The following is a 57,671-nucleotide window of genomic DNA, read 5'->3' as shown; positions in this document are numbered from 1 at the left end:
CCTCGCCCCCGAGCTGCTGCCGGTCGTGCTCCCGCCGATGGCCCTGGGCCTGCTGCTCTTCCTGCTCACCCTGCTCCCCATGGCCGCGGCGCAGCGCCGGTACCTCGACGCGGACGAGGCCTTCACCGACCGGTCCGCCGCCCTGCGCACCGGGCTTCGCGACCTGGTGGCCTGCGGGACGACCGGCACCGCCGGGAGCGGCCTGCACGGCCTGGCCGCCGAAGCGGAGGCGGCGGGGCGGTCCCTGGCCCGGTGGACGGCGGTGCGCACCCTGGCGCTGGGGGCGGCAGGACAGCTCCCCGTCGTCGCGCTCCTGGCGGCCGTCCCGTGGCTGCTCGACCGGGGGGTGAGCGCCGGTGCCCTGATGGGGGCGCTGACCTACCTGGTGCAGTCCCTGCTCCCCGCGCTGCGCACCATGATGACGGCGGTGGCGGCGGCGGGAAGCCGCCTGGTGGTGGTGCTGGAGCGGTTCGTCCCCCCGGAGGGACAGGAACCGGACGCTCCGGCACCGCAGGGAGCGGGGGGACAGGAGGACGCCGCCCCCGTGCCCGCGGACGGCGGGGCCCCGCCCGCGGTCCTGTGCCGGGACCTCCGGGTCTCCTACGGTGCCGGGACACCGCCGCTCCTGGAGGGATTCGACCTCGCGGTCGCCGCCGGGGAGCACGTCGCGGTGGTCGGCCCCAGCGGCATCGGCAAGTCGACGCTGGCCCACGTGCTGACCGGCCTGCACTCCCCCGACCACGGCGACGTGCTCCTGAGCGGTGCGCCGGTGCGCGGGCGCGCCTCGCCGCCGATGGCGCGCGCCCGGGTCCTGCTCCCCCAGGAGGGCTACGTGTTCGCCGGGACCGTCCGGGAGAACCTCGCCCAGCTCGCCCCGGAGGCGGGGGACGGGCGGATCTCCGAGGCGGTGGCGGCGCTGCGCCTGGGCCCGCTGGTGGAGCGCCTGGGCGGGCTGGAGGCCGACGTCGACCCGGCCGCCCTCTCCGCCGGTGAGCGGCAGCTGCTCTGCCTCGGGCGCGCCCACGCCTCCCCCGCGCCGCTGCTGATCCTGGACGAGGCCACCTGCCACCTCGACCCCGACACCGAGGCGCACGCCGAGGAGGCGCTGGCCCGGCGGGAGGGGACGACCCTGCTGGTCATCGCGCACCGCCTCTCCTCGGCGCTGCGGGCGGACCGGATCGTGGTCCTGGACGGGACGTCCACGGCCGTCGGCACGCACCGGGAACTGCTGCGCACGTCCCCGCTCTACCGCGACCTCGCGGGGTACTGGGAGGCGCCCGGCTGAACGGCGTCCGCGACGCGCCCGTCGGCCCCAGGACACGTCGGGTGGAGTGGCGTGGCGCCCGTCCGGCGACATCAGCGCAGGGGCGCGTCCGCTGGAGCGGTGTCATTGCCCTCGGACCAGGCCGGGGCCGTCGTCCCAGCCCCCTTCCGTTGTTGGTCTCGGGGGAAACGACGCTAAAAACGCGCTGGTAGCGCCGTTTTCCCCGGGATCGGGATCATCGGAGGTCCGGGCCAGAGGACGCGGCCCGGCGCGGTGGCCGTGCCCCGAGAGCGGGCCCGTCCCGCCTCAGCCCGCGCCGCCTCCTGCCCCGCCGCCTGTGCCGCGCGGCAGGACCGTGCCCAGTACCGACGGCAGGCCGGTCCAGTCGCTGGTCACCGTCGTCGCACCGGCCCCGGCCAGTTCGGCCACGCGTGCGGCGGCCTCGTCCTCGCCCGGGGACACCGGGTCGATCTCCGGTGCCACCGCGTGGGCGTCGGTCATGACCAGCAGGTAGTTGTTCTCCACGTACCACGAGGTGTCGATGCCGCCGCCGGCGTAGGCCGGGGCGCTTCCGTCGAACACCACGAACCAGGGCCGGATGCCCGTGTCGTCGTAGCGCTCCCGCGGGTCCCCGGCCTCGGCGTCCAGGACCGCAGGGAACGCCGCCGCCCGGCCGATCCCGCCCGCCTCGGCGAGGTCGCGCAGGTGGCGGGCGTACTCCTCGTCGGTCCACAGGTCGTCGAAGGGGTTCTGCCGTTCGACGGTGCCGGGGATGAGCTCGATGAGGACCTTGCCCGCGAGCGCGTCGCGGTCGGCCCAGTCCCCCGCTGCGGCGGCCTCGTCCAGGGTGTCCTTGCCGCCGAGCAGGTCGGCGGGTCGGTAGACGGCGTCGCCGAGCGTCTCGTCGACGAGTGTGTCGAACGCGGCGGGGCCCAGACCCCCGGCGGCGTGGAAACCGTCCTTCATCTCGATCTTGAGCACGATGGGCCGGTGGCCGGGCTGCGCCTCGTGCCAGGTGCGGATGTCGGTGAGGCAGGCGCGGAGGTCTCCGTCGCCGCCTTCGCGCAGGCCGTCGGGGTCGGTCGCACCGGCGCAGTTGTTGCTCTGGCCGATGAGGTCGTGGTTGACCCGCCAGTCGCCGGTGATCTCGTCGGTCCAGACGTCGATCTCCAGCAGTCCGGCACCGGAGTCGAGTGCGTCGGCGAAGTGGGGGAAGGCGGACTTCTCGTAGGCGTTGTGCACGCCGACCGAGGTGGTGTCGGCGATCGATCCGGAGTCGGCGTATGCGGGCGCGGCGGGGGCCAGGATCAGGCCGAACGCAGCGGCGCCGAGGAGCCGCAGAGCGGGGAGGGAGCGGGGCACAGGTCCTCCTGGGGGGGGTGGCCGTGGGGGCCGTGGGGAATGTGCGACGCGGGGGGGCCGGCGGGACGACCGACCGGCGGCCGCCCGGTCGCTCATGGTGCCATCCGCCGACACTCACGGTCACCCACGTGGACATGAATGCCCGCTGAGGTTCAGGCGACCCGGGTCCAGAGCCGCGTCCGCTGGAGTGACGTGATTTCCACCCGGACAGGTCAGCCCAGTCGGCGCGATCGGCACGTTCGGCACGGCGCTGGAGGCGGACCCGGCCCGCCCCGAGCACTGCGACCGGCACCCCGCCTGTGGGCGCCGGTCGCCGCCCTCAGGGCCATGGCGACCGTGCCGTCCCGACCGGACGGCGGCCAGCACGACCGCCGTGATCACGGGTCCCAGCGGTGTGACCGGCGGCAGGACACGTTTCGGCGGCCGTGCGCCGGGCCGTGGGACGGACGGTCCGGCGCACGGCCGCCTATGGCCGGATCCCTCCGCCGAAGGCTCCGGCGGCCCCTTCCGCGCGGGCAGGAGCACCCGCCCCGGGAAGGGCGCGGTCCGGGCGGGCCGCACCCCGGCCCGGACCGCGCCGGGTCACTCCTCCACGCCGGTGATCTCGTTGGAGGCCTCGGGCAGCTCCGTCTCCGCCCGCACCTCCCCGGACGCGGTGTCCACCGCGTACAGCTTCTTCTCACCCGGGTCGGTCACGTAGGCGGTGTCACCGCGCACGAACAGGGTGGGGCGGGGGTCCTGCCACTCCAGCGGCTCGGTCCACTCCCCGATCACCGGGTGGGAGCCGGTCACCTCGGCCGACTCCGGGTCGATGACGTGCAGCGCCCCGTCGGTGCCCAGCACCAGCGCCTCGCCGTCCGGGCCGCGCCCCAGCGACCGGAAGCTGTAGCTGGTACCCAGGTCGACCAGCTCCAGGTCGCCGTCGGTGGTGTCGGTGATGGAGATCCGCTCGGGGCGCTCCAGCTCGGCGTCGGGGTCGGTCTTGTAGTCGCCGAGCACGTACGGCGACTCCTCGTGCCCGGCCTGGTTGCCGATGCGGCCGTAGTCGTCGGGGCTGTCGGTCTTGGCGAGCTCCCCGTCGCGGTAGAGGAGGACCCCGTCCTCGCAGCCGAAGAGCAGCGCCCCGTCCTGCGCGGCCGCCTCGCCGTGCACCCCGGGGCACTCGTCGCTGCGGTGGATCTCCTCGCCGTCGGCGTCGAGGACGAGGACGCCCGGGCGCTCCTCCTCGTCGCCGTAGGTCACCGCCATCTCGCCGTTCTCCAGCTCGACGGCGACGCCGTGGTGGGGCTCCTCGGCGGTGTAGGTCTCGGTCTCAGGGAGCCCGTCGCCCAGGTCGGCGGGGTCGAAGGAGGTCACCTCGCCGGTGCCGTCGGAGAACAGCACGGTGCGGCCGGCGTGGCGGACCACGTGGCCGGGGTGGGGCGCCTCGAACTCGTCGTCGGTGAGCTCGGCCCCGACCGCGTCCAGGACGCGGAAGCCGGACGAGGTGGACACGAGCACGTGGCGCCCGTCGCCCGCCGGGTTGAGCCGGTTGAAGCCCTCCAGCGGGATGTCCTCGACGACGTCGAGGCTCTCCCCGTCGATGACGAGGACCCCGCCGTCGTAGGTGGCGACGAGGGCGTCGGTGACCTCGGTCGACGCCGGTTCTGCGGCCTGGTCTCCGCCACCGCAGGCGGTGGCGGCCAGGCCGAGGGCCGCCAGGGCGGACAGCGCGGCCGCCGGTCGGCCGTGCCGGGAGGGCCGGAAGGGAAGGGGATGCTTTCTCACGGTTCCTGATCCGTTTCTGTGCAGGGGTGTTCCGGTAAGGCGGGGGGCAGGTGCCGGTGGGGGCGGTGAGGGGTGGGCGGACGCCCTATTCGGCGAGGGCGTCCGCGATGGCCCCGGTGTTGTAGCGGGCCATGTCCAGGTAGGTGGGCGCGTCCCCGTCCTCGCCGGTCAAGGACTCGGTGAACAGCGGGACGACCTCGATCTCCAGGTCCGCCTCCTCGGCCATGACCCGGGTGAGCCGGTCCGGCTGCGCCGAGTCGGCGAAGACCGCGGGCACCCCGGCATCGCGGACCGCGTCGGACAGGGACTTCAGGTCCGCGCTGCTGGGCGACGCCAGGGTGGTGCCGCTGGGCACGACCGCGCCGATGACCTCGAAGCCGTAGCGGTCGGCGAGGTAGCCGAAGACGTGGTGGTCGGTGACCAGCTTGCGCCGCTCCTCAGGCAGGGCGGCGAAGCGCTCCTCCGCCTCCGCGTGCAGCGCCTCGACCTCCCCCCGGTACTCGTCGGCGCTGGCGCGGACGCGGTCCTCGTCGATGCCGCCGACCTGCTCCACGATGGCGTCGGCGATGAGGTCCACGGCCTCGCCGGTGCGCACCGGGTCGGTCCAGAAGTGCGGGTCGGGCTGCCCGGCCGACTCGCCCTCGGCGAAGTCGAGGGGGTCGATCCCCGCGGCGACCTCCAGCGACGGCGTCCCGGCCTGTTCGGCGGCCTCGACGTTGCGCAGCACGCCCTCCTCCAGGCCCAGGCCGTTGTAGACGAGGAGTTCGGCCTCCTCCAGTTCCGCGGCCTGCTGCGCGGAGACGCCGAAGGAGTGCGGGTTGGCGTTGGGCTGCATCAGGACGGTGACGTCGGCTTCGTCGCCGACGACGGAGCGGGTGATGTCACCCAGGATGTTGGTGGTGACGACGATGCCGCTCCGTTCTCCGCCGAAGGCGGCGCACCCGGACAGGGTGGCGGGCAGGAGCAGGGCGAGGGCGGCCACGGCGGGGGCCGCCGCCCGCCGGAGGGGGGCGGGGCGGTCGGGAGTGCTCCGCGCGCGGAACGCTCTGATGCGCTGGATGGGAAACACGTCGGCGTCTTCCAATGCGTTCGGGGGGACCGGGGCGTGGCGTCCCGGTCGGTGTCGAGGGGGTCCGAGGGGTGGGGGTGCGGCTCTTCGCGCGGACGGGTCACGACCCCGTCTCGACCATGAGGTCGGGGGTGAATTCGAGGTCGAAGGTGCGGGCGACGCGCAGGTCGTCGTTGTAGTCGATCTCGTGGACCGCGTCGGCGGCCGGGTCGTTGACGTAGGCGCGGGCGGTGTCGATCCACACCGAAGGCGGTGGGCCGCCTCCCTCGACCGGGTCCATGAGCTCCCTCTCGGCGGTGCGTTCGCCGGTCGCCGGGTCGTAGGAGCGCAGGGTCCCGTCCTCGCCGAGGACGAGCACGGGCAGGCCCTCACCCGCCGCGCTCACGGCCACCGCGGGCCCGCTGTCGATGCGGGTCCACTCGGCGGCGCCGACGTCGAGCGCCCAGGCGCCTTCGCCGTCGGCCGCGAGCCCGGCGACCACGGGCGCCCCGGCGCGGTGGTGGAAGGACTCCACCGGGGGCGCGTCCTCACCGTCGGGGTAGGGCGCCTGCTCCGCGACGAGCGCGCTGCCGTCAGCGTCGTCTCCGCCGTCACCGCCGCCCCCGTCGTCCTCGGTCACCACCAGGGCACCGTCGGAGCATCCGAGCACGGCGCCGCGCCGGGTCACCGCCTGGCCGGAGGGGCCGGGGCACGCCTCGTCGAGGGTGCCCTCGGGGTCGCCGCCGCGGTCCAGCACCTGCACGGCGTCCCCCTCGGCGCCGGCGGCCAGCAGCTTCCCTCCGAAGGGGACGACGGCGGCGGCGCCGTCCGGCCGGGCGACCGGGTCGAGCTCCCCCTCGTCGAGGGCCGACCGGTCGAGCACCAGGGCGCCGTCGCCGGTGTCCAGCGCCGTGACGGCCGGGTCCCCGGCCGCGCCGAGGGCGCCCGCGGCGTCGGCCTCGCCGACGGTCCCCGGTTCGGCGCGGTAGTAGTGCACGTGGTCGCCGTGGTCGACCGTCCATGCCCCGGTGTCCAGGACGGTCACCGACCCGTCGGCGCCGATGTAGGCGTGGCGCCCGTCGGTGGCGGCCTGCCGGGCGCCCGGGACGGTTCCGAGCGGGGTGACCTCCTCGGTGGCCGGATCGAGCAGGTGCACGGCGCCGTCCTCGGCGTCGGCCAGGACCAGGCGCCACTGGGGCTCGGCGGTCTCCTCGGCCCCTTCGACGTATCCGTGCGGCTGTTCGGGGGACGCGGACGGGGTGTCCCCGGCCGCGCCGCCCGAGGGGCCGCATCCGGCGAGCGCCAGGGCGCCCGCCGCGCAGGCCAGGGCGGGAAGGGTTCGTGTTCCGATCGTCATCGCAGCTGCGCGCGCTCCGTTTCCGGGCTCGTGGCTTCCGGGGGGTCGGACGGGTGCGGGGGGCGGTGGTCCCGCGCGGGGCGCGGGCTCCGGGCCTCCGGCGCCCTGCGGTCCCGCAGGCGCGCCGCGAGGGCGGAGACGAAGAAGGAGGCCACGGCGACCGCGGCGATGGTCGCCCCGGCGGCGGTGCCCAGGTGCCAGGACAGGAGCAGCCCGGCGGCGGTGGCGGCCGAGCCGATCAGGGCGGCGCCGAGCATGATCGACGGGATGCGGCGGGCCCACAGCGCCATCGCGGCCGGTGGCGCGATGAGCAGGCCGAACACCAGCAGGGTGCCCACCACGTGGAAGGAGGCCGTGATGGCCAGGGTCACCAGGCCGAGCATGGCCAGGTGCGCCCGGCGCGGGCTCAGGCCCAGGGTCTCGGCCTTGCGGGGGTCGAAGGCCAGGGCGACGAACGCCCGGTGCCCCAGCAGGGCCAGGGCCGCGGCGGCGGCCGCCGCCCCCGCGAGGACGGCCAGGTCGACGGGGCGCACGGCCAGCACGTCGCCGAAGAGGAAGCCGGTGAGGTCCACGGCGAAGGACTGCGACCGGGAGACGATGATCACGCCGAGGGAGAGCATCCCGACGAAGAGCAGGCCGATCGCGGTGTCCTGGGAGAGCCGCGTCCTGCGGGTCACCGCCGTGACGCCGGCCGCCATGGCGGCCGCGCTCAGGGCGGCGCCGAGGAAGAGGCTGCCGCCCAGCAGCGAGGCCAGCGCCACTCCGGGGAGCATGCCGTGCGCCATCGCGTCGCCGAGGAAGGCCATGCCGCGCAGCACGACCCAGGTCCCGGCCAGCGCGCAGACGACCGAGACGAGCACCCCGGCGACCAGCGCACGGGCGACGAAGGCCACCTCGAAGGGGGCGGTCAACCATTCCATGGGAACGACCGTACACTGATAACGATTTTCATTGTCAATCGGGGAGGTGCCGTGAACCGCAGCACACCGACCGCCGTCACGCTGCACGGCGTGAGCGCCGGGTACGGCCGCACCGCGGTCCTGGAGGGGGTGGACGCCGCCGTCCCGGCCGGCCGCGCCACGGCGCTCGTGGGGCCCAACGGGTCCGGGAAGTCGACGCTGCTGGGGGTGCTGGCGGGGGTGCACGCCCCGGACTCCGGACGGGTCGAGCGCCGCCACCTGCGGCGGCCCGCCCTGGTGGTGCAGCGCAGCGCCGTCTCCGACGCGCTGCCGGTCACGGTGCGCGAGACGGTCGCCATGGGCCGGTGGGAGCACCTGGGCCCCTGGCGCAGGCCCAGCGCCCGCGACCGGGCCGTCGTGGCGGGGTGCATGGAGCGCCTGGACATCACCGACCTGGCCGACCGCCCGCTCGGGGCCCTGTCGGGGGGCCAGCGGCAGCGGGTGCTGCTGGCGCAGGGGCTGGCGCAGCAGTCCGACCTGCTGCTGCTGGACGAGCCGTCGACCGGCCTGGACACCCGGGCCCAGGGGGCGATCCAGCGCGTACTGGAGGAGGTGGCGGCCGAGGGGGTGACCGTGGTGTACGCCACCCACGACCCGGAGTCGGCCGCAAGGGCCGACCACCGCCTCCACCTACGCCACGGAAGAATCACGGCGGAGGCAGAGGGCAGGTCATCGCGCCGGACGGACGCCGCGGTTGAGCGGGCCGGTTGAGCGGGGCGGCAGCCCTCGAGGTCACCGCCCATGGAGGGGGTCTCCCGTTCCCGTGACCAGAGAGGTTCAAGCGACAGGCGACGGCGGCTCGGCTGGTCCCCCGCTGACGGCCCCCGGCCGGGCGGCGGCGCGCCGCCCGGCACGCAGGCCCGGGGAACCGCCCCGCTCACGCCGTCGCCGCCCACGCACACACCCGGCGGCCGACAGAACAACAGGCAGAGCCGCCCACCTTCGCCGTCGCCGCCCTCCACCCCGCACCCCGACCACCCGCCACCCGGCCAGGGCCCGTCAGCGGGGAACCAGCCGTTCCACCATTGCCCTGGCCGCCGGGACCATGCCCACGCCACGCGCCTGACCACACCAACGAGTGCGCCCGCCCCGACCGGCGGCCCACGCACCGCTCCAGCGGGCAGGATCCGTCCGGCGCGCAAAAGGGAACGTGGGACCAGTAGGCTCTCCCCGTGCGTCGTGCGTCATACCGACGTGTGAGGTGCCGCCGCTCTCCCTGTGAGCAACACCCCACATGAACCCGCGTTAAGGGGGGTCGGCGAACGTCACCGCCTGTTGGAATACTCAGTGCCCGTCGGGAGGTCCTCCGCCTCTGGATTGAGGCGGTGCCCCCATGCACACGGACCGCGAAGCGCGGTCCCGCACCACGGCGCACGACGGCGGCACCGCTCCCGCTCCGCTTCCCCTCGGACCGCCGTCCCTGGCACCCGAACACGAACCAACCCCCCGCACATAGGTCGGAGTCGACATTCATGAACCGTGACGGCATCGTTCTCGCGCTGCTCCACGCGGGCCCCGGAAGCTCGGTGCGGCGCGACGACGAAGGGCGCCTGGAGGTGGCGCCCGCCTCGCGCTCCGACGAAGGCGGGCAGATCGTCCTCACCCACGACCAGCTCCTGGAGCGCGGGATGGACGCCCTGTTGGAACTGGTGGCGTGACCGGGCCGGTGGCGCGCTCCAACCGCGCCACCAGCCGTCCCCGGACGGCACGGACCCCGGCCCCAGACGGCGCGGACCGGCGCGGTTTCCACGGCACGGCCTGTCAGCGGAGCACGGTCCCCACGGCATGAACCGCCCCGAACGGGCGCGCGTCCCCTCAGTAGTCCGCGGCTCCCAGGGCGATGTCCCCTGGGCGGATGGGCGCGCGTGGCAGGTCCAGCCCGGTCGCGTCGCGCAGCGCGTTCAGGATCGCGGGGGTGGACGAGAGCGTCGGCGGCTCCCCCACCCCGTTCACCCCATAGGGCGAGTCGGGGTGCGGGTACTCGAACACCGCGAGCGGCATCGGCGGGACATCGGCGATCGTCGGGATCAGGTAGTCGGTGAACGACGGGTTGCGCACCCGCCCCTGGTCGTCGACCTGGACCTCCTCCATCAGCGCCAGGCCGAGCCCCTGCACGCTGCCACCCTCGATCTGGCCCTCGACCGCCCTCGGGTTCATCGCCCTGCCGACGTCCTCGGCCGCGGCGAGTTCGACCACCCGGACCAGCCCCAGCTCCGGATCGACGTCGACGACGGCGCGGTGCGCGCAGAAGGCGAACGCGATGTGGGCGTCCCCCTGGCCGGTCTCGGGGTCGATGGCCTCGGTCGGCCGGTGGCGGTACACGTGCTCGCGCTCCACCGGGTCGTCCCGGACCAGGTCCGCCACCGGCGCGACCGCCTCGCCGGTCGCGCGGCGGACCACCGCGCCGCCGACGAGCGCGAGCTCGGCCGCGGCCGTCCCGCTCCGGTGCGCGGCGCGCTCCAGCACCTCCTCGGCCACCTGGCGGCACGCCCCCTGCACCGCGCCGCTGGACATCCACGTCATACGGGACGCCGAGGCCGACCCGGCGTCCCCGACCCGCGTGTCGGCGGTCAGCACGGCCACGTCGGACACGCCCAGCTCGGTCCGGGCGATCTGCGCCTGCACCGTGGTGACGCCCTGCCCGCACTCGGCCGCCGCGGTGTGGACCGCGACGGCGGCGCGGCCCGCCGCCTCGGACAGGGTGACGCGGGCGGTCGAGACGTCGTCGACGCCCCCGGAGTAGCCGATCGCCTTGACTCCCACCGCGTAGCCGACGCCCCGGCGCACGTCCTCGGCCCGTGTCGTGTTCCCGGTCCCGCCGGGCAGCGAGTAGGGGCCCACCTCTCCCCCGCCGCCCGGCATCGGCCGGTCGCGGACGGTCCGCAGCAGCTCGGCCACGGGCGCCGGGCCGTCCACCGCCTGGCCGGTGGGCAGGACGGTCCCGGTGGTCATGGCGTTGCGCAGGCGCAGCTCCACCGGGTCCATGCCCAGGGCGGCGGCGAGGCGGTCCATGTTCGACTCGACCCCGTAGGCCGACTGGACCGCGCCGAAGCCGCGCATGGCGCCGCAGGGCGGGTTGTTGGTGAACACCGCGTCACCGACGATCCGGGCGTTGGGGACCCCGTAGGCGCCCGCGGCGAAGTACGACGCGTTGGCGATCACCACCGGGGAGGTGGAGGCGTAGGCGCCGCCGTCCAGGAGGAGGTGCGCGTCGACGAAGACCAGCCTGCCGTCCCGGGTGGCGCCGTGCTCGAAACGCATCCGCGCGGGGTGGCGGTGGACGTGCCCGAAGAACGACTCGTGGCGGTTGTAGACCATCTTGACCGGCCTGCCGAGGGCCAGGGCCAGCATGCACGCGTGCACGTGGACCGAGAGGTCCTCGCGCCCGCCGAACGCCCCGCCGACGCCGGCCAGCGACAGCCGCACCTTGTCCTCGGGCAGGCCCAGGCAGGGGGCGAGCTGTTCCAGGTCCTTGTGCAGCCACTGCGAGGCGACGTACAGCTCCACGCCGCCGTCCTCGGCGGGGACGGCGAGGCCGGACTCGGGGCCGAGGAACGCCTGGTCCTGCATGCCCATCGTGTAGTCGCCGGTGACGACCACGTCGGCCTCCTGCCGGGCGCGCTCCATGTCGCCGTGCACGATGCGGACGCGGCGCACGAGGTTGCCGCCCTCGTGGACGTGCCGGGTCGCCGGGTCCAGCGCGGCGGCCGCGTCGGTGACGGGATCCTGCACGTCGTAGGCGACGTCGACCAGCCCGGCGGCCCGGCGGGCGGTCTCCGGGTCGTCGGCGGCGACCAGCGCCACCGGCTCGCCCTGGTGGCGGACGCGGTCGGTGGCCAGGACGGGCTGGTCGGCGACCTTCATCCCGTAGGTCTTGGCGCCGGGGACGTCCTCATGGGTGAGGACGGCGTGGACGCCGGGGACGGCGCATGCCCGCGTGGTATCGATGGCACGGATGCGCGCGGCGGCGTGCGGGCTGCGCACGGTCGTGGCCCAGACCATGCCCTCGGCGCGGAGGTCGGAGGAGTAGGCGAAGCGGCCGGTCACCTTGAGGTGCCCGTCGGGCCGCACCGCGTCGTCCCCCACACCGCCGCGCGGGGCGGGGCCGGCGGCGGTGCCCCGCGTCAGGGTGCTCGTCGCGGACCGGGGTCCGGCGGCGTTCTGGATTCCGGTCATGGGGGTCCTTAGGGTTGTAGGTGTCTGGAACTGAGGTTCCGGCGCCCAGGGGAGCCGGGTGTTGCTGATGGGGTGTCTGCCTTCAGATGGCCCGAAAGGACTGGCAGCCCGGCTCCTCCGGGTTCTCCGGCCGCTGACTGAAATCCGCGAACGATCGCTGTCTAAGGACCTGTCGGCGGAGTGACCTGCGGGGCATCCCGGCGCCTCACCCCCCGAGGAAGCGAGGCGGCATGGGACAGTTCTCCCCCTTGGCAGCAATCGAGGGCCCGCTGTGGATCGGCATCGACGCGGGCAAGACCAGCCACCACCTGGCCGTGGTGGACGCCCTGGGCGAGGTCGTGCTCTCGCGGCGCATCACCAACGACCAGGCCGCGATCGAAGAGGCGATCGCCGCCGTCACCGCGACCGGCGCGCGTCTGTCGTGGGCGGTGGATCTGGCCTCGGCCGCCTCCGCGCTGCTGCTGGCGCTCCTGACCGCGGCGGGCCAGAAGGTCGTCTACGTCCCCGGCCGCACGGTCAACCGCATGGCCGGGGCGTTCTCCGGCGAGGCCAAGACCGACGCGAAAGACGCGGTCACCATCGCCAACACCGCCCGCATGCGCCGGGACTTCCTGCCCGCCGAGCCCAAGCCCGAGCTGGTGGCCGAACTGGCCCTGCTGACCGGCCACCGGGCCGATATCAACGCCGACCGGGTGCGCTCGGTGAGCCGCCTGCGCGAGCTGCTGGCCGGGATCTTCCCCGCCCTGGAGCGCGAGTTCGACTTCTCCACTCGCGCGGCCCTGGTCCTGGTCGAGCGCTACCAGACCCCCAAGGCCATCCGCCGGTCCGGGGCCTCGCGTATCGCCGCCTACCTGGCCAAGCAGGACGTGCGCCGGGCCGCCGACACCGCGGAGCGGGCGGCGGCCGCGGCCAGGTCCCAGACCATGAGCCTGCCCGGGCAGAACACCGCCGCTGAGCTGATCGGACGCATCGCCGCCGACCTGCTGCGCCTGCGGGAGCGGTTGAAGGAGCTGGATGCCCGGATCAAGGAGGCGTTCTCCCGCCGCCCCCAGGCCGAGGTGATCCTGTCCATGCCGGGCATGGGGCCGCAGCTGGGCGCTGAGTTCGCCGTGGCGGTCGGGGACCTGTCCACCTTCCGCGACGCCGGGCACCTGGCCTCTTATGCCGGGCTGGCGCCGGTGCCCCGCGACTCGGGGCGCATCAGCGGCAACCTGCACCGGCCCAAGCGCTACAACCGCCGCCTGCGCAGGGTGTTCTACATGTCCGCGCTCTCGTCGTTGAAGACCAGCGGTCCGAACCGGGACTACTACGCCCGTAAACGCAGCGAGGGCAAGAGGCATCGGGGCGCGTTGATGGCGCTGGCCCGCAGGCGGGTGGACGTGCTGTGGGCGCTGCTGCGCGACGACCGGGCGTTCACCCCCTCGGCGCCGGCCGTCCAAGCGGCTTGACTCAGCCATTGAAAGTCCCTTCTCAGGTGGGAGGACGGACACCGGGAGAGCATGGTGCGGCGTCCGGTCGTTGCGGTGGCGGCTCGTAGGCGATTCGGGGCGATTCGCGGACGGCCCGTGGACGGCTCGTGTGCGGTGCGGACGCGCGCCCGGACGGACGCCCATCCGCAGGGCGAGATTGCATGTAAAATGACGCCCCCGACCCGTCCGACGATCGAGGCACGCATGTCCCACCCCACGCCGCTGGCGCGCTTGGAGCCCGGCGAATCGCTCACCGAACGCACCTACGAGGCGCTCCGGGACGCGATCCTGCACAACGCGCTGCCGCCGGGGACGGCGCTCAGCGTCCCGAGCCTCGCCCGCCAGCTCAACGTCAGCCGCACCCCCGTCCGGGAGGCCGTGCAGCGGCTCATCCACGAGGGCCTGGCCCGGCACGAGACCCACCGCGGCGCCCAGGTGAGCGCGGTCGACATCGAAGACCTGCGCCAGCTCTACCTGGTGCGCGAGATGCTGGAGGGCCTGGCGGCGCGCCTGGCCGCCGAACGGCTCGACGCCGATGCCCTGGCCGGGCTGCGGGGCATCCTCGACGAGCACGAGGAGGTGCTGGCCGCAGGCGGCGACGACGCCGCCCACATCGATCTGGACATGCGCTTCCACCGCCGCCTCCGTGACATCGCGGGCAATCCGCACCTGGCCGCGGCCCTGGAGCCGATCGCCGGGCGCTCCCACATGGCCCTGCACTCGCTGTGGCGCGCCGAGGAGGCCCCCCGCCTGGCGCTGGAGGAGCACCGGCGGATCGTCGACGCCATGGCCGGGGGCGACCCCGCCCTCGCGGAGGAGGCCGCCCGCCAGCACATCTCCCGCCTGCGGGTGCGGCTGTCCCGATCGACGCCGCGGGGGCCGCAGGACCGGGACGCGGAGGCGGCGGACCGGGTCGCGGGGTCCGAGGGCGCCCGGCCCGAGGGCACCGGAGGCGGCGCCCCCGCCTGAGAGGAGGCCCCGCCGGCCCCGGGACGCTCGCGCGCCGCCTCCTCCGGGGCCGGCGGGGCCGACCGGTGCGCCGCACCCCTCCTACCGCGCCTCGGCCGCCTCTTCCGCCCACGCCGAGGGCGTGTATCCGGAGTAGTGGTCGGCGTGGGAGTTGCGCGCCGACGCCTGCACGGCCTCCCCGCGCAGGTAGGCCTCGGCGGCCGCCTTGTCCTTGGGCGGCGGGGTGGGCGCCAGCCCCAGCAGCTTGGCCATGTTGTTGCCGAGGTACCCCTCCAGGTCGTCCTCGGACAGGTTCAGCCCCTGCGGCGGCTCGTGGCAGAGCACCTCCAGCTCGCGGGCCCACATCCCCGGCTCGTTGGGCGGGGAGTCGGTCCCGAAGACGAGCTTGCTCTTCTTCATCTCCTTGGCGAATTCCACGATCCGCGACTGCAGGAGCCACCCGGACTCGCCGATGACGTTGTGCGAGTCCTGGATCATCCAGAACGCCTCGAAGCAGTACACGCCGCCGGTCTGGATCCCGAAGTGGCCGAGGATGAAGGTCACCCCCGGGAACTCGCGGATGATCGGGTAGAACTGCGTGGGGATCGAGTAGGGCCCGTCGCCGGTGTGGATGAGCACGACCACTCCCAGCTCGTCGCACACGCGCATCACCGGCCGCAGCCAGTCCAGGGCCCGGTCGGGCCGGTAGGCGTGCATGTTGGCGTGGAGCTTGAGCATCTTGTAGCCGTACTCCTTCACGTGGAACTCCAGCTCCTTGGCCCCGTTCTCGGGGCCGAAGCGGGGGTTGTACATGAAGTTGCCGACGAAGCGGTCGGGGTACTTCTGGACCAGCGAGGTCACGTAGGCCTGGTAGTCGCGGATGCCCTCGCGGCCGGTGCGGTCCCCGTCGCGCCAGGCGGTGTTGCCGGGCGGGGGCATGATGCAGCTGACGTCCACCCGGCGCGGCTTGCCGTTGATCCAGAACGGGCCGTCCATCATCTTCAGGACCCGTTCGCCGGTGAACGGCTCGCCGGTGTGGCGCCACGCCTCGTCGACGAGGTCGGTCGGGTGGACGTGCGTATCGATGATCACTGTGACGCTCCTCAGGTCGTTCAGACGCCCCCGGCCACGCGTTGATCGCACCTACGGGCCGCCGATGTGCACGGCGACGAGCGGGAGAGCTCGACCGCTGTGAGTGCAGCACAGTCGGGAACACCGTGTCAATGAGATTGCATGTTGCATTCCGTAGCCCGGGAACGAACGCGGCCCCGCAGGCCCCCCCACCCACCAGAAGGCCACCAGGTCAGAGCCATAGTCCAGCGAACACCGAACGGCGGCCACAGGGGCGAGGACGGACGGCCTCGGCGGCATGGCGGCGCTGAACAGGGCTTGACACGGTGCTGGGAGGCGGGTTTACGTGTGACATGCAATTTAGTCGCCGCCTCGGCGCGGCGGCTTCCCGATCCCCTCCTCCGAACCTCCTCGGAACCTTCTTCCGAACGCGACAACGCCAAAGCCTCGAAGGTGCTTCAAAGCGGGACGACCCGAGCGGCCGGGGGCCAACCGAGAGGGATCCCGCGTCGGCACGGCCGCACCCGCGGGACCCCTCGCAAAGGTGAGGGAGCTTATGGTCTGGGACGACTCGCGAGACGACAGGGCCGCCGGGCCGCCGTCCGACTCCCCCGAACCCCCCGCGTCCGCCGCCTCCGCGGCCTCCGCCGTGTCCGCCGCCGATGAACGGCACTCCGCCGTGAAGACCGTCCTGTTCGGCCTTCAGCACGTGCTCATCATGTACGCCGGCGTGGTGATCGTCCCGATCGTCGTGGGGGCGGCGCTCGGCCTGGACGACGACGCCGTCGCCGTGCTGGTCAGCATCGACCTGGTGTTGGCCGGCGCCGGCACCCTCCTGCAGTCGCTCGGCCTGTGGAAGTTCGGCATCCGCATGCCCCTGGTCGTCGGCGCCGCCTCCAACGGCATCATCCCGATGGTGCTGGTCGGCGGGGAGCACGGACTGCCCACGGTCTACGGCTCGCTCCTGGTCGGCGGCACCGCCTGGATCCTGCTGGCGCCCCTCTTCGGCACCCTGCTCCGGCTGTTCCCGGCCGTGGTGACCGGGACCGTCATCGCGCTGATCGGGCTCACCCTCATCCCGGTCGGGCTGCGGATGATCGTCGGCGACGACCCGGACGCCCCCGGGTACGGTTCCCTGGGCCGGATCGCGCTCGCGGCCTTCACCGTCGCCCTGATCGTGGTGCTGCGGCGGCTGCTCAAAGGGGTGGCCGGGCAGCTGTCGATCCTGTTCGCGCTGGTCGCCGGTGCGGGGGTCGGCTGGTCGGTCGGCATGGGCGACCTGGGCGGCGTCGGCGCGGGGCCGGTGGCGGCCCTGCCCGGGCCGCTGCACTTCGGCGCACCGCAGTTCCACCTGCCCTCCATCCTGCTCTTCATGGTGATCATCCTGGTCATCACCGTCGAGGCGTCCGGGCAGGGCGTGGCGGTGGGCCGGGTCGTCGGCCGCCCGGTGGGGCCGCCGGAGATCGCGCGGCTGCTGCGGGTGGACGGGCTGATGACCGCGCTGAGCGGGGTGTTCAGCGGGTTCGTCTACACCACCTTCGGCCAGAACATCGGGCTGATCGCACTGACCGGGGTGCGCAGCCGCTTCCCGGTGGCCGTCGGCGGGGTGATCCTGATCGTCCTGGGAGTGTTCCGCCCGGTCGGGGAGGTGTTCGCGGCCTTCCCCGAACCCGTGATCGGCGCCGCCGCGGTGGTGACCTTCGGGGCGCTGGTCGTCACCGGCGTGCAGCTGCTCGCGGCGGTGGACTTCGGGCGGCCGGGCGACCTGATGACGGTCATGGTCTCCCTGAGCGCGGGCCTGGTGCCCGCCTACGTCCCGGAGTTCTACACCCGGATGCCGGACCTGGCCGGGATGTTCCTGGAGAGCGGCGTCGCGACGGGGACCGCGCTCGCGGTGGTGCTGAACCTCCTCTTCAACGGGGGCCGCGCCGACGCCCGGGAGAAGCCGGAGGAACCGGAGGACCGCCCCGGCCGCGACGGGAGGGCCCCGGGCACCTGACACCGGCGGCCCCCTCCCCTGCCCCCTGTGCCCAAGAGTCGAGAGGCCTCCATGTCCGTGCCCGACCCGTACCCGCCCCTCCCGCCCGCGGCCGTCCCGCCTCCCCCGGTGGGCCGCCGCCCGCGCCTGGTCGTCGGGGTGAGCGGCGCCAGCGCGCCGCACCTGGCCGTCCACCTCCTCAAGGCGGTCCGGCGCCTCGGCGGGCTCGACACCCACCTGGTGCTCTCCCGGGCGGCCCGGCGCACGCTGCAGATCGAGGCGGGCCTGCGCGCCACCGACGTCGCGGCCCTGGCGACCGCGTACCACCGCGCCGAGGACGTCGCCGCCCCGATCGCCTCCGGGTCCTTCACGACCCTGGGGATGGTGGTGGTGCCGTGCTCCATGAGGACGCTCGCCGGGATCGCCCACGGCCTGTCCGACACGCTGCTCACCCGGGCGGCCGACGTGTGCCTGAAGGAGCGGCGCCGCCTGGTGCTGGTCACCCGGGAGACGCCGCTGAGCCTGGTGCACCTGCGCAACATGGCCGCGGCCACCGAGGCCGGGGCGACCGTGCTCCCGCCCGTGCCCGCCTTCTACCACGCGCCCGAGACCATCGACGACCTCCTCGACCACTGGAGCGGCAAGGTGCTGGACCAATTCGGGATCGACCACGACCTCTACCGCCGCTGGGCGGGCGCGCCCGCCCCGGCGGGCGCCGAGGGGGGTGCGCACTCGTGACCGCGCCGTCCCCTTCCCCGCGCCAGGACCCGCACGCCTTCCTCGACTCCTACCTGGCCGCGCACCCCGAGGACGTGCTGGTGGTCGACGACCCGGTACCGGCCGACCAGGGCGTGACCGGGCTGGTCTACGAACTGGCGGCGCGGGGGCGGCGCGACATGGTGCTCTGCCGCGATGTCGAAGGGCTCGGCGTTCCCGTGCTGAGCAACGTGTTCGCCTCCCGGGAGCGGGTCGCCCGCATGCTGGGGGTCGGCCCGGGCGGGCTGCACGGCGCCTACATGGAGCGGTCCGCGAACCGTCTGGCGCCGCGGCTGCTGGACGGCGGACCGGTGCTGTCGTCCGTCGCCTCGGGGGACGGTGTCGACCTCGCGGACCTGCCGATGCTGCGGCACTTCGCATCCGACCGGGCGCCCTACATCACCAGCGGCATCATCATCGCCGAGGACCCCGAGACCGGCACGGGGAACATGAGCTACCACCGGTCGATGGCCGACTCCCCGCGGCGGCTGGCCACGAGCCTGCACTCGCGCGGGGACCTGTGGCGCATGCTGAACCGCTGCGCCGAACTCGGCCGCACGCTTCCCGTGGCGATGGTGGTCGGCGGGCACCCGCTGTTCATGCTGGCGGCGTCGGCCCGGGTCGGGTACGGGGTCGACGAGCGGGAGATCGCGGGCGGACTGTTCGGCGAGCCCTTGGACGTGGTGGCCACCCCGCACCACGGGATCCGGGTCCCGGCGTGGGCGGACTTCGTGCTGGAGGGCACCATCGACCCGGCGGCCCGCGCCGACGAGGGGCCCTTCGGGGAGTTCTCCGGGTACTCCTCGAACCGGTCGACCAACAACGTGATCGAGGTCGACGCCGTCATGCGGCGCGCGGATGCGCTCCTGGTCGACGTCGAGGGCGGCAACACCGACGAGCACCTGAACCTGGCCCGCATCCCGCGGGAGTCGGAGATGGCCGCGCGCCTCAAGGAGCGGTTCCCCGACGTCACCGCGGTGCACTACCCCTCCTCGGGGACGCACTTCCACTGCTATGTGGCGCTGCGCCGCCACCGGCCCGGACAGGCGCGCCAGGTCATGCTCGGCCTGCTCGGGTGGGACCCGTACCTGAAGACCGTCGTGGCGGTCGACGACGACGTGGACGTCACCCGGGACGGGGACGTCCTCTGGGCGCTGGCGACGCACTTCCAGCCGCACCGCGACCTGCTGGTGGCCGACGGCCTCCCGGGGTCGCCGCTCGACCCGTCCTCAGGGGCCGACGGCACGACCTCGCGGATGGGCCTGGACGCCACCCGTGGGCCGGACTTCGAGGGGCACCGCATCGAGGTGTCACCACACGCGCGCGAACGGGCGCGGCGGATCCTCGGCTGACCGCCCCGCCCACCGCACGCGCCCGGCACCACCGACCGATTGGAGAGACTCCCATGACCGCATCCCCGAAGATCCCCGTCACGGTCCTCGCCGGCTTCCTCGGCTCGGGGAAGACGACGCTGGTCAACCGCATCCTCACCGCCGACCACGGGGCCCGGATCGCCGTCGTCGAGAACGAGTTCGGCGAGATCCCGATCGACGACGCGCTGGTGCTCACCGGTGACGAGGAGATCATCGAGATGAGCAACGGGTGCTGCCTGTGCTGCACGGCGCGCACCGACCTGATCGACATCCTGCACCGGCTCCTGGAGCGCCCGGAGCGCTTCGACCGGGTGCTCATCGAGACCAGCGGCATGGCCGACCCGGACCCGGTGGCCCAGACGTTCTTCGTGGACGAGGAGATCGCGGCCGCGTTCGAACTGGACGGGGTGGTGACCATGGTGGACGCGCTGCACGCCCGGGCGCACCTGGACGGGGCCGCCGGGGAGGGCGGAGAGGGCGGTGGCGTCGGCACGCGCGTGACCGACCAGATCGCCTTCGCCGACCGGGTGGTCCTGAACAAGACCGACCTGGTGTCCCCGGAGGAGGCCGACGCGGTGGAAGAGCGCATCAGGGGGGTGAACGCCACCGCGGACGTGATCCGGGCGCGCTACGCCGACATCGATGTGGCGGGGGTCCTGGCGATCGGGGCGTTCGGCGGCGCGGGGCGCGTCGCCGGGGCCCCGGACGCGATGGACGGCTGGGACGAGGGCGCCCACCTGCACGACCCGACGCTGGACTCGGTCTCGGTGGAGGTTGAGGAAGAGGTGGACGCGGACGCGGTGCGCGAGTGGGCGGAGGACTTCCTGCGCGAGCGCGGGCCGGACGTCTACCGGATCAAGGGGCTGCTGGCGGTCGGGGGCGACCCGCGCCGGTTCGTGCTGCAGGGCGTGCACACGCTGTTCGAGATCACCCCGGGCACTCCGTGGAACGGCGAACGGAGGAGCACCCGCGTGGTGGTGATCGGCAGGGACCTGCCGTCCCGGGAGGAGCTCGGGCGCGCGCTGCGCTTCTGCTCCCCGGCTCAGGCCGGGGGCCGGACCCCGGCCAGGGCGTCGATCCCGGCGAGCAGCAGCGCGATGCCGTAGGCGAAGTAGGTGTCGGGGTCGGAGCAGGCGCTGATGGGCCCGGCCGCCTCGACGGTGTGCGGGTAGCGGTCGGGCGGGAGCGCCAGCAGATGGGCCAAGACCTCACGGGCGCGCCGCTCATCGGCCCGCCCGGCCTGATTCCGCGCCAAGGACACCAGGGTCGCGGTGGCGTGCCCGACGACCTGCACCGCCTCCTCCGGGGAGAAGCCCGCTTCGGCCAGCAGCCCCAGCGCCGACTCCTGGACGAGCAGGCGGTGCTCGGTCAGCTCCCCCGCCCCGGTGAGCAGGTCGGGACCGGCGGGATGGCGGCGCAGCACGTCCAGGAAGGAGCGCAGCAGCCCTTCAAGGCGCGGCCGCCACGGGGCACCGCCGCCCTCGGGGAGGTCGACCTCGGCCAGAACCCGGTCGGCCATCCCGTCGAGGAGGGCCTCTTTGGTGCTGAAGTGCCAGTACAGCGCCATCGGGGTGACGCCGAGCTCGCGGGCGAGGCGGCGCATGCTCACGGCGGCGAGCCCTTCAGCGTCGGCGATCTCCAGTGCCCGGGCGGCGACGGCGCCGGGGGTCAGCGTGTCCACCCGCCCCACTATACGGCGTACAAGGGTTCCTCTACGGTGTCCATGTACGCCGTATAAGAGACGACCGCATGGAGGCCCACATGACACCCGAACCCGCGGCCGAGCGCGCCCGCATCCCCGCCGACTACCAGGGGGCCGAACCGGGCCGCTCGGCGGTGGGCCTGCTGACCTGGCGGGAGGCCCACCGCCGGCTGGCCGGGGCGCGCACGTACTGGGTGGCCACGTCGAGCGCCGACGGCCGCCCGCTCGCCCGGCCCTTCTGGGGGCTGTGGAGCGCGGACGGCTTCCTGTTCGCGACGCAGCCGGCCACGCGCACCGCCCGCAACCTGGAGGAGAACCCCAGGATGCAGGTCAACCTGGAGGACGGGGAGGAGGTGCTGGCCGTCGAGGGACGGGCCGAGCGGGTCGGCGGGGAGTCCTCCATCGACGAGTGGCTGGAGAAGTACGCGGCGCTCGGGGCGCGCCGCCCCGCCGAGGGTGAGGAGGTCGACCGCGTCGTCTACCGCATGCGGCCGCGGAGGGCGTACGGATGGACCCTCGCAGGCTTTCCCGGGGACCTCACCCGGTGGAACTTCGACGCCGAGAACGGGGGGTGAGCGCCCGCCGGCCTCGGCCACCTCCCACGCGCCGGAGCAGGGCGATTCCCCGGCCCCGCTCGCCGACCCGGGACACCGGCAGCCGGGTCAGCGGCAGGCGGGCGGGCCGACGGACGCGCAGTCGGCCAGGCGGCGGACGAGGTCGCGGACCACTGCGCGGTCCTCCGGAAGGAGGCGCTTGGCCTGGAGATAGATCAGGTAGGCGTCGTCGCCCACGTCCTCCCCGCCGTCGGTCTCCAGGTCCAGGAACTGCTGGGCGGCCAGTCTCTTCACCACCACCGGCGGGACCCGCAGGCCCGCCGCGAGCGCCCTGAGGCGGGCCGGTGCGGGCGCGGTCGCGTACCTGCCCTTCACCAGGCCGTTGAGCCACCGGTGGTCGAGCCGCTCCCCCGTCTCCGGGTCGACGGCGGCCTCGGCGAGCTGCCGGTAGCTCATCCGGTGGTGGTCGAGGGTGCGGCGAACGAAGTCGGACAGCGGCGAAGTGGGCTTCGTCACGTGCGGCCTCTCCAGGGGAGCGATGGGGCGGGCCGGGGCGTCCGGTACAGGTGCCCGTCCGAGCACGAAATCATGACAGACCAGGTCCGTACGGGTGCGATCCGGGAATGCCTACCGCCTGGTACGGACACCTCGCCGCCTCCGAGGCCCGGGCGCGGACCCGGACCCCTCTCGCGGCGCACGGGCGGGCTAAAACGGTGAATCCGCAGGTAGAGCGCGCGCCGTGCCGAGGTGGCGACCGGCGGGCGCGGCGCTCTCCGTCGCCCCGCCGTGCCGACACGGTGTCGCCTGGATGCGACGAAGGCGACACCGCGCGCCGCCCTCCCCGCCCGTCGCGGCGGGCCCGCACACGCGGCCGCGCGCGATACCGGAACGGACCGGTTCTCCGCCACCGTGTTCGGTGTTGACGGTTTAGGGAAGGCTGCCCTTATATTGCTCCGGCACGCCCCGTTCCCCCTGCCCATCGCGTCCTCCGCGCCCCTGGACCAGGCACGAGAGTCGAAGGAGCACCGTGACCGCCGAAAAGGCCGTCGGCCTCCCGCACCCGCCTCCGATTCGCGAACCGATCCCTGAGCCCTCGCGCGAATCGGTCTATGAATCCCTATTCGACTGCGTCGGCGACACCCCGGTCGTCGCCCTCCGGCGCCTCTTCCCCGGGCCCGGCCCCGAAGTGCTGGCCAAGCTGGAGCTGATGAACCCCGGCGGCAGCATGAAGGACCGCTCGGCCCGCCACATCGTGGAGGCCGGCCTGGCCGACGGGTCCCTCCGGCCCGGCGGCACCGTGGTCGAGAGCAGCTCCGGCAACTTCGGCATCGCCCTGGCGATGGCCGCGCTCGTCCACGGGCTGCGCTTCGTCTGCGTCGTCGACCCCAAGACCACCAGCGCCAACACGGCCCTGCTGCGCCGCCTGGGCGCCACCGTCGAGACCGTCACCGAGCCCGACGAGGCCGGGGGCTACCTGCACACCCGCATCCGCCGCGTCCGCGAGCTGACCGCCGAGATCCCCGGCGCCGTGTGGGTCAACCAGTACGCCAACGACCGCAACTGGCAGGCCTTCTACCACGGCACCGGCGCGGAGCTGGCCCGGCAGCTCGTCCGCCCGCCGTCGTACCTGTTCGCGCCGGTCAGCACCAGCGGCAGCATCCTGGGCTGCGCGCGCCGGCTGCGCGAGAGCTTCCCGGACCTGCGCGTTGTCGCGGTGGACGCGGTCGGCTCGGTGATCTTCGGCGGGGCGCCCGCCCCGAGGGAGATCCCCGGCATCGGCTCCAGCCGCGTCCCCGAGCTGCTGCGCCCCGAGGAGATCGACGAGGTCGTGCACGTGGACGACGTGGAGGCCGCCGAGAGCTGCCGCGAGCTGCTGGCCGCCGAAGGCGTCTTCGCGGGCGGGTCCAGCGGCGCCGTGGTCGCCGCGATCCGGCGCACGCTGCCCCGGCTCGGCCCCGGCGACCGGGTGCTCGCGATCTTCCCCGACCGCGGCGACCGCTACATCGACATGGTCTACGACGACGCGTGGCTGGAGCAGATGCGCGCCCGCCGCCGCGCCCCCGCCGTGCTCTAGCCGTCCGGGCGCCGTGTGGGCCCGTTCCCGCTCCGCGCCCGTACCCCGGAGGCCGGCGCCCGGCACCGTCCGGCACCGCCCGCCTCCACCGCCGTACCCGCACCACCGATTCCCGCCCCGGCCGGGCGCAGTGCCCGGCCGCACCCACCCCGGAGGACCCGCGCATGGACCCCAACGCCGCCCCCGCGGACAAGCCCGAGATCCTGTACCTGAGCCGGGGCGACGTCGCCTCGGTCGGGGGCGACCGCTCCGACCTGTACGTCCGCGCCCTCGACGAGGCGCTGCAGCAGCACGCGCTGGGGCGCACGGTCCAGCCGCTCAAGCCCTACCTGCGCACCCAGGGCAAGGCGGGGCACATCGCCGACCGCATCATCGCCATGCCCGCCCACGTCGGGGACCCGGGGATGTCGGGGCTGAAGTGGATCGGCAGCAAGCACGACAACCCCGCCCGCACCGGCCGGGAGCGGGCCAGCGCGGTGATCGTCCTCAACGACCCGGCCACCAACTACCCGGTGGCGATCATGGAGGGCGGCCTGATCAGCGCGTGGCGGACCGCGGCGGTCACCGCGCTGGCCGCCCGGCACCTGGCCCGGCCCGGTTTCACCGACGTCGCCCTGGTCGGCTGCGGCGTCATCGGGTCGACGCAGATCGCCGCCCTCCTGCAGCAGTTCGGCGGGATCGGGACCGTGCACCTGTACGACACCCGCGGCGACGCCGCCGAGGCGCTGGCCGCCCGCCTGGCCGCCGAGCACCCGAACCTGGGGGTGGTGGTCGCCGAGAGCGCCGAGCAGGCGGTGCGCGCCGGGGACGTGGTGGTGCCGTGCACGGTCACCGACAGCCCCTACATCGAGGCGGACTGGCTCAAGCCCGGGTCGTTCCTGGCGAACGTGTCGATCATGGACGTGCACAAGGAGGTCTTCCTCGCCGCGGACAAGGTGGTGGTGGACGACTGGGAGCAGAGCAACCGCGAGAAGAAGGTCATCAACCAGCTCGTGCTGGAGGGCCGGTTCTCCCGGGAGGCGCTGCACGCCGAGCTCGGCGAGATCCTGGCGGGCACCCGCCCGGGGCGGGAGGACGACGGGGAGCGCATCGTGCTCAACCCCATGGGCATGGCCGTGGAGGACATCGCGTGCGCCGCCGAAGTGTACCGCCGCGCCCTGGCCGCGGGCGCGGGCACCCGCCTGGACCTGTACTGAGGACGGTGCGGCCATGACCTGCCCCGACCCTGCGGAGCTGGTGCTGCGCGACCTGGTGGACACGGTGCTGCGGGAAGGGCCGGCCCCGGAGGCGGGGCCGGCCTCGGCGGCCGTGCCCCGGACGCTCCCGTCCCCGGACGCGTCCCCCGCCCCGCCCGTGCCCGGTGCCGACCTCGCCCCCGGTGAGGCCTGGTGCCGGCTGGGCGACCTCGCCTTCCGGGCCGTCGACGGCGGGGCCCTCCAGCGGCTCCGCCTCTCCCGTGGGCCCGTCTGGCACGTCGGCTCCCCCGGCGCGCCCCGCCCCCTCGCCCCCGACGAGGCCCTCCGCGCCCTCACCGACGGCCCCGCCGCCGACGGTGCCGCCGACGACCTGCGGGACGCCGTCGCCCACGCCGACGTCGTCCTGCGCGGTGCCCGTGCCCTGCCCGACCGCGCACCCCGCCCCGGCGGGCTGCTCGCCGGGGAGCGCCTGGCCGCCACCCGGAACCGCCCGTTCCATCCCACGGCGCGCGCGGTCTCCGGCTGGTCGGCCGCCGAGGTCGCCTGCTACGGCCCGATGCGCGCCGAGCCGCTCGGCGTCCACTGGGCGGCGGTCCGCCGCGACCACCTGCGCTTCGGCTCCGGCCCCGACTCCGCCGACCCGGCCGCCGCGCTGCTCGACGACGACGGCCGCGAGACGCTGCGCGCACTGGCCCGCAGCGCGGGCATCGACGACGACGCCTACACGGCGGTCCCGGTCCACCCCTGGCAGTGGGACCGCGTCCTGCCCACCGAGTTCGCCCGTGAGCTGGCCGACCGCACCATCGTCCCCCTCGGGCCGGACATCGGCCGCTTCCACCCGACCTCCTCCCTGCGCACCCTGGCCTCCGCCCCCGGGCCCGGCCCGCACCTGAAGCTCCCGGTCGGCGCGGCCACGCTGGCCGCCGCCCGGCTGCTGCCGCCCCGCTACCTGGACAACGGCGAGCGGGCGCAGTCCTGCATGGAGCACCTGCTGGGGGCCGACCCCGTGCTCGGCGCCCTGGTCGAGGTGTGCGACGAGCGGACCTGGTGCGGATGGTCGGCGCCCGGTGCCGACGACACCTTCGCCGACCGGCCCGGCCACCTGGCCGCCCAGGTGCGCCGCTACCCGCCCGGCCTGTTCGCCGATCCGGACGCGCTGGTGCTGCCCATGGGGGCCCTCGCCGCCCACGAGTGGGACGTGCTCGGCCCGGCCCTGGCCGCCGCCGGGTTCGACCCCGATGATCCGGTGGGCCTGTTCCGCCCCGTCGCCGAGGCGTTCTGCGCGATGGGCCTGGCCTTCCTGCGCCACGGCGTGCTGCCCGAGCTGCACGGGCAGAACACGGTGGCCGTCCTGGCCGACGGCGGGGTGCGCCGGTTCGTCCTGCGCGACCACGACACGCTGCGGCTGTGCCCGGAGCTGATGGCCGCCGCCGGGACGCCCGACCCGGGCTACCGGGTCAAGCCCGGCGCACCGCAGTCGCTGAGCCTGGACCGCCCCGAGGAACTGCTCGGCTACCTGCAGACGCTGGGCTTCCAGGTCAACCTGTACGGGATCGCCGACGCGCTGGCCCGCCACTCCGGCACCGACGAGCGTGTGCTCTGGGGCGCGCTGCGCACCTCCGTCGAGTCCTGCCTGGACCGGCTCGGCCTGCCGGGGCCGGTCGCCGCGCTGGTCGAGGAGCATGTGCTGCGCGCCCGGGAGTGGCCGCACCGCAGGGTGCTGGGGCCACTGCTGCGCCGTGGCCGCTCGACGGGCGTCAGCATGCCCGCCGACACCGGCCGGGTGCCCAACCCGCTGGTCCCGGCACCCGCGGTGGTGCGGTGATGGCGCCGCCCGTCCCCGAGACGGAGCGCCGGGCGTTCCGCACCTTGTGGTTCGGCCAGTTCGCCGCCGTCGCGGGGCTCACCGTCGTGGTGCCGCTCCTGCCCTTCTACCTGGCGTCCCTGGGGCTGGGGCCCGCCGAGGTGGCGTGGTGGACCGGCGTCTCGCTGGCCGCTCCGGCGGTCGCGCAGCTCGCCGCCGCCCCGCTGTGGGGGATGGTCGGCGACCGGTACGGCCACAAGGCCATGGTGGTGCGCGCGCACGCCGGGCTGGCCCTGGCCGTGGGGCTGATGGCGCTGGCCGACGGTCCGGCCTTCTTCCTGGCCTGCCGACTGCTGCAGGGCGCCTGCGGCGGTGTGGTGGGCGCCACCGCGACGTACGCGAGCACGCTGGCCGAGGACGGGCGCCGCGGCCGCGCCCTGGGGACCCTGTTCGGGGCCACCGGGGCGGGGTCGCTGGTGGGACCGCTGGTCGGCGGGGTGCTCGCCGGGCGGTTCGGGTTCGGCGCGCTGTTCGGGTGCGTGGCGGCGCTGCTGGTGGTGGCCGCCGCCCTGGCGGCGGTGCTGCTGCCGAACCGGCGGGCCGCGCGTCCGGCGGCCGGCGGCCCGGCGCGCCCGGGGCTGCGCGCGACGCTCGGGCGGATCGCCTCCGCCCCGTGCGGGCGGTCGCTGGTGGCGGCCGGGATGCTCGGCCAGGCGTCGGTGTTCGCGCTGGTCGTGGTGTTCGCGCCGCGGGTCGCCGAGCTGACCGGGTCGGTGGCGGCGGCGTCGGTGTGGGTGGGGGTGCTGCAGGCGGCCACGTGGGCGGCGTCCCTGGCCGGCGGGCCGTGGTGGGGCGCCCGCAACGACCGCGGACGGCCGGCGGTGAGCTTCGCCGTCGCGGCGGCGGGGTGCGGGGTGGCGGTGGCGCTGCAGGGGGTGCCCGCCTCGCCGGGTGCGCTGCTGCCGCTACGGGCCGCGCAGGGGTTCTGCTTCGCGGCGCTGGTGCAGTCGGTGCAGCACACGGTCTGCCGCGTGGTGCCCGAGCAGAGCCGGGGCGCGGCGCTGGGCACGGCGAACGGCCTGGTCGACACCGGCCAGGTGATCGGCCCGCTGCTGGGGGCGCTCCTGGCCGGGCTCCTGCCGGCGCCCGCGGCGTTCGCCGCGATCGGGGCGCTGCTGATCGCGGCGTCGGGCCTGGCGGCGTGGGGCGTGCGCGGCGACGCCCCGAAGCCCGTCCCCCAGCGCCTGGCGCCGTCCCGTCCGTGAGCGAGGTGGGAGATGACATCCAGACCTGTGACGCGAACACCCCGCCGGGCCGTCCCAGCGGTCGCCCCCGCCCCCGGACCGCCCTCCACCGCCCCCGCTACAGCTCCATGGAAGACGAGGTCAAGAGCCGGTGTACGGACGCCCGGCCGGACCGCCCGAGAGGTCGTCGGCCCTCACGGCCATCCCCCATCGGTCCGGCGGCCCTCGGCCGCCCGCCGGTGGGCGGGCCACCGGGCAAGGCCCCGACGGGACGACGGGACCGGCCCGAAGCCGTGACACCGACGCCGAACCCGCCGAACGGAGACGACACCCCTCCGGCACCGTCGGCGATCCCCACGGGTGTCCGCCGACGACCGACCGCCGACCGAACAGCACCAGAGGCACACGCCCCAGCGGCCTCCGCACCCCGAGGACGAGTCCGATGACGCCCATGACCACCGCCACCGCACACCGCACACGAACGCATGCCGATCCCCGCGCCGAGGCCGAGCGGGCCGCGGTGCAGCGGCTCCTCAACACCTACCTCCGTGAATCCGGGACCCCCCTCGTCCCGGACGGCGGCGACCGGGCGCGGATCGCCCTCCCCGTCGCGGACGCCTCCCTCGTCGTGCCCGTCGTCCACCGCTCCGTGTTCGGCCACCACGCCTACGGCGCACCCCTGCGGCTGGAGCCCTCGCGCGGCGCCTCCGCCCCCGTCCACCTCGACGACCTGGTCCGGCTGGTCCTCGACGAGGTGGAGGCGATCGCCGCCCGCGTGTTCGGCCCGGTCCCCGACGCCGACGACCGCAAGCGCACACTCGCCGAGCAGATCCGGAGCAGCGTCGACGCCACCACGCGGTACCTGGAGCACCACCGGAACACCGGCGTCGGCACCGGCACCGGCGCCACTACCGAAACCGGCGCACCCGGCGACCCGACCCGCGCCGCCGAGCAGTCCGTCCTCCTGGGCCACCCCTTCCATCCCACCCCCAAGAGCGTCCAGGGGTTCGGCGATGAACTCGCCTCCTACGCCCCCGAGCTGGGCGCCTCCTTCGTCCCGCACTGGTTCGCCGTGGACCGGAGCATCCTCCTGGAGCGCCGCACCGGCCCCGGTCAGTGGACCCCCGACCCGGTCGCCGCCGCGGCGCGGGAGGCCTTGGGCGGCGACGCCCCGGACGGCGCCCCCGCCCTGATCCCGGTCCACCCCTGGCAGGCCCACCACCTCGCGTCCCGCCCCGAGGCCGTGCGCCTGACCGCCGACGGCCTGCTCACCGATCTGGGCCCCCTCGGCGCGCGGGTCTACCCCACCTCCTCGGTGCGCACCGTCTGCGACCCGCGCTTCCCCACCTCCTGGAAGCTGCCGCTGCACGTGCGCATCACCAACTTCGTCCGCACCAACCCCGTGCCGCACCTGGTGCGCGCGGCCGACGCCGCGGCCGTGGTCGGAGCGCTCGCCCCGGAGTGGGACCACCCCGGTTTCGCCGCGCTCGCCGAGACCGGCTTCCGCACGCTCGACCCGGCCGCCGTCGGCGACGACCTCGCCGCCGACCTCGGCGTGCTCTACCGCGACAACCCCTTCACCGACGGGCGGCAGGCCCCCCAGGTGCTCGCCTCCCTCCTGGAGGAGCGCGACGGCGAGGAGCCCGGCCTCGTGCGCGAGGTGCGCCGCTGCTCCCCCGACCCCGGCGCACACCCCGGCGCCGACCACACCGCCGACTGGCTGCGCCGCTACCTCGCCGTGTCCCTGGTCCCACTGCTGGAGGTGTTCGAGCGCGACGGCGTGGCCTTCGAGGCGCACGCGCAGAACGCCCTGCTGGCCACCGACGGCGGCCGTCCCGCCGCCCTCCGGGTGCGGGACATGGAGGGCACCGCCGTCAGCCGGGACCGCCTGCGCCCCGGCACCGGCCTGGCCCCGGACAGCCCGCTGCTCTACGGCGACGACGAGGCCTGGCTGCGGCTGCGCTACTACGCGGTGACCAACCAGCTCGGCCATGTGGTCGCCGTGCTGGGGCGGCACACCGGCGCCGACGAGGCCGCGCTCTGGGGCACGGTCCGCCGCGTCCTGGCCGGCCGGCCCGGCGCCCGCGCCGCCGACCTGCTCTCCCGCCCCTCCCTGCCCGCCAAGGCGAACCTGGTCAGCCGGTTCGCCGGGCGGGGCGAGGATCCCCTGTACGTCGACGTCCCCAACCCCTTGTTCGAGGTGAACCGATGACCGCCCCGCCCGTTCCCGAACTCCCGGTCGCCGCCGCGCTGCGCGCCCCGGCCCACGACGCGGTCCGGTGGCGGGTGTTCCGCCAGCTGGTGGAGTCGCTGCTGTACGAGGACGCGGTGCGCACCGTCGACGCCGGCGGCGGCGCCGTCGCCGTCGAGGGCGCGGACGACCGCGGGGAGCCGGTGCGGTACGTGTTCACCGCCCGCCGCCGGTACGGCTTCGGCCGCGTGGCGCTCGGCCCCGACCCGGTCCGCCGGGAGGCCGGGGGCGCCTCCGCCGAGGCCGACTCGCCCGCCCGCTTCCTGGCCGAGGCCCGCCCGGCGCTGACGGCCGACCCCGACTGCCTGGCCCGCTTCGCCCGGGAGCTGGAGGCGACGCTGGTCAAGGACACGCTGGCGCAGTACGTGCGCGCCGGGCGGGGCGACGTCATGGCCCGGCACGACTACGACACCCTGGAGGGGACGGTCACCGACGGGCACCGGTACCACCCGGCCTACAAGTCCCGCATCGGATTCGACCTCGACGACCACGCCGCCTACGGCCCGGAGTTCCTGAACCCGGTCCGGCCGCTGTGGGTGGCCGCCCGCCGTGACGTCGCCCGGGTGTCGGCGGCGGCCGGGCTGGACGAGGACGCCTTCCTGGACGGGCAGCTCGGCGCGGACACCGCGGCCGCGTTCCGGGAGCGCCTGGCCGCCGACGGCCTGGACCCCGGCGACTACACGCCGGTCCCCGTCCACCCGTGGCAGTGGCGCGAGCACATCGCGCCGCTGTGGGCCGCCCAGCTGCGCCGACAGGAGGTCGTGCCGCTGGGCGAGGACCCGCACGCGTTCGCCGCCCAGCAGTCCATCCGCACCCTGAGCTGCCGGGACGCACCCGAGCGCCCGTACCTCAAGCTCGCGCTGTCCATCGTCAACACCTCGACGAGCCGGGTGCTGGCCCCGCACACGGTGGCCAACGCCCCCCTGGTGTCGGACTGGCTGCGCGGCATCGCCGCCGACGACGCGTACCTGCGCGACGAGTGCCGCACCATCGTGCTCGGCGAGGTGATGGGCGCCTCCGTCGACCCGGCCCCGGCGGCGGAGATGGTGCGCTCGGACACCTACGGCGCGCTCGCCTGCATCTGGCGCGAGAGCCTCCACCCGTTCCTGCGGGAGGGCGAGCGGGCGGTGCCGTTCACCGCGCTCACCGCCCGGGAGTTGGACAGCACCCCGATGGTCGACCCGTGGGTGCGGGCGCAGGGCGTGCGCCCGTGGGTGCGCGGGGTGGTGCGTGCGGGGGTGCTGCCGCTGCTGCACCTGCTGTTCCGGCACGGCATCGCGTGCGAGGCGCACGCCCAGAACATGGTGCTGGTGCACAGGGACGGGGTGCCCGAGCGGGTGGCGCTGAAGGACTTCCACGACGGGATCCGCTTCTCCCCCGGCCACCTGGCCCGCCCCGAGGACCGGCCCGACCTGGCCGCCCCGCCGCCCCACCACGTCAACGCCAACTCGTTCCTGGAGACCGACGACCCGGCCCAGGTCGCCGACTTCCTGCTGGACGCACTGTTCTTCGTCAACGTCGGCGAGCTGGCGCTGTTCCTCGACGACGCCTACGGGTTCGAAGAGGAGGAGTTCTGGTCGCTCGTCCGGGACGAGGTGCGCGCCTACCAGAAGCGGTTCGCGGGCCAGGAGGGCATGGAGGACCGCTTCACCCTGTTCGACGTCTTCAAGCCGACCCTGGAGGTGGAGAAGCTGACCACGCGACGGCTGCTGCCCGACACCGAGCTCCGCGTGCACGCGGTGCCCAACCCGCTGTCCGGGGCGGGGGTGGAGCGGTGCTGAAGCCCAACGCGGTCCGCTCTGCCCTGCGGGAGGGGCGGGAGGTGTACGGCCTGTTCTGCTCCATCCCGAACCCGGTGCTCGTGGAGATGATCGGCTGCGCCGGATACGACTTCGTCGTGCTGGACAGCGAGCACGCGCTCGTCGACCCCGAGGGCCTGGAGAACCTGGTGCGGGCGGCCGAGGCCGTCGGCGTCACCCCGTTCGTGCGGGTCCCCGAGAAGGACCCGGGGGCGATCCTCAAGGCGCTGGACGCGGGCGCCATGGGGGTCGTCGTCCCGCACGTGCGCACCCGCGCCGACGCCGACGCGGCGGTCCGCGCGGCCCGGTACGCGCCCGAGGGCATGCGCAGCCTCAACGGCGGGCGCGTTCCCGGGTTCGGCCTGATCGACCTGGCCGAGTACGTGCGGTGCGCTAACGAGGAGGTGATGGTGGTCCCGATGATCGAGGACGCCGAAGGGGTCGACGCCCTGCCGGAGATCCTGGCCGGGGGCGGCATCGATCTCGTCCTGGAGGGCGCCGCCGACCTGTCGCAGTCCTACGGGGTGACCTGGCGGACGCGCGACCCGGTGGTGGTGGACGCGCTGCGGCGGATCCACGCGGCATGCGTGGAGCACGGGGTTCCGTACTGCGCCCTGCCGCGCACGCCGGAGGACCACAAGGCGTGGCGCGAGGCCGGGGTGAAGGCCTTCGTGCTGGGCGAGGAGCGGGGGTTGGCCTTCCGCGCCCTGCGCGGGCACCTGGACGCGCACCGCGACGCCGGCCCGGCCGGGTCGGACGGGGTGGCCGGGGTGGCCGGGAAGGGCGGTGAGGCCCGGTGAGCGCCGTGACGCCTTCTCCCCCTGCCGCCCCCGCTGAACCCTCTGTCGCCTCTGCGCCCGGCGGCGCGCTCGCCGAGGTGATCGCCGACCGCGCCGCGGGGCCCGACCCGGTCTGCCTGTTCGGCTACGACCTGGACGCCCTCGCCCGCCATGCCCAGCGGGTGGTGGCCCCGCTGCCCGAGCGGTGCCGGATGTTCTACGCGATGAAGGCCAACAGCGCCGCCCCGGTGCTGCGGACCCTGGCCCCCGTCGTGGCCGGGTTCGAGGTGGCCTCCGGCGGCGAGGTGGCCAAGGCGCGGGCGGTCGGCCCCGGCATCCCGGTGATCTTCGGCGGACCGGCGAAGACGCCGGAGGAGATCGCCGAGGCCCTGCGGCAGGGCGTCACCCGGCTGCACGCGGAGAGCGTGCTGGAGCTGCACCGCATCTCCCGGGCGGCGGTGGCGGCCGGTACCGACGCCGAGGTGCTGCTGCGGGTGAACCTCGCCGGGCCGTTCCCGTCGGCGACGCTGGCGATGGCGGGGCGCCCCACCCAGTTCGGCATCGACGAGGCGGACCTGCCGGACGCGGTGGCCGCCGCCGTGGCGCTCCCGGGCGTCCGGCTCGCCGGGTTCCACCTGCACTCGATCTCCAACAACCTCTCTGCCGAGGCGCACCTGGACGTGCTGCGCATGTACCGGGACAAGGCGGCGGCGTGGGAGCGGGAGTTCGGCGTGCGGTGCGAGGTGCTCAACGTCGGCGGCGGCATCGGGGTCGACTACGTCGACCTCGACGCGCGGTTCGACTGGGAGGGCTTCACGCGCGGGCTGGCCGATCTGGTGGAGACGTTCCCGGACCACGTGCGGGAGATCGACTTCGAGTGCGGCCGGTTCCTGACCGCCGAGTGCGGCCGGTACGCGGTGGAGGTGCTGGACGTGAAGCGGAACCACGGCACGTGGTACGCGCTGGTGCGGGGCGGCACGCACCAGTTCCGGCTGCCCGCGTCGTGGCAGCACAGCCACCCGTTCACGGTGTTCCCGGTGGAGGAGTGGGAATCGGGCCTCCCGCGGCCGGAGGTGTCAGGGGAGCCGGTCACGGTGGTGGGCGAGCTGTGCACCCCGAAGGACGTCCTGGCCCGGGAGGTGCGGGTGCCCCGCGTCCGGGCGGGCGACGTCCTGGTGTTCAGCCACGCGGGCGCCTACGGCTGGGAGATCTCGCACCACGACTTCCTGTCGCACCCGCACCCGGAACAGGTGTTCCTGGGCGACGGAGGGGGGTGAAGGCGAGTCCGGGCTCTTATCCCCCGGAGCACGGACCGGCTACGGGGCGGCCCTTTGGGCAGCGCTGTCGAGCGCGGCGCGTGTGGGCGGTCGCCGGGGATTGCGGCGACGGCCAGAGCCGGGCGGTTCCCCGCCCCTGCCTGCCGGGTGGTGGGCTCCTCGCGGTCCGGGCGGGCGGCGCGGTCGGGTGGGCGGGGGGTCGCCCGCGCTCGTGGCGGCCACACGGGCCCGCGCGGGGCCCGGTACTCCCGCCGGACAGTGCATTTCGGGCAGTTCGGGTAGTGGAGGTGGGCCCCGGCCCGCCTCCGTCGGCGGCCCCTACGAGGGGCACGGTCCGCGCGTGCGTCCCCTGGCGCGCGGGCCGGCCGCCGGGTGCGAGGAGGGTGCGGCACGAACGGACGGTTCGGCCTCGCCGTGCGGAATCACCGTGCGGACAGCCGCTCCAGCGCCGCCCGGCTCTCATCGTCGGCGGGGCGGTGGACGACCAGCAGCTGTTCCGGGTCGTGGACCGGTCTGAGCGTCTCGAAATGCACGGCGATCACGCCGGCGTCGGGGTGCCGCATCTCCTTGAGTCCGCGGCCGTCGGCCTTGACGTCGCCCCCGTCCCACAAGCGCGCGAACTCGTCGTCGTGGGCGATGCACTCGGCGATGAGGCCGGACAGCGCCGCGTCCTCAGGGTGCGCGGCCCAGGCCGCGCGCAGGTGGGCGACCCCCGCCCGCACGACGCGTTCGCGGTCGACATAGAACTCGCGCATCCCCGGGTGCACCAGGCACAGCCACATGGCGTTGCGCCGCGAAGGCGGCAGGGCGTCGAGGTCCGGGAGCAGCCCCGCCATCTCCCGGTTCCGGGCCAGGATGTCGTAGCGGCGGTTCATCAGCATGGCCGGAAGCGGCGAGAGGTCGGCGACCAGCCGGTCCAGCGACGGCTCCGCGGCGGTGGCGGGCCCCTCGGCGGTGCGGGGGCGCTGCCGGGCCAGGCCGTAGAGGTAGGCGCGTTCGTCGGGGGCCAGGCGCAGCGCCCGGGCCAGCGCCTCCACCACGTCCGCCGAGGGCCGCAGCCCGCGGGCCTGTTCCAGCCGCACGACGTAGTCGACGCTGATCCCGGCGAGCTCGGCGACCTCTTCGCGGCGCAGCCCCGGGGTCCGCCGGGACCGCCGGCGCCCCGGCAAGCCGGCGTCGGTCGGATCCAGCCGTTCGCGCCGGGTCCGCAGGAACGCGGCCAGCTCCTTCGTCGCGTCCACGGTTCCGGTTCTCGTCCCGTCCAGGGTTCCGGTGGTCATGGTCGGTCCAACAGCCGGGGTGGGACCGGTCTTCCCAGGAAACCCCTTCCCTTACCCCCGGCCCGCGGCGGCCGCAGGCTGGTGCCCGATGACGTTCACGGGAACGGCACGAGCACAGGAGGACAGGATGCCGCTCACCCTCGACACCTACCGGACGCTGGGCCGCTCCGGACTGCGGGTCTCACCCCTGGCCCTGGGCACGGCGACCTTCGGCACCGAATGGGGCTGGGGCGCCGGACAGGACGACGCGCGCAGGCTGTTCGACGCCTACGTCGAACGGGGCGGCAACTTCATCGACACCGCCGGCACCTATACCGACGGCAGCTCCGAGCGCATGCTGGGCGGGTTCATCCGCGACCGCCGCGAGGAGCTGGTGATCGCGACGAAGTACTCGACGCTGCGCCGCCCCGGCGACCCCAACTCAGGGGGCGCCCACCGCAAGAGCATGTTCGGATCGGTGGAGGACAGCCTGCGGCGGCTGGGCACCGACCACGTCGATCTGCTCTTCCTGCACGTGTGGGACTTCCTGACCCCGGTCGAGGAGGTCCTGCGCGGCCTGGACGACCTGGTCCGGCAGGGCAAGGTCCTGTACGCGGCGATGTCCAACGTCCCGGCCTGGCAGGTCGCGCGCATGCAGGCGATCGCCGACCTGCGCGGGTGGTCGCCGCTGGCCGCGCTGCAGATCGAGTACAGCCTGATCAACCGTGGCGGAGAGCGCGACCTGATCCCGATGGCACGGGAGATGGGACTGGGGGTGACCCCGTACTCGCCGCTGGGCGGGGGCGTGCTCACCGGCAAGTACGGCCGCGCCGACCTGGCCGCGGAGGGGGCCGGCTCCGAGGAGAGCGGCCGCAAGCGCTTCAACGCCGGCCTGGGCATGGTCACCGAACGCACCCTCGCCATCGCCGACGCCGTGCGGGAGGTCGCCGCGGAGCTGGGGCGCACACCCGCCCAGGTCGCGCTGGCCTGGACGCTGCAGGCCCCCGGCGTGACGGCGCCCGTCGTCGGCGCGCGCACCCCCGAGCAGCTGAAGGGGAACCTGGACGCCCTGGAGGTCGCCCTCACCGCCGATCAGGTGGCCCGCCTCGACGAGGTCAGCGCGATCGACCCCGGCTACCCGCACGACATGCTCGCCAGCGGCCACATCCGCGCGGTGACCGCGGGCGCCATGAGGATCGAGTCCCGCTGACCTGCGGGGGCCGCCGGCCGAAGCCGGTCGGCGGCCCCCTCCGGTCAGGGCTCGTAGACGGTCACCGGGAACGACGCGCGGACGATGGCGCGCAGGTCCTCCAGGGTCGCCTCAGGGGACACCAGCCCGGCGGCCCGGGCCTGCACCAGCAGGTTGCCGATGGCGGTCGCCTCCACCGGGCCGGCCACCACCCGGCGGCCCGTGCGGCGCGCGGTCAACCGGCACAGCAGCGCGTTCCGCGACCCGCCGCCGACCACGTGCACCGTCCGCGCCTTCCGGCCGGACAGCTCCTCGGCCGCGTCGATCGTGCGGGCGTAGGCCGCCGCCAGCGACTCCAGGATGCTCCGGACCACCTCGGCCCGCGACTCCGGCGGCCGGATCCCCCGCTCCCCGCACCAGTCGCGGATGCGCGCGGGCATGTCCCCCGGCGGGACGAAGCGCTCGTCCGCCGCGTCGAAGACGGGGACCTCCCGCTCCACCTTCGCCGCCTCGTCGAGGAGTTCCTGCAGGTCGGCGCCGCCGCCCCTGGCCGCGCCGGGCCGCCGGTCGGACTCGCGCCAGGTGCGCACCGACTCGCTGAGCAGCCACAGCCCCGACACGTTGCGCAGGAACCGGACCCGCCCGTCCACGCCCCCTTCGTTGGTGAAGTTGGCCGCGCGCGCCTCGGGCGTCAGGACCGGCGCGTCGAGTTCCAGGCCCACCAGCGACCAGGTCCCCGAGGAGATGTAGGCCGCGTCGGGCGTCTCGAACGGCACGGCCGCCACGGCCGAGGCCGTGTCGTGCGACCCGACCGCCGTCACCTGCACCCGGCCCCGGTCGGCCCCGAGGCGCCCGGCGACCCCCGCGGTGAGCGGGCCGATCCGCTCGCCCGGGCCGACCAGGTCGGCGAAGAGGCCGGGCGGGTACCCCAGCCGCTCCATCAGCTCCGTGTCCCAGGTGCGGTCGGCCACCGACAGCAGCCCGGTGGTCGAGGCGTTGGTGGCCTCGGCGCGGGCCTGCCCGGTGAGCCAGTAGGCCAGCAGGTCCGGGAGGAGCAGCAGCCGGTCGGCCAGGTCCAGGAACCCGGACTCGCGCTCGGCGGCGAGCTGGAACAGCGTGTTGAAGTCGAGGTGCTGCAGGCCGTTGCGGGTGAACAGCTCGGCCCCGTCGGCCTCGGCGTGCACCAGCTCCACGCCGCGCGCCGACCGCGCGTCCCGGTAGTGGTAGGGCACTCCGAGCATGCGGCCGCCGCGCAGGAGCGCGTAGTCCACCGCCCAGGAGTCGATGCCCACGCTGCACAGCCCGGGGGCCGAGCGCAGGGCGGCGCCCAGCCCCTCCTCGACCGCGCCGTAGAGCGCCTGGATGTTCCAGTGCAGCCCCTCGGCGCCCTCTCCCTCGGTGCTGAGCCCTTCGGTGCTGTGCCCCTCGGTGCTGTGCCCCTCGGTGCTGTGCCCCTCGGTAAAGAGGACGGGCGTGTTGGGGAACCGGGCGACCTGCTCCATGGTCAGGCGCCCGGACGCGATCCGGCCGACGACCACCCGCCCGCTCGTCGCCCCCAGGTCGACGGCGGCCAGGGCCGGTCCGCCGCCGGTGCGCTCCTCGGTCACCGGCATCACCGCAGGAAGGCCGCCGCGACACCGGCGTCGACCGGGACGTGCAGGCCCGTCGTGTGCGAGAAGTCGTCCGTGCACAGCGCGAAGACCGCGTTGGCCACGTGCTCGGGCAGCACCTCGCGCTTGAGGATGGTGCGCTGGGCGTAGAACGCGCCCAGGTCCTCCTCCTCGATGCCGTAGGTCTTGGCCCGCTGGGCGCCCCACCCGCCGGCGAAGATGCCCGAGCCGCGCACGACGCCGTCGGGGTTGACGCCGTTGACCCGGACGCCGTGCGCGCCGAGCTCGGCGGCGAGCAGGCGCACCTGGTGGGCCTGGTCGGCCTTGGCCGCCGAGTAGGCCACGTTGTTCGGGCCCGCGAAAACCGAGTTCTTGGAGGCGATGTAGACGATGTCGCCGCCGGTCCCCTGGGCGGTGAGGATGCGCGCGGCGTTCTTGGACACCAGGAAGGAGCCCTTCGCCATCACGTCGTGCTGCAGGTCCCAGTCCTTCTCGGTGGTCTCCAGCAGCGGCTTGGACAGCGACAGCCCGGCGTTGTTGACGACCAGGTCGACGCCGCCGAAGGCGAGGACGGCCTCGTCCAGGGCGGCCCGCACGGCGGCCTCGTCCGAGACGTCCGCGGCCACGCCGACCGCGGTGTCGGGTCCTCCCAGCTCCTCGGCGGCGGCGCGGGCTTTGTCCAGGTCGAGGTCGGCCACGACGACGCAGGCGCCCTCGGCGGCCAGGCGCCCGGCGACGGCCTTGCCGATCCCGGAGGCCGCACCGGTCACGAACGCGACCCGGGTGGCCAGCGGCTTGGGCGCCGGGCGGCGCTTGAGCTTGGCCTCCTCCAGCGCCCAGTACTCGATGCGGAACTTCTCCTCCTCCCCGATCGGCCGGTAGGAGGACAGCGCCTCGGCGCCGCGCATCACGTTGATCGCGTTGATGTAGAACTCGCCCGCTACCCGGGCGGTCTGCTTGTCGGCGCCGTAGGTGAACATGCCCACGCCGGGGACGAGCACGACGGCCGGGTCGGCGCCGCGGATGGCCGGGGAGTCCCCGGTGGCGTAGCGCTCGTAGTAGGCGCGGTAGTCGGCCCGGTAGGCCTCGTGCAGCGCGGGCAGCGCTTCGAGGACCTCCTCGGCGGGCGCGTCCGCGGGCAGGTCGACGACCAGCGGCTTGACCTTGGTGCGCAGGAAGTGGTCGGGGCAGCTGGTGCCCAGCTCGGCCAGCGCGGGCATCCTCTCCCGGGACAGGAAGTCGAGCACGGCGTCGCTGTCGTCGAAGTGCCCGACCACGGGCCGGTCCGCGGAGGCGATGCCGCGCAGGTGCGGGGCCAGCGCGGCGGCCTTGGCGCGGCGCTCGGCCTCGGGCAGCGGGGCGCGGCCGGGGCGGACGGCGCCGAACGGCTCGGCCGCGCCGTTCTCCTCGATGTGGCGGGCGGCGGTCTCGATGATCCACCGCGAGTTGGCCTCGGCCTCCTCGGAGGTGTCGCCCCAGGCGGTGATGCCGTGCCCGCCGAGGACGGTGCCCACGGCCTGCGGGTTGGCCCGCTTGACCTCGGCGATGTCCAGGCCGAGCTGGAAGCCGGGGCGGCGCCAGGGCACCCACACGACCGTGCCGCCGAAGATCTCGGCGGTGAGCTTCTCGCCGTCGGCGGCGGTGGCGATGGCGATGCCGGAGTCGGGGTGCAGGTGGTCCACGTGCGCGGCGTCGACGAGCCCGTGCATGGCGGTGTCGATCGAGGGGGCGGCGCCGCCCTTGCCGTGCAGGCAGTAGTCGAACGCGGCGACCATCTCGTCCTCGCGCTCGACGCCCGGGTAGACGCCGGCGAGGGCGCGCATCCGGTCCAGCCGCAGCACGGCCAGGCCTTCCGGCTTCAGGGTGCCCAGGTCGCCGCCGGAGCCCTTGACCCAGAGCAGCTCGACGTCCTCCCCCGTCACCGGGTCGGTCTCGGTGCCCTTGGCCGAGGTGTTGCCGCCGGCGAAGTTGGTGTTGCGGGGGTCGGAGCCCAGCGCGTTCGACCGCGCGATGAGCTCGGCCACGGTCGGGTGGAGTTCAGGCATCGCTTTTCCGTTCTCTCCGTTCAGGGTGCACGTGCGGCGGGCGGGGTGTCGCGGGGACGGGGGTCGGGGGTCCGGGGCGCCCGGCGGGCTCAGGCGCCCCATCCGGCCTGGACGCCCCCGACGCGCTCGGCCTCGATCGCCTCCTGGTAGCCGGAGTCGAGGTAGGCCCGCATCGGGTCGGCCGGAAGCCCGCGGCCGGCGCGCCATTCGGCGAGCAGGGGGCGGACGTCGGTCTGGAAGGCGTCCATGAACACCGCGTTGGCCTCCAGGACGTCCCCGGAGACCTGGGCGGCGCGCAGCGCCTCGGTGTCGAGGAGCAGCGCCCGCGCGGTCATCTCCTGCACGTTGAGCACCGAGCGGATCTGGCCGGGGATCTTCTTCTCCACGTTGTGGCACTGGTCGAGCATGAAGGCCACGTCCGGGCTGTTGAGCCCGCCCCCGCGCACCACCTCGACGAGGATGCGGAAGAGCTGGAAGGGGTCGGCCGCGCCGACGATGAGGTCGTCGTCGGCGTAGAAGCGCGAGTTGAAGTCGAACGAGCCGAGCTTGCCCAGCCGCAGCAGCTGCATGACGATGAACTCGATGTTGGTGCCCGGGGCGTGGTGGCCGGTGTCCAGGCACACCACCGCCTTGTCGCCCAGGGCGGCCACCTGGGCGTAGCTGGTCCCCCAGTCCGGCACGTCGGTGTGGTAGAAGGCGGGCTCGAAGAACTTGTACTCCAGCACCAGGCGCTGGTCGTCGCCGAGGCGCTCGTAGATGGTCCGCAGCGACTCGTGCAGGCGGTCCTGGCGGCCCCGCATGTCGGCCTGGCCGGGGTAGTTGGACCCCTCGGCCAGCCAGATCTTCAGGTCGCGCGACCCCGTCTCGTGCATGATGCCGATGCACTCGAGGTGGTGGTCGATCGCCTTCTTGCGGACGCCCGGGTCCTCGTGGGTGAGGGCGCCGAACTTGTAGTCGTCGTCCTGGAAGGTGTTGGAGTTGACGGTGCCCAGGCGCACCCCGTTCTCCTCGGCGTGCGCGCGGAGGACGGCGAAGTCGCACCGGTCCCAGGGGATGTGCAGGGCGACGGTGGGGGCCAGGCCGGTGTGCCGGTGCACCTGGGCGGCGTCGGCGATCTTCTCGAAGGGGTCGCGCGGGGTCCCCGGGGTGCCGAATACCTTGAAGCGGGTCCCGGAGTTGCCGAACGCCCACGACGGCAGTTCGATCGCCTGGGCGGCGAGGTCGTCGGTGATCTGCTCGAAGGCGGTCACTGCGTGTTCCCTTCCGTGGCGGTGTCGGGGGCCGGGGCGCCTCCGGCCGGTGCCGCGAGCTGGTCTTCGAGGTTGAAGACCTCGCGCAGGCGGACGGGGCCCGCCTCGAACGAGCCGCCCTCGGCGAAGAAGGGCCGCATGGAGGCCTGCCACCGCGCGTTGATCTCGGTGGGGTCCATCCGGGCCTGGGCGGCCGCGTAGTCGTCGGTCTCCAGGTAGCCGATGACGGTGCCGTCGTCCTGCGCGAACAGGGAGTAGTTCGTCCATCCGGCCTCGTGCAGGGCCCGGAGCATCTCCGGCCACACGGCCCGGTGCCGTTCGATGTACTCGTCGAGCCGGTCGGGCCGTACCTGCATGCGGAAGCACACGCGCTCCACCGGTGCCTCCCTCCTCGTGTCGTGCGTCTCGTGCGTCGTGTCGTCGGCGGTCCGTGCCGCCGTTCCGCCGTTCCGCCCGCCCCGGCGGCGCGGTGCGCGCCGCCGGGGCGGGCCGGTGGGCGGGGAACCGCAGGGGCCGGGTGCGGGCCCGGCCCCTGCGGGGGTCACTGCCCGGCGCCGGCCTTGGCGGGTGCGTCCGCGGCGGGGTCGAGCACCCGCCCGTAGCGCTCGGTCTCGATCTGCTCGAGGCTCTTGCCCTGGGTCCTGGGCGCCCAGATGGTGCCGATGGCCAGGGCCGCGACCAGCAGGCCGAGGATGAGCACGCCCACCCCGTGCAGGCCGACCTGCTCGAGCATCAGCGGGAACCAGAGGCTGAGCACGCCGACCATGACGCGGACGAGCATGAACATCACGCCCTGGGCGGAGGCCCGGTAGCGGGTGGCGAACAGCTCGGCCGCCCACAGTCCGTAGAAGGCCTGGGCGCCGATGCCGGCCGAGACGCCCCAGCCGATGGCGAAGAACAGCAGCGAGAACCAGCCGGCGGGGCCGTAGATGAGGACCGCCCAGGCGGCCACGCCCAGGGCGGCGCCGATGAAGTAGAGCCAGCGGCGGGAGAAGCTGTCGCCGTGGCGCATGAAGCCCCAGAACGTGGCCGCCGAGGTCAGGGTCCACACCAGGACCTGCAGCAGGTACTGGGAGGAGGCGTCGGTCAGGCCGGTGGCCTCGTAGATGCGCGGCTGGAAGATGCCCGCCTGCCCGGCGACGGTGTTCCACAGGCCGTACACGCCGACCAGGAACAGCAGCGCGGTCAGGTTCTTCTTGTCGGTGAGCAGCTGGAGGAAGCCCTTGTAGGTGCTGACGCGGTCGGGGTTGGCGTTCTTCTCCTTCCAGCGCTTCGACTCGTCCAGGCCGCGCCGCACCCACCAGGTGATCGCGGCGACGACGAACAGGTGGGCGAAGACCAGCCGGGCGCCGAGCAGGCCGAGGGGTTCGACGATGACGGCGAGCAGGAACCCGACGGCCGGGCCGATGGACCAGGCGAGCTGGGCCACGCCGACGTGCCCGGCGCGGCGCTCGTCCGGGGCCTCCTCGGCGATGTAGGTCCAGGCGGCCGTCACCCCGGCGCCCACCGCGATGCCGGTGAGCACGAACCCGGTGAGCAGCATGCCGAAGTTCATCGCGAACACCGCGAAGAGCGTGCCCAGCATGTAGAGCAGCAGGTCGTAGGTGTAGATGAACTTGCGGCCGAAGCGGTCGCACAGCGGTCCGCCGATCGCGGCGCCGATGGCCGCGCCGAAGGCGTTGGCGCTCAGGGCGCTCAGCAGGCCCACCGCCAGGCTGTCCAGGCCGAACTCGGTCTGCCACAGGCTGAGGCTGGTGGCGATCGCGATGATCGACCCGGCCTCGATGTAGTTGGACATGGCCACGGCGGTGGTGGCCTTCCATTTCGACGCTGACGTCGTCGCAGCCTTCATCTGCGCTGTTCTCCAAATCGTCGTCGGCGGGGAGTGAGCGGCCGTCGCCTCGCTCCCCGCCGGAAGGGGGCCGCCGCCGGTGGACGCAGGGGTGCCGTGCGAACGGGACGGGCGATCACGGTGAACGCTTATGAAACGATTCAAAGTGACGGGCGCTACATTTGCACGCATGACACCCGACGTCAACCCCTTCACGCGAATTCACACGACCGCGGCGCGTCCGCCCCCACCGCACGACGACGCTCTGCACCTGCGAAAACACGACCAGCCATGAAGGTCGCGAACACGGACACCCGGAGCCCACCACCCTCCCCACCCTGGCGGCACCGCGTCCCGCGAACGGGGCGGGACCGCCGCCCCGGCGGCCGCACGCGCAGCGGAACCGCACGTCGAACGTCACCTTGACACCGGTATGACGCACGCCATATGGTTCCCGCCACATTGTGAATCGATTCAAGATTCACGCCACCGTTCCCCCGCCACCCCCGCCCCCTGAGGAGTCCGACGTGGCCCCTGTCCGCACGTCCGCCCGCCGCCGCGCCCTGGCCGCGGCCGCCGCGGCCCCCGTCGCCGCCGTCCTGCTGCAGGCCCCCGCGCACGCCGCCCAGGACGCACCCGGCCTGACCCCCGCCGGCGCTACCGTCCTGGACGAGCAGGCCCTCTACTTCGTCTCCTACGACGGCCTGGTCAACAACTCCTCGTACCAGCAGGACGCGATCCTCACCCATGGCCGGTACCAGTACGCCACCTGGTACACCGCCGACCGGTCACCGGTCATCGCCCGGCGCACCGTCGCCTCCGGCGGCGGGACGGGCCACTGGGAGAGCGTCGTCCTGCCCCACTCCCTGTCGATCGACGACTCGCACAACACCATCTCCCTCGGCGTCTCCCCCGAGGACGGCCGCATCCACGCCGCCCTGGACACCCACTCCAGCACCGTGTACTACTTCCGCTCGGAGGCCGGGCTCGCCGACGCCCCCGCCTCGGAGTGGACGGCGGACGCCTTCGGCGGCGTCCAGCGCGACCTGGAGGGCGTCGACGTCGGCACCTTCACCTACCCGCGGTTCGTGCAGAGCCCCTCGGGGGCGCTGCAGCTCAGCTTCCGGAACGGGGTCTCCGGCAACGGCACCATGGAGCTGGCCGAGTACCGCGACGGCGAATGGACCAGGCTCGGGCCCTGGACGTCGGCCACCGGCACCTACCGGGACCACGGCGGCACGAGCGAGCGGCGCAACCTGTACCTCCACGGCATCGACTACGACGCCGACGGGCGCCTGCACGCCTCGTTCACCTGGCGCGAGCGGTCGGGGGACATCGCCTGCGGCCCCGGCAACGTCACCAACCACGACACCGGGTACGTCTACAGCGACGACGAGGGCCGCACCTGGCACACCGACGACGGCGCCACCGCCGCGGTCACCGGCGGGGGCCGGATGCTGTCGGTGAACACGCCGGGCCACGTGGTGGACCCGCTCTCGGCCGACCACGCCCTGCTCAACCAAGAGGCGCAGAACGTGGACGCGGAAGGGAACCCGCACGTGGTGATCAGCTACGTACCGGGGCGGTTCACCCAGTGCGTCTCGGACTTCACCGAGGACCGGCGGGAGAACGGGTACGCCTTCCACCTCTACCGCGACGACGCCGGGGAATGGCACAAGAGGGAGATCCCCGAGCCGCTGAACGCCTTCGGGCGCTCCAAGCTGGTCCTGGACGGCGACGACGACGCCTACGTGGTCATGCCCGGCGGCAGGATCATGGCGGCGAGCGCGGAGAGCGGCTGGACGGACTGGACGAAGGTGCACGACGGCCTCGGCGCCTTCGGCGAGATCCTGGTCGACGACGACGAGGTCCGCGAGACCGGCCGGTTCTCGGTCCTCTACCAGGAGCCGAGCACGGGCACCACCCCGTCCCCGATCCATGTCGCCGACTTCCGCACCGACTGATCCCGGACCCGGCAGGCCCGGTCGCCTCTCCAGCGCCGCCCCGGCTCCGCGCCGGGGGCGGCGCTGCTCAACGAACAGCGTCCCCCGGGCGACGACGACCGCGGACCCCGCGACCTGGCCTCCTGGGCCGCATTGAGGGGCGGCCGACCTCGCCCTTCGGGCGGATCTCGGTCCACCCTCGGAAGCCGGTGCGGGATCCCCCCCCCGGAACCCAACTGACGACCGACCGGCTCGCTCCCTTTCTTGATCACCCCATCGTGGTGCGGCCCGACCAGGGCCGAGGCCGACGTCTCAGGACGGTTTGCGAATCTCAAGACAGCTTGAGCGCCGCAACCTCTGTCCGGCCCTCGAACGCGGCGTCCTCGTCCTGGATCGTGATCCACTCCAGCTCCGTGCCTTCGGGAACCTCGAAGTGGTAGGTGAGCGAAGCCGACAATCCGGGACTCAGGCCATAGCCCGCACCCTCGCCGGTCGACATGGAGGAGGTGTACTGCACGCCATCGGCGTCATAGGCGAAGACCTCCTCGTAGCCGGGGATCGTCTCGGCATCGGTGACGTTCTCCGCCGTGACCACCACAGGGACGTACACGGCGCCTTCCCTGGCCTCGTAGGACGTGTCGGTCGAGGTGTCGGTGAAACCGCTCTCGCCTTCGCCCAGGGCGGCGTCGCTGTACTCGTGCACGCCGTCGGTGTCCGACTCCTCGGTCGGCGCGGAGGGGCCTTCATCGGCCCGCTGCTCGACGGGATCGCCCTCTTCGGCGGGTTCGCCTTCTTCGGCAGGCATGCCCTCGGAGATGTCCTCTCCGAGACCGCCGAACGCCTGCTCGATGGTGTGGACGAGGTAGGCCTGGTGGCCGAGCCAGCCGGCGGCGAAACCGACCAGGAGGCCTGCCACGCCTATGCCGGTCGGCAACAGCCAGCGTGTCCTTCCGCCGGTCTGCTGCTGGGCGGCCGGTGCCGCAGGAGGAGGGGTGGGGGCGTCGGGAGCCATGGCGGCCTCCTCGGAGATACCGTTGGAACACCGTGGTGGTCTCTCCGATTAGACGCGCTTTCAATGGCGGACGGAGGCGGTTTGCCCCATCAGGCCGCGGTTTTTATGCCGTGTTTCCCAAAGCGAGCCCTGAAGACGGCGGGGACACAAGGGCTTGGGGGCTCTGCCCCAGATGTGCCCTCCATCGAGCGGCGACACGGCGGCGGAGAATCGGCGTCCGCGAGTCGCAGGCCCGCCGACCGACCTGTCAGGTGGTGCGGCCGAAGTCCTCAGGGGAGATGGTGTCCAGGAACTCCCGGAACTTCTCCACCTCGTCCTCCTGCTCGTCCGGGATGGGGACGCCCGCCTCGTCGATGACCTCTTCCTTGGCGTAGATCGTCGCTCCGGTGCGCAGCGCCAGGGCGATGGAGTCCGAGGGGCGCGCGCTCACCTCGACGCCGTTGGAGAAGACCAGCTCGGCATAGAAGATGCCGTCGTCCAGGGCGGTGATGTTGACGGTGTCCAGCGTCGCGTCCAGGGCCTCGAGGACGTCGCGGAAGAGGTCGTGGGTCAGCGGGCGCGCGGGGGTGACCCCTTGCTGGGCCAGCGCGATCGCCGTCGCCTCCACCGCCCCGATCCAGATGGGCAGGTAGCGTTCGCCGCCGGTCTCCTTCAGCAAGACGATCGGCTGGTTCGAGGGCATCTCGACCCGGACGCCGACGACCTCCATGTGCTTCACTGCGGCTCCGTCCCCACGACTGGTGTACCGGATATGGGCACCGGCCCGGCTGTGCTGTCGTTTCCGTCCCTACGGGCGAGGCCGCCGCCCCCGGTCGGGCGCCCTGGGGCCGGGGGCCGCTCCGCGCCGCTGCCGACGGTCTTCGTTTACAAGGCTGTCCGGTCGGGGGCGGGCGCAAACCTGCGGCGCCCGGCCCCTTGGGCACCCCGGCGGCGCCCCCCGACGGCCCCCTGGTCAGCGCCGCGGCTTGGTGAGCAGCACCAGCCGGAACTTGCCGATCTGCACCTCGTCGCCGCCGCCCAGCTCCGCCTCGTCTATGCGCTCGCGGTTGACGTAGGTGCCGTTCAGGCTGCCCACGTCGCGCACCCCGAAGCCGTCGCCGCGGCGGAAGAACTCCACGTGGCGGCGGGACACGGTGACGTCGTCGAGGAAGATGTCGCTGTTGGGGTGGCGCCCGGCGGTGGTGACGTCGGAGTCGAGCAGGAAGCGGCTGCCGGCGTTCGGACCCCGCTTGACCACGAGCAGCGCGGTGCCGGGCGGGAGCGCGTCCACGTTGCCCGTTTCCGCGGGCGCCTCCTCGGCGGCGTCCGTCTCGGCCTCCAGGGCCTGGATGCCGGCGATGGAGATGGTCGACGTGGTCTCGCCGACGGAGTCGCGGCGCTCACCGGCCCGGGCGGGCTCTTGTCCGCCCCGGTGCAGGGGGGTCCCACAGTTGGAGCAGAAACGGGCATCATCCGCAACGGCGTGACCGCACTGCGTGCAGTTAACGCTCGACATAGGTCGGCTCGGCCTCCTACCGCACGGGGGCGGTGCTCAGATTCGTATCGGCTGCTGGTCGGGTCTGCCTGGCGGCCGGAGCCGCTCACCTCCCAGGCTCTCCCTCCCTGGCAACGTAGAAGGTGCTCGCCGGTGTTCCCGGATCGCCCTCGGCGTCCTCCTCCTTCCCCGAGGCGTCCGTCCGGTGGGCCCCGCCCGCGTCGCCAGTGTTGCGGGAACACTCGACTCTAAACCATATCCAGCCCCCGCCGGAGCGCCCGCGGGCCCTGAGCCGCAACGGATTTCGGCCGACTCCGGCCGCGGGGTGCGGACGGCCCGCAAGCCGTCCGCACCGCCGCCACCGGGGCCGATTCCGCTCTACCCTTCGGCGCGCTCCACGACCGCGCCCCACGCGTCCAGGAGCCGCTGGGCCGCGTCCGAATCGGTCCCTTCGGCCCAGATCCGGGTGACCGCCTCAGCGGTGTCGGGCAGCACCAGGGCCCAGTCGCCGTTCGGCTCGACCACCCGGACGCCGTCGGTGGTGTCGACCTCGCGGTCGCCCGCGGCCTCCACCACCGCCCGCATCACGCTGCCCTTGACCGCCCAGGGAGTGGGCACCGAGCGGCGCAGCTGGTGCGCCTGCGGGATGCGCCGGTCGATCTGGCCGAGCGACAGCCGCGTGCGCGCGACGAGGCCCAGGAGCCGCACGAACGCCGCGATCCCGTCAGAGGTGCGCGAGAACTCCGGCAGGATGTACCCGCCGCGCCCGTCCCCGGCGAAGACGATGTCGTCGGCCTTGGCCGCCTTGGTGAGCTCGTCGGTGGCGGTGGGGGTCCACTGCACCTCGACGCCGTGGAAGCGGGCCACCCTCTCGGCGACGCGGGTGGTGGTCACCGGCAGCGCCACCCGTCCCCCGCCGCGCTCGGCGGCCACCAGGTCCAGCACGACCAGAAGCGCGCGCTCGTTGTCGACGAGCTCGCCGTTCTCGTCGACGATGGACAGCCGCTCGGCCACCGGGTCGAAGCGCACCCCGAAGTCGGCCTTGGAGGACCTGACCAGCTCCCCCAGGTGCTGCAGGTCGCGCATCTGCTTGGCCAGGGTGTCGGTGGGCGAGGCCTCGTCCAGCCGGTTGTTCAGCGTCATCACCTCGGCGCCGACCTTGCCGAGCAGCGACGGCAGCACCAGTGCCCCCGTGCCCCCGGCGCAGTCGACGACGACCTTCATCTCCGCCTCGTCGATGCCGGAGGTGTCGATGCGCCGCAGCAGCTCCTGGGTGTACCCCTCGACACTGCGCGAGGGGAAGGAGAGCTCGGCGATCTCGCCGGGGAATGCGCGGCGGAACTCGGCGCGCGAGTAGACCCGCTCCAGTTTCCGCTGGGCCGCCGGGGACAGGTCGGCCCCGCTGGAGTCCAGGAAGACCAGGTCCACCGACTGGGGGTCGCCGGGCGTGGTGCGGATGGCGATGCCGCCGCTGACGCCGCTGTGGGAGGTGTTGTAGCGGGCCACCGGCATCGGGACGGCCTCCAGGTCCCGCACGTCGATCGCGCCCGCCGTCAGGGCGCTGACGACCGCGCGCTTGAGGGTGCGCGCGCCCCGGGAGGCGTCCCGGGAGGTGGTGACGACCGACCCCTTCTTGAGGGTGGTGGCGTACGCGCTGGCCAGGCGGACGGCGAGTTCGGGGGTGATCTCGACGTTGATCAGGCCGGACACGCCCCGCGGCCCGAACAGCGAGCGCTGGCCGCGCGACTCCCAGATGACGTTGGTGTTGACGACCGCCCCGGCCTCGATGGTCTTGAACGGGTACACCTTGATGTCGTTGGAGAGGTACGCCTCGGATTCGATGACGCATTCCTCGCCGATGATGGCGCCCTCTTCGATGCGGGCCCCGGACATCACGTCGGTGTTCTTGCCGACGACGCACCCGCGCAGGTTGGTCGAGGCGCCCACGTACACGTTGTCGTGGACGACGGTGCGGTGCAGGAAGGCCTCCGAGCGCACCACGGCGTTGCTGCCCAGCACGGTGTACTCGCGCAGCTCCGCCCCGGCCTCCACCTTGGCGTAGTCGCCGATGTACAGGGGCCCTTTGAGGACGGCCTCGGGGTCCACCTCGGAGCCTTCGCCGACCCACACCCCGGGCGAGACCTCGAACCCGTCGATCTCCACGTCCACGAGGCCCTTGAGGACGTCGGCCTGGGCGCTGAGGTAGGACTCGTGGGTGCCCACGTCCTCCCAGTAGCCGTCGGCGATGTAGCCGTAGAGCGGCTCGCCCTCCTTGAGGAGTTCGGGGAAGACGTCGCCGGACCAGTCCACCACCTCGCCGTCGGCGACCCGCTCCAGGACCTCGGGCTCCATGATGTAGATGCCGGTGTTGACGGTGTCCGAGAAGACCTGCCCCCAGGTGGGCTTCTCCAGGAACCGCTGCACGCGCCCCTCGTCGTCGACGATGATGATGCCGAACTCCAGGGGGTTGGCCACGCGTTTGAGGCCGATGGTGACCATGGCCCCGTTCTCGCGGTGGAAGCGCAGCATGTCGCTCAGGTCGATGTCGGTGAGCGCGTCACCGGAGATGACGATGAACGGTTCGCCGCGCAGGTGCTCCTCGGCGTTCTTGACGCTGCCGGCGGTGCCCAGCGGCACCTCCTCGGCCACGTAGTGCAGTTTCATCCCCAGCTCTTCGCCGTCGCCGAAGTAGTTGCGGATGAGGGTGGCCAGGAACTGCACGGTCACGACGGTCTCGTCGAAGCCGTGCCGCCTGAGCAGCCGCAGCACGTGCTCCATGATCGGCTTGTTGACCACGGGCAGCAGCGGCTTGGGCTGGTTCGCGGTCATGGGGCGCAGGCGGGTCCCCTCACCGCCCGCCATGACGACGGCCTTCATCTGGGGCACCTCCGGTCCGCCGGGGCGGTGCGCCTGTCCGCGCCCGGTCTGTGTCGCTCGTCGCTGGTCCTGCCCCCGGTCGGTCGCTGGTACGCCCTCGGGCGTGCTCTCATGGCGAGGAAGTCGCTCCCTTCCTGTCACTGCGGGGTGGCCCCGGGTCACCCGAGGACGGGGAGTCCGGCCCCGCGGCCGTCGGCTCCTCGCCCTCGCGGGCCCCGGATGCGCCGCGCGTGGCCGCCGCGCCGCCACCGGGGCCGTTCCCCTGCGCGAGCGCGCGGTCGGCCCGCCGGGCCCGCCTGATGAGGCTCTGGCCCTGGACCGCGTACAGCAGTCCGGCCCACCAGTAGATAGCAGTTCCCCACAGTGCGAACGCCCAACCCGTGACGCGGGCGACATCGCCGACGATTCCGCCGTATCCGGCGACGAACAGCAGCGGGAAGGAGTAGAGCAGGCACAGCGTCGCCGCCTTGCCCGCGAAGTTGACCGGCAGCGGCCCGTACCCGAAATGCCGCAGCACCGGCAGCGACCCGATCATCAGCACGTCGCGCAGCACCAGCACGGCCATCAGCCACCAGGGCACGACGCCGCGGACGACCAGGCCGAGGACCGCGGCGAAGATGTAGAGCCGGTCCGCCATCGGGTCGAGCACGGTACCGAGCCTGCTGGTCTGGTTCCACGCGCGCGCGATCTTGCCGTCGAGCCAGTCCGACAGTCCGGCGAACGCCAGGACGCCCAGGGCCCACCAGTCGGCCTCGGGGACCAGGACGAGCCACAGGAACAGCGGCACGCCGAGCAGCCTGAGCATGCTGAGCATGTTCGGAATCGTCCACACGCGGTCGCCCGGCGCGTTCGTACGGTTCGCCACCCCACCTCCAGAGTTCCCCGTTCCGAGCCTACCGGTCCCACCTCTGGCGGATTCTCAGCGTCCGAAACCCTTTACTGGGGTCTTTCCCCGCGTGGGGCGGGGCCGACCGGCCCATTTCAGGCGGGTGCGGGAGGGGTGCCTTCAGGCACGGGCGGGAGGGGCCCCGCTCACACGTGCGCGGCCAGCGCGCGCAGCGCGGGCAGGCCGGTCGGCTCGCCGGGGGCGAGGGCCAGTTCGACGGCCCCGATCCCGGCGAAGCGTCGGCGGGCCGCCTCGAGCGGCCCGGGGGCGGGGGCGTCGGGGACCTGGTTGATGACGGTGGGCCCCAGGCGGAACCCGGCTTCGGCGAGCTGGTCGGCGGCGCGCTCGGTCTCGGCCAGGACCATGCGCCGGGGGATCAGGACGAGGCGCACCCACGCGTCCTCCCGGAGGCGCTCGGCGGCCCGCTCCAGCTTGCGGCGGCGCGCGTGCAGCTTCTCCAGCAGGGGGTCGTCGGGTGCCTCGCTGGGGCCGCCGACGATCCCGGCGGCGAGGCGGTCGGCGTCCAGGACGCGTTCGCGCTGGCGGGCGAGGCCGCGCACCCAGGGGGTCAGGAGCTCGGGGAGGGCGAGCAGCCGCAGGAGGTGCCCGGTGGGGGCGCTGTCGACGACGAGCCGGTCCCAGGAGCCGGGGACCTCCGCCATCGTGTCCATGAGGAGGTCGGCCAGGGCCGACTCGGCCATGCCCGGGCTGGAGGCGGCGTGCTCCAGGTGGCGGGAGACCGCGGGCATGATGTCGCGGGGCAGCGCGCGGTAGGCGTCGTCGGTGACCTCTCCGATCCGGCGCTTGACGGCGGCGTCGGCGTCGGGCTCGCGCGCCCAGAGGGTGTCGGTGACCTTCACGGGCTTGTCGCCCAGGCGGGCCTCCAGGGCGTCGCCCAGGGAGTGGGCGGGGTCCGTGGAGACGACGAGCGTGCGCAGTCCGGCGTCGGCGCACTTGAGGGCGTACGCGGCGGCCATGGTGGTCTTGCCGACGCCGCCCTTGCCGCCGAAGAAGACGATGGGCGGCTCGTGCGTCCCGCCACCGTCTGGGCCCTCGCCCCTGTTCAACAGCACACCCCTGGGTCGCCGAACTCCTCACGCCCCATCCGCTGGTGCCATTCGTGGAGGTCGGCGACCATGTAGGGGACGAGGTCGAGCGTCTCATAGGCCACCGGCCCCTCCACCCCCAGGGTCTCCAGGAGCATCAGGGCCCGCAGCGTGTCCTGCTGGGTGCGCGCCTCGCGGCGCATGACGTGGCGCCAGCGCGTGTCGAACCAGGCGGTGTGGAACTCCTCCACCTTGCGCCAGGCCGCACGCAGCCGTTCGAAGCGCGCACCCGTCACCTTGGGCCTCCCGTCTGCCTCAGGCCTCGGTACCGGCGGATTCGTCCTCGCCGGCGGGCCGGGGCGCGGGTGCGCCGCCGCCGGCCTCGCGGCGCGCGGACCACGCCTTCCACAAGGCGATGCCGGCCTCGACGATCAGCCAGAGCGCGACGACGAAGATCACCGCGTCCAGCGGCGCCAGCAGCACCCGGTCGATGAGCTGCTCGGAGGTGGCGAACTTCAGGAGGTTGGTGATCAGCGCCCAGGAGGTCATCACCATCAGGAAGACCAGCGGGACGAGCACGGCGACCGGGTTGCGGGACTTCTTGGTGACCCACACGGCCACGACGGCCAGCGCCAGCCCGGCGGTGAGCTGGTTGGTGGTGCCGAAGAGCTGCCACAGGGTGCCGAAGGCGAAGTCGCCGGGGATCATCGCCAGCGCCAGCGGCACCAGGGTGGCGACCACGGTGGCCAGGGTGAGGTTGCGCGCCAGCGGGCGGATCTTCGCGATCTCGCCGATCTCCTGCACGATGTAGCGCTGCAGGCGCACGCCGGTGTCCATGGTGGTGGCGGCGAAGCTGATCACGACCACGGCGGCGAACACGGTGGCGGTGGCCGCGGGGATGCCCAGGTTGGAGGCGAACCCGGCGACGCCGTTGACGAAGTTGCCGGTGGCCCCGGCCGAGGCGGTCTCCCAGTCGGCGTAGAGCGCCGACCAGTCCTGGTCGCCGACGATGACCACGCCGGCCGTGCAGGCCAGGATCGAGCACAGGGCCAGGCTGCCCTCGCCGATGGCGCCCATGTAGCCGACGTAGCGGGCGTCGGTCTCCTTGTCGAGCTGCTTGGAGGTGGTGCCCGAGGAGACCAGGCTGTGGAAGCCGGAGATGGCGCCGCAGGCCACGGTGATGAACAGCAGCGGGAACCAGTTGGGCGATCCCTCGGGCACGTCGTTGACGACCGGGGCGGCGATGGTGTCCATGCCGACCACGACGCCGAGCAGGATCAGCAGCAGGGCGACCAGCATCTGCTGCTGGTTGACGTAGTCGCGCGGCTGGAGCAGCAGCCAGACCGGCAGGCGCGAGGCGAGGAAGGCGTAGGCGAAGATCAGCACGATCCAGACCATGCGCGGCTCGACGCCGAGCAGCCCGGCCAGCGGGTCGGCGGTGATCGGGAACGTCTGGCCCAGCGGGATGCAGGCGTAGATGATCACCAGGGCCACGATCGAGGGCAGCAGCGCGGCGGTGCGGCGGCGGTAGACCCACTGGCCGACGGCGATCGCCAGCGGGATGGTCACCAGCACCGGCAGCACCGCCTCGGGGGTGCCGATGAACAGGTTGGTGATGACCACCGAGAAGACCGCGTTCACCAGGGTCAGCAGGAAGAAGATGATGACCAGGAAGAGCGAGCGCGAGCGGGGGCCGATGACCTCGCTGGCCAGGGTGCCGATGCTCTTGGCCTTGTGGCGCACGGAGATCGCGAGGGCGCCGAAGTCGTGCACGCCGGCGGCGAAGACGGTGCCCAGGACCACCCAGACCAGGGCCGGGCCCCACCCCCAGAACACCGCGACGGCCGGGCCGACGATGGGGGCGGCGCCGGCGACGGAGATGAAGTGGTGGCTGAAGACGATGTGCTTGTTGGTGGGGACGAAGTCCACGCCGTCCTTGTAGGCGTGGGCGGGGGTGGTGAACGCCGGGTCCAGCGCGAAGACGCGCTTGGAGAGGTAGGCCGAGTAGTACCTGTAGCCCAGCGCGAAGATCGCCAGGGCGGCGACCAGCACGACGACTGCCGGCATTGTAGGGATCCTTACTGTCCGCGGTTCGTTCCCCTTGATTCGACGGTCCTTCGGGGTGCGCCGCAAGGGGGTGGCTGGGAGCGGAGGCGTCGATTTGTCACGAAACGTGTCAAGATCGACTAAAGTCACCAGAAGTTAGCATGAGATCCCGATCACTACAAAGGCGTGACCTGCATGACGGCTCCAGATGACATCTCCGGCGCCTGGCGGCGGGCGGTCACCGGGGAGCTGTGCTGGACCGGGCCCACGGGCCCGGTCGGGATCCCCGTGGTGCCGCTGGTCCTGGACGGGCGCCCGTGCGCCGCGCTGCCCGCGGCCCACCTGGCCACGGCCGACACCCTGACCTCGGGCAGGGCGGCGTTCGCGCTGACCTCCGAGCGGCACGGCGGCGCGCCGGGGATGGCGGCCGCTGGCCCCGTCGAGGTGGTGGCCGACGCCGACGGGAGCCTGTTCACCGAGCACCTGCTCCCCCAGGAGCTCGTGAAGCACCCGCCGACGCGGCTGCGCGCCGACAGCCTGATGGCCCAGCGGGAGAACTGGTGGTGGCTGCCGCGCGTGGTGGTCGTGCTGTCCCGCGTGGAGTCCGAGCGGGAGCTGCCGGTGCGGTCGGCCCCCGGGGACGCGGTACTGGTCCGCCCCGCGCGGGGCTCCGCTGAGGACCCCCGCGTGGACGTGGTGACCGCGGACGCCTGGCCCCGGGGCGGCGCGGACCCGGCGCCGGTCCGCCTCCTGGACGGCTCCCCGCCGGACGGGCGCGGGGAGCGGGCGCTGGTGTTCGGGCACCGGCACAGCCCCGACTTCGAGCGGTGGGAGCGGTGGCACCGGGCCGGGACGCTGACGGGCGGCCGGCTGTCCGTGGAGGAGGCGGAGGGGGAACCGATGGGCGAGGTGGCGCCGTTCGGGGTCTTGGAGCGCCTGCGCAACCACCGCGAACTGGTGAAGGCGTGCAAGGCGGGCGTGGCCGCGCTGGAGGCCCGCCAGGGCACGGGCGGCTGAGGCGACGGCCCTCCCACTCCTCCGCCCGCGGGTTTTCGCAGGCCACAGCAGGGGCACCTTTGAATGCGTTCAGTGCGCACATGAATTCGGAGGGTAGTCGACATGCGGATGCTCCTGCGGGCGGGCACGGCGGCCGGTGCCGCCGTGCTGGCGATGGCGCCGGTTTCGGCGGCCCAGGCGGCCGGGACCGAATGCGAGACGGTCGCCTCGGCCCTGGACTCGACCGGCGCGGGACTGTGGATCGAGGTCTGCGACCCGTACCGCGTCCGGGCCGGAGGCGAGGGCCTCTCCCCCGGCGACACGGTCGAGCTCCGGGAGGCGGGCAAGGGGATGCTCCTCGCCGAGGCGGTCGTCCCCGACGGGGAGGACGAGGCGGCCACCGAGTACTGGTCCGGGTACGTCGGCTACGGAGATGAGCGCCCGTACGGGCACGTGGCCTCCGTGGACCTCGGTGGGGACGGCTCGTTCGTCGTGCGCGACTACGGCCGCTCCCGCTGATCCGCGGGGGCGCCGACGCGTCGGACGGGGTCCAGCGGCTCCCGTCCGACGGCGTACCCCGGGGCCCAGACGGTCAGGCGGTGGCCGACGCGGGCCGCCTGGCGGGCTCGAACAGCTCGACGAGGTTGCCCGCCGGGTCCGCCAGCAGGATCTGGCGCCCGCCCGGCCCCGACACCTCCTCGCTGCGGAAGGACAGGCCCTCGGCCGCAAGGCGGTCGATCTCGGCGGACAGGTCGTCGACGATGAGGTGGATACGGTTGCGCCCGCCGGTGGCGGCGGCGTCCTCCGGCGTCGCTCGGGCGCCGGAGCTGGCCGGGCCGGACAGCAGCAGCCGCAGCCGCCCCCGGGTGACCTCGGCGAAGGCGGGCGCCGCGCTCATGCCCGCCTCGAAGCCGAGGTGGGCGGTGTAGAAGGTGACGGCCGCCTGGACGTCGTCGACGATGTAGCGGACGCTGGCGTGGTCGGTCTCTGCGGTCATGACCGCACCTCCGGGTGGGGCTGGTCGATGAGCACGGGCAGCAGGTGCCGGACGCGGGCCTCGATCTCGGCCGCCGTCCGCGCGAACCCCCCGTCCGCGCTCCTGTCCGCGCCCCCGTCCGCGCCCCGGCCGGCGGCCGGGGCGGGGTCGGGCACGCTCCAGTGGATCCTCCGCGGCCGCCCCGGGAACTCCGGGCAGACCTCGCGCACGCGGTCGCACAGGGTCACGACGTAGTCGAACCGGCGGCCGGCCAGGGTGTCCAGGTGCCGGGGCCGCCGTTCGGCGATGTCGATGCCGTACCGCTCGCGCAGCACACGAACGGCGGCCGGGTGGACGCGCTCCTTCGGGGCCGACCCGGCGTCGGCCGTCGCGACGCGTCCGCCGGTGCTGCGGCGCATCAGCGCCGCCGCGATGGGCGAGCGGGCGCTGTTGCCGGTACAGGCGAACAGCACCCGCGGCGGGTCGGGGAGCTCCGGGACCGCCGACGGGTCCGGCGGCACCGGCGGCACCGGCGGCACCATGCGCAGGGCCGGGTGCAGGGCGCCGCCGGCGGCGGCCAGCTCCCCGGCACAGCGCTCCAGGTCGAGCCGGTAGTAGGTGTCGCGGCCGTCGTGGCCGCTGCGCCGCGCGGCCACCAGGCCCCCGGCGCGCAGGCGGCGCAGGTGGTAGGAGACCAGGTTCTGCGGCTCGCCGACGCCCTCCGCCAGCTCGCGCACCCGTCGGTCACCCCCGGCCAGCACGGCGAGCAGCCGCCACCGCAGCGGATGGGCGGCGAGCTCGACGAACACCGGCGGCTCCGGGACCGTGGGATCCATGTGAGCCAGAATACATCAAACCCATTTGACGCAATAGGAGCGGCGGAAGGGGGCGGAATGGGCGGCGACGGCATGAGCGGGGCGGTTCCCCGGCCCTGCTTGCCGAGCGGCGGGTTCCTCGCGGTGCGGGTGGGCGGGCGGCTCGGCCGGTGCCCCGCTGACGAACCCCGGCCGGGCGGCGGGTGGT

At 73.9% G+C, this 57,671-nt stretch carries 47 protein-coding genes (1 of these 47 running past the window's edge); 22 read left to right on the top strand and 25 right to left on the bottom strand.

The annotated features are described in order from the left end of the window. On the top strand, positions 1-1,285 hold the 3' portion of the coding sequence (locus O4U47_RS06910; RefSeq protein WP_270676764.1) for an ATP-binding cassette domain-containing protein. Its footprint begins 551 nt before the window's first position; only the last 1,285 of its 1,836 coding nucleotides appear in the window; its start codon lies off the left edge, out of view; its stop codon occupies positions 1,283-1,285. Positions 1,286-1,570: 285 nt separating this feature from the next. Here O4U47_RS06910 and O4U47_RS06905 read toward each other — a convergent pair whose 3' ends face one another. The 5 genes from O4U47_RS06905 to aztB all read right to left on the bottom strand — a co-directional run bounded on the left by O4U47_RS06905 (position 1,571) and on the right by aztB (position 7,718). Next, a complete protein-coding gene (locus tag O4U47_RS06905) occupies positions 1,571-2,626 on the bottom strand; it encodes a phosphatidylinositol-specific phospholipase C domain-containing protein (protein WP_270676763.1) in 1,056 nt (351 codons plus the stop codon). Between the two features lie 582 nt (positions 2,627-3,208). Further along, a complete protein-coding gene (gene aztD / locus O4U47_RS06900; RefSeq protein ID WP_270676762.1) occupies positions 3,209-4,393 on the bottom strand; it encodes a zinc metallochaperone AztD in 1,185 nt (394 codons plus the stop codon). Between the two features lie 85 nt (positions 4,394-4,478). Next, on the bottom strand, positions 4,479-5,453 hold the full coding sequence (aztC, locus tag O4U47_RS06895; RefSeq protein ID WP_270676838.1) for a zinc ABC transporter substrate-binding protein AztC: 975 nt from the start codon (positions 5,451-5,453) through the stop codon (positions 4,479-4,481). A 109-nt stretch (positions 5,454-5,562) separates the two neighbouring features. Continuing rightward, entirely contained in the window at positions 5,563-6,798 is a 1,236-nt protein-coding gene (locus O4U47_RS06890; protein ID WP_270676761.1) for a hypothetical protein, read from the bottom strand. Next, a complete protein-coding gene (aztB, locus tag O4U47_RS06885) occupies positions 6,795-7,718 on the bottom strand; it encodes a zinc ABC transporter permease AztB (protein WP_270676760.1) in 924 nt (307 codons plus the stop codon). Before aztB ends, O4U47_RS06890 begins: the two co-directional genes overlap by 4 nt. Positions 7,719-7,769: 51 nt before the next feature. On the opposite strand from aztB, the gene aztA reads away from it, so the two are divergent. After that, positions 7,770-8,468 (top strand): zinc ABC transporter ATP-binding protein AztA, encoded by a 699-nt coding sequence (aztA, locus tag O4U47_RS06880; RefSeq protein WP_270676759.1) that lies wholly within the window; start codon positions 7,770-7,772, stop codon positions 8,466-8,468. A gap of 761 nt (positions 8,469-9,229) precedes the next feature. Continuing rightward, the gene (locus O4U47_RS06875) at positions 9,230-9,415 is read left to right on the top strand and encodes a hypothetical protein (RefSeq protein WP_270676758.1); all 186 of its coding nucleotides are present in this window, start codon (positions 9,230-9,232) and stop codon (positions 9,413-9,415) included. A 157-nt stretch (positions 9,416-9,572) separates the two neighbouring features. Here O4U47_RS06875 and pucD read toward each other — a convergent pair whose 3' ends face one another. Then, positions 9,573-11,933: a xanthine dehydrogenase subunit D gene (gene pucD, locus O4U47_RS06870; protein WP_270676757.1), complete on the bottom strand. Its 2,361-nt coding sequence runs from the start codon at positions 11,931-11,933 to the stop codon at positions 9,573-9,575. 230 nt (positions 11,934-12,163) lie between these two features. On the opposite strand from pucD, the gene O4U47_RS06865 reads away from it, so the two are divergent. Together O4U47_RS06865 and O4U47_RS06860 are read left to right on the top strand one after the other, a co-directional pair. Then, positions 12,164-13,381, top strand: a complete 1,218-nt coding sequence (locus tag O4U47_RS06865; RefSeq protein WP_270676756.1) for an IS110 family RNA-guided transposase — start codon at positions 12,164-12,166, stop codon at positions 13,379-13,381. 225 nt (positions 13,382-13,606) lie between these two features. Continuing rightward, on the top strand, positions 13,607-14,371 hold the full coding sequence (locus O4U47_RS06860; protein ID WP_270676755.1) for a GntR family transcriptional regulator: 765 nt from the start codon (positions 13,607-13,609) through the stop codon (positions 14,369-14,371). An 81-nt stretch (positions 14,372-14,452) separates the two neighbouring features. On the opposite strand, the gene O4U47_RS06855 is transcribed toward O4U47_RS06860, so the two are convergent. Then, positions 14,453-15,442, bottom strand: a complete 990-nt coding sequence (locus O4U47_RS06855; RefSeq protein ID WP_270676754.1) for an amidohydrolase family protein — start codon at positions 15,440-15,442, stop codon at positions 14,453-14,455. A gap of 535 nt (positions 15,443-15,977) precedes the next feature. On the opposite strand from O4U47_RS06855, the gene O4U47_RS06850 reads away from it, so the two are divergent. Genes O4U47_RS06850 through O4U47_RS06835 form a run of 4 tightly spaced genes read left to right on the top strand, consistent with a single transcriptional unit; the run spans position 15,978 to position 20,634 of the window. Continuing rightward, on the top strand, positions 15,978-17,420 hold the full coding sequence (locus O4U47_RS06850) for a nucleobase:cation symporter-2 family protein (protein ID WP_270676753.1): 1,443 nt from the start codon (positions 15,978-15,980) through the stop codon (positions 17,418-17,420). Between the two features lie 27 nt (positions 17,421-17,447). Next, the gene (locus tag O4U47_RS06845; RefSeq protein WP_270676752.1) at positions 17,448-18,137 is read left to right on the top strand and encodes a UbiX family flavin prenyltransferase; all 690 of its coding nucleotides are present in this window, start codon (positions 17,448-17,450) and stop codon (positions 18,135-18,137) included. After that, the gene (locus tag O4U47_RS06840; protein WP_270676751.1) at positions 18,134-19,507 is read left to right on the top strand and encodes a UbiD family decarboxylase; all 1,374 of its coding nucleotides are present in this window, start codon (positions 18,134-18,136) and stop codon (positions 19,505-19,507) included. Before O4U47_RS06845 ends, O4U47_RS06840 begins: the two co-directional genes overlap by 4 nt. A gap of 53 nt (positions 19,508-19,560) precedes the next feature. Then, a complete protein-coding gene (locus tag O4U47_RS06835) occupies positions 19,561-20,634 on the top strand; it encodes a CobW family GTP-binding protein (protein WP_270676750.1) in 1,074 nt (357 codons plus the stop codon). Here the strand turns inward: O4U47_RS06835 and O4U47_RS06830 are convergent. Continuing rightward, positions 20,571-21,209 carry a TetR/AcrR family transcriptional regulator C-terminal domain-containing protein gene (locus tag O4U47_RS06830; RefSeq protein WP_270676749.1) on the bottom strand — a complete coding sequence of 213 codons (639 nt, stop codon included), beginning with the start codon at positions 21,207-21,209 and terminating at the stop codon, positions 20,571-20,573. The genes O4U47_RS06835 and O4U47_RS06830 overlap by 64 nt on opposite strands. An 80-nt stretch (positions 21,210-21,289) precedes the next feature. On the opposite strand from O4U47_RS06830, the gene O4U47_RS06825 reads away from it, so the two are divergent. After that, on the top strand, positions 21,290-21,805 hold the full coding sequence (locus tag O4U47_RS06825) for a pyridoxamine 5'-phosphate oxidase family protein (RefSeq protein WP_270676748.1): 516 nt from the start codon (positions 21,290-21,292) through the stop codon (positions 21,803-21,805). Between the two features lie 87 nt (positions 21,806-21,892). On the opposite strand, the gene O4U47_RS06820 is transcribed toward O4U47_RS06825, so the two are convergent. Next, positions 21,893-22,300 carry a hypothetical protein gene (locus O4U47_RS06820; RefSeq protein ID WP_270676747.1) on the bottom strand — a complete coding sequence of 136 codons (408 nt, stop codon included), beginning with the start codon at positions 22,298-22,300 and terminating at the stop codon, positions 21,893-21,895. A 511-nt stretch (positions 22,301-22,811) separates the two neighbouring features. On the opposite strand from O4U47_RS06820, the gene sbnA reads away from it, so the two are divergent. From sbnA to O4U47_RS06780, 8 genes are all read left to right on the top strand, one after another. After that, positions 22,812-23,858 carry a 2,3-diaminopropionate biosynthesis protein SbnA gene (sbnA, locus tag O4U47_RS06815; RefSeq protein WP_270676746.1) on the top strand — a complete coding sequence of 349 codons (1,047 nt, stop codon included), beginning with the start codon at positions 22,812-22,814 and terminating at the stop codon, positions 23,856-23,858. Positions 23,859-24,022: 164 nt separating this feature from the next. Next, complete coding sequence (gene sbnB / locus O4U47_RS06810; RefSeq protein WP_270676745.1) at positions 24,023-25,054, top strand: 2,3-diaminopropionate biosynthesis protein SbnB; 1,032 nt, start codon at positions 24,023-24,025, stop codon at positions 25,052-25,054. A 13-nt stretch (positions 25,055-25,067) separates the two neighbouring features. Continuing rightward, positions 25,068-26,879: an IucA/IucC family protein gene (locus O4U47_RS06805; protein WP_270676744.1), complete on the top strand. Its 1,812-nt coding sequence runs from the start codon at positions 25,068-25,070 to the stop codon at positions 26,877-26,879. Continuing rightward, a complete protein-coding gene (locus tag O4U47_RS06800) occupies positions 26,879-28,123 on the top strand; it encodes an MFS transporter (protein ID WP_270676743.1) in 1,245 nt (414 codons plus the stop codon). The genes O4U47_RS06805 and O4U47_RS06800 overlap by 1 nt, the downstream gene beginning before the upstream one ends. A 421-nt stretch (positions 28,124-28,544) precedes the next feature. Continuing rightward, positions 28,545-30,314: an IucA/IucC family protein gene (locus O4U47_RS06795; protein ID WP_270676742.1), complete on the top strand. Its 1,770-nt coding sequence runs from the start codon at positions 28,545-28,547 to the stop codon at positions 30,312-30,314. Continuing rightward, positions 30,311-32,134 (top strand): IucA/IucC family protein, encoded by a 1,824-nt coding sequence (locus O4U47_RS06790; protein WP_270676741.1) that lies wholly within the window; start codon positions 30,311-30,313, stop codon positions 32,132-32,134. The genes O4U47_RS06795 and O4U47_RS06790 overlap by 4 nt, the downstream gene beginning before the upstream one ends. Further along, positions 32,128-32,952 (top strand): HpcH/HpaI aldolase family protein, encoded by an 825-nt coding sequence (locus tag O4U47_RS06785; RefSeq protein ID WP_270676740.1) that lies wholly within the window; start codon positions 32,128-32,130, stop codon positions 32,950-32,952. The genes O4U47_RS06790 and O4U47_RS06785 overlap by 7 nt, the downstream gene beginning before the upstream one ends. Next, a complete protein-coding gene (locus O4U47_RS06780; RefSeq protein ID WP_270676739.1) occupies positions 32,949-34,208 on the top strand; it encodes a type III PLP-dependent enzyme in 1,260 nt (419 codons plus the stop codon). The genes O4U47_RS06785 and O4U47_RS06780 overlap by 4 nt, the downstream gene beginning before the upstream one ends. 422 nt (positions 34,209-34,630) lie before the next feature. On the opposite strand, the gene O4U47_RS06775 is transcribed toward O4U47_RS06780, so the two are convergent. Continuing rightward, positions 34,631-35,488 (bottom strand): helix-turn-helix transcriptional regulator, encoded by an 858-nt coding sequence (locus tag O4U47_RS06775; RefSeq protein ID WP_270676738.1) that lies wholly within the window; start codon positions 35,486-35,488, stop codon positions 34,631-34,633. 127 nt (positions 35,489-35,615) lie between these two features. Between O4U47_RS06775 and O4U47_RS06770 the strand changes: the two genes are divergently transcribed. Then, positions 35,616-36,677, top strand: a complete 1,062-nt coding sequence (locus O4U47_RS06770; RefSeq protein WP_270676737.1) for an aldo/keto reductase — start codon at positions 35,616-35,618, stop codon at positions 36,675-36,677. A gap of 44 nt (positions 36,678-36,721) precedes the next feature. Here O4U47_RS06770 and O4U47_RS06765 read toward each other — a convergent pair whose 3' ends face one another. The 5 genes from O4U47_RS06765 to O4U47_RS06745 all read right to left on the bottom strand — a co-directional run bounded on the left by O4U47_RS06765 (position 36,722) and on the right by O4U47_RS06745 (position 43,413). Continuing rightward, positions 36,722-38,269, bottom strand: a complete 1,548-nt coding sequence (locus O4U47_RS06765) for a rhamnulokinase (RefSeq protein WP_270676736.1) — start codon at positions 38,267-38,269, stop codon at positions 36,722-36,724. Then, complete coding sequence (locus tag O4U47_RS06760; protein ID WP_270676735.1) at positions 38,269-40,311, bottom strand: bifunctional aldolase/short-chain dehydrogenase; 2,043 nt, start codon at positions 40,309-40,311, stop codon at positions 38,269-38,271. Before O4U47_RS06760 ends, O4U47_RS06765 begins: the two co-directional genes overlap by 1 nt. 89 nt (positions 40,312-40,400) lie before the next feature. Then, positions 40,401-41,561: an L-rhamnose isomerase gene (rhaI, locus tag O4U47_RS06755; RefSeq protein ID WP_270676734.1), complete on the bottom strand. Its 1,161-nt coding sequence runs from the start codon at positions 41,559-41,561 to the stop codon at positions 40,401-40,403. Beyond that, positions 41,558-41,938, bottom strand: a complete 381-nt coding sequence (locus O4U47_RS06750; RefSeq protein WP_270676733.1) for an L-rhamnose mutarotase — start codon at positions 41,936-41,938, stop codon at positions 41,558-41,560. Before O4U47_RS06750 ends, rhaI begins: the two co-directional genes overlap by 4 nt. Before the next feature lie 164 nt (positions 41,939-42,102). Further along, on the bottom strand, positions 42,103-43,413 hold the full coding sequence (locus O4U47_RS06745; RefSeq protein ID WP_270676732.1) for an MFS transporter: 1,311 nt from the start codon (positions 43,411-43,413) through the stop codon (positions 42,103-42,105). 506 nt (positions 43,414-43,919) lie between these two features. Between O4U47_RS06745 and O4U47_RS06740 the strand changes: the two genes are divergently transcribed. Then, a complete protein-coding gene (locus O4U47_RS06740) occupies positions 43,920-45,356 on the top strand; it encodes a BNR repeat-containing protein (protein ID WP_270676731.1) in 1,437 nt (478 codons plus the stop codon). A 310-nt stretch (positions 45,357-45,666) separates the two neighbouring features. Here the strand turns inward: O4U47_RS06740 and O4U47_RS06735 are convergent, their stop codons facing one another. The 8 genes from O4U47_RS06735 to O4U47_RS06700 all read right to left on the bottom strand — a co-directional run bounded on the left by O4U47_RS06735 (position 45,667) and on the right by O4U47_RS06700 (position 54,697). Continuing rightward, the gene (locus tag O4U47_RS06735; RefSeq protein ID WP_270676730.1) at positions 45,667-46,347 is read right to left on the bottom strand and encodes a hypothetical protein; all 681 of its coding nucleotides are present in this window, start codon (positions 46,345-46,347) and stop codon (positions 45,667-45,669) included. 247 nt (positions 46,348-46,594) lie between these two features. After that, complete coding sequence (locus O4U47_RS06730) at positions 46,595-47,065, bottom strand: bifunctional nuclease family protein (RefSeq protein WP_270676729.1); 471 nt, start codon at positions 47,063-47,065, stop codon at positions 46,595-46,597. A gap of 234 nt (positions 47,066-47,299) precedes the next feature. Beyond that, positions 47,300-47,842 (bottom strand): FHA domain-containing protein, encoded by a 543-nt coding sequence (locus tag O4U47_RS06725; RefSeq protein WP_270676728.1) that lies wholly within the window; start codon positions 47,840-47,842, stop codon positions 47,300-47,302. 357 nt (positions 47,843-48,199) lie between these two features. Next, entirely contained in the window at positions 48,200-50,698 is a 2,499-nt protein-coding gene (locus O4U47_RS06720) for a mannose-1-phosphate guanyltransferase (protein WP_270676727.1), read from the bottom strand. Positions 50,699-50,807: 109 nt separating this feature from the next. Next, the gene (locus O4U47_RS06715; RefSeq protein WP_270676726.1) at positions 50,808-51,512 is read right to left on the bottom strand and encodes a CDP-alcohol phosphatidyltransferase family protein; all 705 of its coding nucleotides are present in this window, start codon (positions 51,510-51,512) and stop codon (positions 50,808-50,810) included. Positions 51,513-51,730: 218 nt separating this feature from the next. After that, positions 51,731-52,657, bottom strand: a complete 927-nt coding sequence (locus O4U47_RS06710) for an ArsA family ATPase (protein ID WP_408638940.1) — start codon at positions 52,655-52,657, stop codon at positions 51,731-51,733. Further along, complete coding sequence (locus tag O4U47_RS06705) at positions 52,648-52,926, bottom strand: cory-CC-star protein (protein ID WP_270676725.1); 279 nt, start codon at positions 52,924-52,926, stop codon at positions 52,648-52,650. Before O4U47_RS06705 ends, O4U47_RS06710 begins: the two co-directional genes overlap by 10 nt. A 19-nt stretch (positions 52,927-52,945) precedes the next feature. Next, complete coding sequence (locus tag O4U47_RS06700; protein ID WP_270676724.1) at positions 52,946-54,697, bottom strand: carbon starvation CstA family protein; 1,752 nt, start codon at positions 54,695-54,697, stop codon at positions 52,946-52,948. A 174-nt stretch (positions 54,698-54,871) separates the two neighbouring features. On the opposite strand from O4U47_RS06700, the gene O4U47_RS06695 reads away from it, so the two are divergent. Continuing rightward, positions 54,872-55,693 (top strand): hypothetical protein, encoded by an 822-nt coding sequence (locus O4U47_RS06695; RefSeq protein ID WP_270676723.1) that lies wholly within the window; start codon positions 54,872-54,874, stop codon positions 55,691-55,693. Between the two features lie 102 nt (positions 55,694-55,795). Continuing rightward, positions 55,796-56,191: a hypothetical protein gene (locus tag O4U47_RS06690; RefSeq protein WP_270676722.1), complete on the top strand. Its 396-nt coding sequence runs from the start codon at positions 55,796-55,798 to the stop codon at positions 56,189-56,191. A 73-nt stretch (positions 56,192-56,264) separates the two neighbouring features. Here O4U47_RS06690 and O4U47_RS06685 read toward each other — a convergent pair whose 3' ends face one another. Next, positions 56,265-56,669 (bottom strand): VOC family protein, encoded by a 405-nt coding sequence (locus O4U47_RS06685; RefSeq protein WP_270676721.1) that lies wholly within the window; start codon positions 56,667-56,669, stop codon positions 56,265-56,267. After that, positions 56,666-57,484 (bottom strand): arsenate reductase/protein-tyrosine-phosphatase family protein, encoded by an 819-nt coding sequence (locus O4U47_RS06680; RefSeq protein WP_270676720.1) that lies wholly within the window; start codon positions 57,482-57,484, stop codon positions 56,666-56,668. The genes O4U47_RS06685 and O4U47_RS06680 overlap by 4 nt, the downstream gene beginning before the upstream one ends. Between the last annotated feature and the right edge of the window lie 187 nt (positions 57,485-57,671).

Source organism: Nocardiopsis suaedae (genome assembly GCF_027706745.1).
GTDB lineage: Bacteria > Actinomycetota > Actinomycetes > Streptosporangiales > Streptosporangiaceae > Nocardiopsis_A > Nocardiopsis_A suaedae.
Note: the sequence above shows the minus strand (reverse complement) of the source record. Positions and strands in the feature narration are given on the sequence as shown.

Coding starts and splice junctions, on each gene's coding strand:
- O4U47_RS06890 (WP_270676761.1), bottom strand. CDS start 6,798: ATGACGATCGGAACACGAACCCTTCCCGCCCTGGCCTGCGCGGCGGGC.
- aztB (WP_270676760.1), bottom strand. CDS start 7,718: ATGGAATGGTTGACCGCCCCCTTCGAGGTGGCCTTCGTCGCCCGTGCG.
- O4U47_RS06875 (WP_270676758.1), top strand. CDS start 9,230: ATGAACCGTGACGGCATCGTTCTCGCGCTGCTCCACGCGGGCCCCGGA.
- pucD (WP_270676757.1), bottom strand. CDS start 11,933: ATGACCGGAATCCAGAACGCCGCCGGACCCCGGTCCGCGACGAGCACC.
- O4U47_RS06865 (WP_270676756.1), top strand. CDS start 12,164: ATGGGACAGTTCTCCCCCTTGGCAGCAATCGAGGGCCCGCTGTGGATC.
- O4U47_RS06860 (WP_270676755.1), top strand. CDS start 13,607: ATGTCCCACCCCACGCCGCTGGCGCGCTTGGAGCCCGGCGAATCGCTC.
- O4U47_RS06850 (WP_270676753.1), top strand. CDS start 15,978: ATGGTCTGGGACGACTCGCGAGACGACAGGGCCGCCGGGCCGCCGTCC.
- O4U47_RS06835 (WP_270676750.1), top strand. CDS start 19,561: ATGACCGCATCCCCGAAGATCCCCGTCACGGTCCTCGCCGGCTTCCTC.
- O4U47_RS06825 (WP_270676748.1), top strand. CDS start 21,290: ATGACACCCGAACCCGCGGCCGAGCGCGCCCGCATCCCCGCCGACTAC.
- sbnB (WP_270676745.1), top strand. CDS start 24,023: ATGGACCCCAACGCCGCCCCCGCGGACAAGCCCGAGATCCTGTACCTG.
- O4U47_RS06805 (WP_270676744.1), top strand. CDS start 25,068: ATGACCTGCCCCGACCCTGCGGAGCTGGTGCTGCGCGACCTGGTGGAC.
- O4U47_RS06800 (WP_270676743.1), top strand. CDS start 26,879: ATGGCGCCGCCCGTCCCCGAGACGGAGCGCCGGGCGTTCCGCACCTTG.
- O4U47_RS06795 (WP_270676742.1), top strand. CDS start 28,545: ATGACGCCCATGACCACCGCCACCGCACACCGCACACGAACGCATGCC.
- O4U47_RS06790 (WP_270676741.1), top strand. CDS start 30,311: ATGACCGCCCCGCCCGTTCCCGAACTCCCGGTCGCCGCCGCGCTGCGC.
- O4U47_RS06775 (WP_270676738.1), bottom strand. CDS start 35,488: ATGACCACCGGAACCCTGGACGGGACGAGAACCGGAACCGTGGACGCG.
- O4U47_RS06770 (WP_270676737.1), top strand. CDS start 35,616: ATGCCGCTCACCCTCGACACCTACCGGACGCTGGGCCGCTCCGGACTG.
- O4U47_RS06765 (WP_270676736.1), bottom strand. CDS start 38,269: ATGCCGGTGACCGAGGAGCGCACCGGCGGCGGACCGGCCCTGGCCGCC.
- O4U47_RS06760 (WP_270676735.1), bottom strand. CDS start 40,311: ATGCCTGAACTCCACCCGACCGTGGCCGAGCTCATCGCGCGGTCGAAC.
- O4U47_RS06745 (WP_270676732.1), bottom strand. CDS start 43,413: ATGAAGGCTGCGACGACGTCAGCGTCGAAATGGAAGGCCACCACCGCC.
- O4U47_RS06735 (WP_270676730.1), bottom strand. CDS start 46,347: ATGGCTCCCGACGCCCCCACCCCTCCTCCTGCGGCACCGGCCGCCCAG.
- O4U47_RS06725 (WP_270676728.1), bottom strand. CDS start 47,842: ATGTCGAGCGTTAACTGCACGCAGTGCGGTCACGCCGTTGCGGATGAT.
- O4U47_RS06720 (WP_270676727.1), bottom strand. CDS start 50,698: ATGAAGGCCGTCGTCATGGCGGGCGGTGAGGGGACCCGCCTGCGCCCC.
- O4U47_RS06715 (WP_270676726.1), bottom strand. CDS start 51,512: ATGCTCAGCATGCTCAGGCTGCTCGGCGTGCCGCTGTTCCTGTGGCTC.
- O4U47_RS06700 (WP_270676724.1), bottom strand. CDS start 54,697: ATGCCGGCAGTCGTCGTGCTGGTCGCCGCCCTGGCGATCTTCGCGCTG.
- O4U47_RS06695 (WP_270676723.1), top strand. CDS start 54,872: ATGACGGCTCCAGATGACATCTCCGGCGCCTGGCGGCGGGCGGTCACC.
- O4U47_RS06690 (WP_270676722.1), top strand. CDS start 55,796: ATGCGGATGCTCCTGCGGGCGGGCACGGCGGCCGGTGCCGCCGTGCTG.
- O4U47_RS06685 (WP_270676721.1), bottom strand. CDS start 56,669: ATGACCGCAGAGACCGACCACGCCAGCGTCCGCTACATCGTCGACGAC.
- O4U47_RS06680 (WP_270676720.1), bottom strand. CDS start 57,484: ATGGATCCCACGGTCCCGGAGCCGCCGGTGTTCGTCGAGCTCGCCGCC.